The organism is Streptomyces caeni (assembly GCF_042678285.1).
GTDB lineage: Bacteria > Actinomycetota > Actinomycetes > Streptomycetales > Streptomycetaceae > Streptomyces > Streptomyces caeni.
In genome coordinates, this window is the sequence record NZ_JBHUDX010000118.1 from 1 (window position 1) to 40,399 (window position 40,399).

Below are 40,399 nucleotides of genomic sequence, written 5' to 3' on the forward strand. Positions count from 1 at the left end.
TCACGCTGGCCGCATAACCACCCCAACGCGTGTCCACCTTCGCGGGGGAAGGCCCCTGCGCCCGTCGAACCTGTTCCGTCCTGACGCCTACGTGCTCGGGCCCCCACAACTGGTTGCCGTCCCGGGGGTGCTTACGGGCACCGGGCGTACGACGCCGGGATGGGACGAGACCGTGTACCCGCCGTCGCCTGTCTACCGCGCAGACACGGCCGTGCCGTTCTCGGCGCACCCTAACGCCGACGAAGCCCAAGCAGTGCGCCGTGAGGCGATCCGTTGGGCACAAGATGTCCTCGACGACCCCAGCACGGTCATTCTGGCAGTCAGCGCCATCGGTTCACCTGCTCCGGCCACCCCGCCTCTGGAGCGGGCAGTGCCCTACGAGATAGCACTCACCTCGACGAGCGGCCGCAAGAGATGGCATCAATTCATCAACCCTGGCTGGGATACGACTTACCTGGAGCGGCTCCGACTCGACAAGGGCGGCCTCGCGGTACTCGAATCCGCGCCCCGTTTCCGCGAGGTGGCTGACACGCTGCTGCGGCGGATCCAAGGCAAGCGCGTCGTCATCTACGGACGCAGCCTCCAGTACGCCGCGATCTACGCGGCGCTGGAGTACGCCTGGCTCGGGGATGGGCTCCCCCACGGGGCGCTGTGGCCGGGCACGGCGGACACTCTTGCGCAGTTGGAGCGCAGCCGCTGGGAGTGTGCACGCCTGCGCCACGGTGAGTTCGACAACGACTGGGATGCGGCGGAGGGACACTTCGCGCTACCGGTCGAGGAATCGGCTGCCGACGCGCTCTCCCGATGCCGAATGACTGCTGCTCTACTGCGCCGTATGGCAGATCCGGCCCTCCGCTACGCGGAGCTGAATGCCCGGGCGGAGCGCGCCGTGCGGGACGGTAAGAGCCACCGTCCCAGGTCCCAAGGTGGTCAGCGGCTAAGCCGCATCGCAGCCTCCCGCCATGCGGTGCTCGAGCGGAGCCAGGGGGCTTGCGAGAACCCGCGATGTCCTGATCCCCGCTACACCTCGGCCCTCGGTCGCAACGGCTCCTACCTGCTGGAAGTGGATCACATAGACGATCACGCCAAGGGTGGCGACGACCTTCCCAGGGCCATGATCGCTCTGTGCCCGAACTGTCACGCGCTGAAGACCCGTGGCAAGGTGGCCGACTCGTTCCGTGACCTCCTTCGCGCTACGGCGCTCGTCAGGCACCAGGAGTTGCTCACCAAGGCTCGTTGCAAGTGCCCTTCGCCAGCACCGGCTGGCCAACTGTGTTGTGCGCAGTCCTCAGCGGAGCTCGTTGAGGGCTTCTTCGAGTAGGTGAAACCGCACGCGTTCTTGTTCGAGTCGCACCTTGGAGCCGAACTCTCCGGACACCAGGATGTCGTAGGCATCGGCTTCGTCCGGTGAGAGCGTGCCGAGGTGCTGGTGGGTGGGGGTGTCCTCCTTCACCCACTGACCTCGGTGCTCCAGGAGAACATCCCGATTCATCAGGATGGACCGTGTGTGCGGGAAGGCCCGGCGCAGCCGGTCGAGGATGGCGAAGCCGTGGGTGTCCAGGTCGCCCCAGTAGACGAGGCGTGTGCCGTGCAGCCAAGTCAGAGTAGCTAGTTGGGTGACGGCGTAGCCTCCGCCGTGGATCACCATGCTGTGAGGTTGGTCGGGGAAAGCGAGGTAGGTGGTCTCGTTCTCGACGACGTACACAGTCGTGATGCCGGGCGGTGACGCGGTGAACTCGTCCGCGCGGACCGTGAGCTCGCGAAAGCCGGCCACTGACGCGCCGTCGAGGAGCCGAAACCGCAGGTAGACGGGCTTGCGCAGGAAGCGGAAGCGGGCGGCGAAGTCGGTGCGCACGACCTCGGAGTTGATGCGGTTCTCGGGCAGGCAGTGCTCCAGCAGGGTCGTCAGGATGGCACGGTGGTGTTCGATGAACTTGGTGTCAACGCCGGGCACGTCGAGCTGGCGCAGGTAGACGGTCGGGCCGCGGTAGTCGGTGATCCACCGGACCGTGGCCTGGAGGCGGGGCCAGTCGGCATCCCGCTGGACGACCTTCATCGGGTGCTCGGCCATCCACGCGGCCAGAGGGGGCAGGCTCTCGCGGGCGGCGGCCAGGAGGGACGTGTAGCGGGTGACCGTGTTGGTGACGCCGAGGAGTTGGAACAGGTCGTCGCGGTGGTCGATCCAGGCCCGGGCGGGGGCGTTGTTCACGCCGGCTAGGCGTCCGCCGAGCTTCCGGTACTCGATGCGCAGGTGCCGGTGTTTGTCGGGGGCCCATGAGGTGGCCCATGCGAGGACGTCGTCGTAGTGCTGGGTGATGTCGCCGGCCTTCGGACCGCGCAGGGGGATGGCGAGTGGGTCGAAGTCCGTACCGTCGGCGAGCTGGCTGAGGAACTCGCCGCGCTCCCAGCGTTTGCGCAGGCGGGCGGCGACGTCGCGGGGCGTGGTCCAGGTGGGGGTGGAGGTGGCCGCCATGTCAGTGGTCCTGTCCGGTGGCGGGCTGTCCGGCGGCCAGGGCATGGGCGAGGCGTTCTCGGCGGTACTGGGCGATGGTCAGGGTGCGCAGGCGGGAGTGGTGTCCAGTGGGGTTGTCGACGAAGCCGACGGCGGACACGTACGGCTCGATGACGTGGATCTTCTGCAGCGGGGTGACGATGAGGAGCTGCAGGCCCAGGCGCTTGAAGAGGTCCAGGGCGAAGCGGGCGGATTCCTCGGAGCCGCGGCCGAAGGCTTCGTCGATGACCACGAAACGGAAGGTGCGGCTCCTGTTGGCGGTGGTGTCGAGCTTGAACTGGTAGGCGAGGGAGGCTGCCAGGATGGTGTAGGCGAGTTTCTCCTTCTGCCCGCCGGACTTGCCGCCGGAGTCGGAGTACACCTCGTACTCACTGTCGTCCTCGCGGCGGCGTTCGCTGGCGCTGAAGACGAACCAGTAGCGCACGTCGGTGACGCGCCTGGTCCAGGCTCGGTCGGCATCCGTGTGGCCTTCGCGGCCCTTGAAGCGTTCGATCAGGCGCTGGACCTGGTGGAACTTCTCTTCCGAGTACAGGTCGGAGTCGTCACCCGAGAGGACGTCGTCGGTGCAGGCGCGCAGTTCGGCGGTGAAGTCGCGGATCTCGGTGTTGGGGGTCTTCTCGGGCTGGAGCATGATGTAGCGGCCCGGGTTGTAGTCGATGTCGGCCAGCGACTCGTTGATGGTGGTGATCCGTTCGCCGATCTCATCGGCCCAGTTATTCAACTGCGCGTGGAATCCAGCGATTTCGCGGATGACGTTGGTCTTCAGGTAGGTGCGGAACTGCTCTTCGAAGCGCGGCAGGTCGTCGGCGACGAGCTGGCGGTGCAGGGCGCGGTAGCCGGCGGCGGAGGCGACGGAGTCGTCAAGCTCGTTGGTCTCGGCCGGGTAGTCGGTGCGGAAGGTGCGCATCTGGGAGGCGATCGCCTGGGCGAGGCGGGTCTGCTCCTTGCTCCACCGGTTCTTTCGCGCCGTCCCCTCCTCACGCAGCCGGGTCTCGGCGCGGGCGCACTCCTTGGCGGTGGCGCAGGTGAGTCGGGCTTCGTTCAGGCGTTGTTCGAGGGCGGGGAAGTGGGCCTGGGCGTCGGTGGCGGCCGGCTCGGCGAGGATGACGCGTGCTTCGTCGCAGGCGCGTTCGGCGGCGTCCCGTTCCCCGTCGATGCGGCCCCAGCTCTCGGTCGCGCTCGCGTAGGCCGCTTCCTGCTGCTTGATCTCAGCGGCGATCTTGTCCAGTTGGCGGGTGAGTTCGTTCAGGTCCTTGGAGTCGGCCTGCAGGCGCTGCTTCTCCTCGGTCAGCTCGGCAATGTGCCGCACGACGGAAGGCCAGTCGATCTCGCTGAACTCCCCCATGGCCGCCAGCCGGTCGAGGACCTTATCGCGGCTGATGGCATCCTCGTGGGCGGCTTCCAGGCTGCGTTTCGTGTCGGCCGTCTCGCACTGGGCTGCATGGACTTTGCTGGCTTGGTCCAGGAGGGCGTCGATCTTTGCCTGGTTCGTCCAGCCGAGCACGTAGGTGCTGCGGTCGTCTATGCGGGTGGTGTCGTTCTTCTCGTGGCGGCCCCGCGTCCCCTTGATCAATCCCTGTGCAGTCATGGCGAGTTCGGCCTGCCGGAAGTCGTCCATGGTGGCCACGCAGGTGTGCGAGGCCCGGCGTTCAAGTTCGCCGGCCAGCCACTCGGCGAAGGGCGAGTCGCCGCGGATTTCGAGCTTGGTGAACAACGCGGTCGAAGGGGCCGGCTGGGTGCGCCGGGCCGGGGTGTGGTTGGGGACGCGGAAGTACACCAGCTTCGTGCCCAGGTGGTGGTCGTTGATCCACTCGGAGACGCGGGCGTACTGGCCTTGGGGGACGACGAGGGACAGTGCGAAGCCGCGCAGCAGCCGCTCGGCGGCGCCCGCCCAGGTCTGTTCTTCGTCGCGGACCTGGATGAGTTCGCCGACGAAGGGCAGCGTGCTCTCTTCGATGCCGAGTTCCTGGCACAGGAGGGTGCGAACCTGAAGCTGTTTGCGGGGGATGTTGCTGCGGCGGGAACGCAGGCTGACCAGGTCCTCATTGATGTCCTGGGCCTGCTGGTGAAGGCGATCGGCCTGAACGGCGAGCTTCTCCAGGGCCGCTCGCGTCTCCTTCTTGTCCGCGGCGACGTCGTGTTGGGCCCGGGAGATCTCCTCAAGGCGGTCGGTGAACTGGGCCTGATCACTGGCCGGAGCCAGTCCGGCCTGTTCCAGCAGGTGGGCGTGGTGGCGGGCGAGCCTTTCGCGCGCGATGCGCAGCCGCTCCGCCTCCTCGATCTGGCGTTCCAGTTCGCCAAGGCGCCCGCCGCCCAGGCCCTCACGCTCAAGTTCCCACCGGCGTTCCTGGCCGCGCAGCCGCTCCAGCTCCTCATGGGCAGCCTTCTTCTCACCCTCCAGACGCATCAGCGACCGTTCCAGCTCGGCGCGTTCTGCCTCGTGGAGAACCGCCGTACGCGCGGCCATGAAGTACCGCAGCGCAGCCTGCTCGGCATCGGCTTCCTCGATCCGGGCGGCCAGGCCCTCGTAGGTGTCGCAGTCCGCGAGCAGCGGGGTGAGGGCTTCGATCTGGGCTCGGGCCCGCTGCACGGAGTTGTAGGTGGTGGTCAGGGCGTCGAAGTGGCTGACGATGTTGTCGGTCATCGCGGCCGCATCGAACGGCTCGAGCATGTGGCTGCGTACGAAGTCGTCCAGGCTGCCCACCGACTTCATCGACACCGTCTGGTGGAAGAGCTCCAGGGCCTGCTCGGACTCGATGCCCATCCGGCGCCGTAGGTCCTTGCTGTAGGGCGGGAACGACTTGTGGACACGGACATCGCTAGCTTCGAGGCGCTTCTTCAGGGCTCGCACTTCGGTGCCGAAGTCCGCGAAGTCACCGGCCACGGACAGGGCCCGATCCGCGACCAGGAACAGCCGTTCGGGGCTGGTGGCGTTGGCGTCGGGCAGCCAGAACACCTGGCCCACCGTGACGGTCAATTCCAGCGCGGCGTTGTGGAACACGCCCAGGATGACCGAGTAGCTGCCGGGCTTGCGCAGCGCCACCGGCTTGGTGGCTCCGGTCTCTTCGTTGCGTTCGGACTTGTAGTGGCCCAGCACATAGGAACGCAGGCTGCGCTCGCCGCTCTCCGCTCCGGCAGCCCGGTTGTAGGCGATCTTGCGGGCGGGCATGAACAAGGTGGTGATCGCGTCCACCAAGGTGGACTTGCCGGAACCGATGTCCCCGGTCAGCAGCGCGTTGGCGCCGGCGAGGCCGAACGACCACACGTGCTTGTCGAACGTGCCCCAGTTGTAGACCTCCATGCGCTCCAGCCGAAACCCGGCCGCGGCGAAGGTGGCGGGAATGGGCGGGTCGGCAGGGCCAGACTGAACGGGGATCACTGCGTCTTCTCCTGAACGATGTGGGAGGCTGCGTACTGGGCCAGGTTGGTCTCGAAGTCGGCGAGCCACTGTCCGTCGACGAAGGCTTTGATGATCCGCTGCACCTCGAACAACTGCTCCTGTCCTCGGGCGCGGCGCAGGAACTGCAGTTCCACCATCTTGTTGATGTGGCCATCGATCTGGTCGACCAGGCGCGCCTCGTTACTGCCGGCCGGGAGGAACGTGCGGATCATCTCGACGATCTCGTCCCGGGTGATCATGAGGCGGGTGCCGTCGGCGCCGGCGTCGAACTCCGCGAGCCGCTTGCGCAGCAGCACGATCAGCAGGCTGACGGGGTAGGACAGTGAACGGCGCGGAATCAACCGCGGCGGCGCCATGCGAGGGTCCCGGACAGCGTCCTCGTCGTCGGGCATCGACTGCAGGAAGGCGTAGCCCTCCATTTCGTCGATCACCACGCGCAGCCCCATGACCTCGACGTAGTCCTTCACCCGAGCACTCAGGTGCACCAGCGCGTCCCAGGCCCGCTCGTGCTGGTCACGGAAGACCGGACCCTTCAGCAGCTGGTTGACCGGCAAGGAGAGGGTGTACGGCTGTGGGGCGGAAGTGGAAGGCGTCGTCATCGCCCCTCCTTCTTCTGGTCGGTGGCCCAGGCGATGCCGGGGTTGATGCGGGCGAAGGTAACGACGGGCACGGTGGCGACCTGCTGGACGTCGTCCTCGCCGATCCACGTGATCTCTTCTTGGCGGTGGTCGTCGAAGACCGTGGCGAACCCGTCGTCGGGCAGCGCGAAGTAGGCGACCAGTTCGGCGAGCCCCTGCTCCAGGGGGTGCTCACGCAGAGTCTCGGCCAAGGACACCTGCGTGCGCGCGCCGAGGGCGTCGTGGACGGCTGCCGTAAGCCGGGCGGGATCGACGTAGACCGCCTCGAACAGCGCGTCGGCGGCGAACTCCTCGTCCCCCGCTTCGATGCTGGTGCTGTCGATCGGTGTCTTGACCAGCGGCGTATACAGCGGCCGTTCCATCGGCAGAGCGATGGCCGGGGTCGCTGCGTCGATCTCGGCGACCAGATCCACGCCCGGCACGTCTCGCAGCGCCAGTGCCTGGGTCTCGATCGCGCGTACCAGCTCCAGGACACGGCGGTCTTCCGAGCGCACCTGGTCATCGAGGAATCGTCGTAGCTGATCCGACAGCTGTCGCACGGTGGCCTGGGTGCGCTCGGCGGCCTCCAGCCAGTCCCGGGGCATGCGTCGCATGCGCGGATCGGGTTCGTCGATGGCCTCCATCGCCTCGACCTCGGCAAGCAGCGTCTTGAGCTCGTCCTGACGGCTCGGCGCGAGCAGGAAGTCGTAGAACGCCTGGAAGGTCCGGCCCTGGTCCGACTCCGCGATGCTCTCGCGGCTGCCCAGCACCTCATCCAGCAGTTCGCCCTTGGCCCCGTCCCAAGCCGCGATCTTGCTGCGCAGATCGCGGTCCAGATCCCGGAAATTCGCCTCGACCTCACGGAAGTCGGCCAGAAGCCCATGCGCCGTATCGGTCACCTGCTGATATCGGTCCCGCAGCGCCGCGCTGTCCAGAACGTCCACCTCTCCGGCCTCAACTCGCTCGATCTCCAGGTCGATTTCGTGACGGCGCCGCGCGAGTTCAGCCAGCCGCGCCTCCGGATCGGTTTCCGTCCCGAACGTCATCTGCCGCAAGAGATCGAAGATCGTATTCAGGCGCGACTCCGTACCGACGAACGAACGCTCCTCAAGTGACCTGATCCACGAGATGGCCTTCTCGACCGCGGCCGTGGCGTCATAGTGCGGCTCGTCCGAATCCGGCGGGTAATACTTGCGCAGCCAGCCGTTCCCCGGCGCCGCCCAGTCGTCCAGATACGCCTTGGCGGACTGGGGAAACGTCCCGTGCCCCAGCCGCTCATTGAGCGCGAACAACTCGTCATCCAGCCGCTCGACAAGTTCCACACCAGCAACCGAGCGCGCCCCCTGCTCGACGAACACCTTGTTGAGGAAGCTCAGCATCAACGCCGCATTGTTGGCCGTCAGCAGCCGCCACGCTGCGCTCTGCTTGCGCAACGCAACCAACCGGTCGTAGTCCAATTCCATGCGTCCTGCTCTCTCACGACCCCTGCGGATGACGACATCCCCCGCCCTCAGCGAATCCGCAGGCTCTGTCGGCGCCCACGCTCGCGCAAGCCGACACGGGCATTTCGCGTCGGCCATTAGGAACCGTAGAGGCCACCACTGACAACGGAGGCCGGCTCGGTAAGCGGCAGCACATGCCACGACGGCCTCGGGGAAGAAATCAGCAGGTGAGAGCTAGATACATCACAAACTCTGCGCCCTTACTGGCAATCTTTTCGAACAAATACCCGAGCACCGCACCGCACCTCGCCCTTCCAGGAGTACGGCGCCCTACCGACATCGGTCCGGTCACAAGCGTCAGCGTTCAGCACCTGCACGCCGTTCGTCCGACATCAGGCCGCCGCGTCGAACCACCGGCCGTTCAGCTCGCCACGCCCTCACGCTCAGGCGGCCACGCCGCGCCACTCACAAGGAGCGAGCCAGGGTGCATCCACACCGAAGAAGCCCCTTGACCTTCAGCTATTGCCACGATTGCTTGCCAGCACAGAACTGCAAACAGGGACGGAGTAAGCCCCGCCATCCACCGCCCTGCAGGCCAGTACAGAAGACAGGGGCCCCGCCGGAACCATCCGACGGGGGCCTCATCTGTCACGGACTTCCAGAGCACAGAGGCCCGTCAGGCTTTTTCGGGCGCCCCACCGCGCTTCTCTCCGCGGAGTGGCCATACAGGACGTTCTGATCAGGCTTCTGGGTTACGGACCCCACCCAATGTGTGCGATTGCAAACAAGCGTGCCAGCGAAAGCGTCGCAGAGACACGGACTGCATGACGCGCCAACCGCATCGTGCACGCCGACGCAGATGACTACACGACGAAGCCTCACCGGATCGCTCCGGTGAGGCTTCGTCGTCCCACGACTCCGGGAAGAGCCCCCGTCGCGATGGCTCCCGGTGGAGCTTCGCGGCTCGCCCGCTCTCACGGACGCCCCTATAACGGGGGAACGCCGGGTACCGTTCTGACCAGGTTGAAGACCTCTCGGGCGGCATATCGCTTGAGGCATCGGATGATCTCGCGCCGGGTCTTGCCCTCCTGGGTGCGGCGTTCGTAGTACGCCTGGGTGCGCGGGTCGTGGCGCAGGCGGGTGAACACGATGCGGTGGAGGGCCGCGTTCGCCTGGCGGTCGCCGCCGTGGTTGAGACGGCGCGTGCGCCGCCGACCGGAGGAGTACTCGATGGGACTGACTCCGCAAAGGGCAGCAAAGGACGCCTCGGTGTTCAGCCGCTCAGGATTGTCCCCCATGGTGATCAGCAGGGTAACGGCGCTGTCCGGGCCGATGCCCACCGGTTCGAGCAGTTGTGGAGCGTGGTATCCGACGAGCCGAGTCAGGCGCTGGTTCAGCTCATCGATCTGCCCGGTGAGCTGCTCAATGCGCTCGGCGAGCATGCGCAACGTCAGGTGGGTGGCGTGAGTCACCGCGTCCTCGTCTCCCCCGCCGCCGGGTAGGCCGAGGCGTGCGCAGGTTCGGAACAGCTCGCGATTGCCCAGGCTGGACAGCTGTTCCCGTAGGGCGGGGTCGGCAATGACCAGAACGGCTTTGAGCTGGTTGATCGCCTGGGTGCGGGCCTTGACCGCGGAGTCCTTGGCGAGCTTGAACAACCGGGCACTGTGCACCGGACCGTCGCCGGACTTGGCCCGGGCCCGGGCGCGGCCACTGAGCACGGCCCGCGCGGCGGCCTGAGCGTCGAGCGGGTCCGACTTCCCCAGCAGCCGGCGGGCTGAGCGGTCGGGCCGGTTCACTTCGTAGACCTCGACCTGCTGCGCCAGCAGGTAGCGGGACAGGCCCGCGCCGAAGGTGCCCGTGCCCTCCACACCGGCCCGGCGCACCGTACCCAGCTTGCGGGCCCACACGAGCAGCTGCCGATAGCCGGCCGCCGTCGCGGGAAAGGACTCCGTTCCCAGGATCTTCCCGAGCGGGGAGATCACGGCGGCAACATGCACCTCGCCGTGCGTGTCCACGCCCAGGACGACCTCGCGCCGAACGGGCGGATCCGTGCTCGAGGAGGTGCTGCGCTGTCTGGTCGTCATGATGGTTCGCCTCCCGCGTGGTGGCGTGCTGGGTGGATGGCACCGGCCTGCTCGGGCGGTCTGAACCGTGATGGCGCCTGAACTCGGCAAGGCCCCTATTGGGACACGCCCTGTGGCTCGGTGGCAGGCAGCATCCCGCAACGGCAGCCGACAGGTCCGTGACTGGACACGCGGTCATAGATCTCACGAGTCAGACCCCCGCCCGGGACGGCATCGCGCCACCATCCCATCGATCCCGGCGCATCGGCTCGTCCCGACCACAGCCGGATGGCTTCGCCCGAACCAGTGCTCAACCTGGGCGAAGAAGGCTGAAAATGGGTTGGCTCTCCACCCACTTGCGACCGGCAATGGCAGACCGCCTCGTGACCCGCTCTGCCAAGCACCTTGCATCGCCGTCACACGGACGGCTTCGGCGGTGGGCTCTACGAGACCGCGGCCTGAGCGGAGGGGGCCCGCGCATCCTCCCGTCTCGCTACCGCTCAGAAACCGCAGGACATGCTCAAACCCCTCCGCCCAACACGCCGAACCTGATCCCGGCCGAGCACAACAGCACACGAAGGCGAGGGGCGCGATCAGGCGTCGCCAGCCGCAAGAGCGGCGACCCGGGCGCCGACGTCATCGGCCGCCTCACCAACGGCCTCGAGCCAAAGCCTGTCCGCACTCGATCCCGGGTGTCGGCGCCGGACTCTCCGTCCACCAGCTCGGCCAGGCGATCACCGAGGCGGCTCTCCTCGTTGGGCCGCCACTGGCCATAGCTCCCTGATGTCGGCACGTGGTATCGCCTGTGGGACGGAGGCTGAACCGAGCGCGGTGCGCTTCGCGGGCTTGCAAGGCTTCAAGTGCTCGGGCACTCCCAGCCTGTGAGCGACGGGGGACCCAGCGCCTCGGCCTACGTGGGCGGGCGGCGGTCACCGGTCGGCCCAGGGCAGTGCCGACCTGACCCACAGGGCCGCCTGGTGCGGGGACGCGTGTGTGTCGACACCGAGGACGTGGATGCTTCCGAGTGCACCCCGCGGTCCACTGACCTGGAGGGTCCGGTGGGAGTGGCCACCGGAACACGGGTGGACGATCACTGCACGCGGGTCGGCGCTCGGGGTGTAGCCGGCACCGTAGGTGAGGAGTTGGTGGACGTCGCCCGCGCCGACGCCATAGCGGTCGTAGCGCTTGTACTTGGCGTCCACCGGAAGCAGAGTGCGCGCGGACGGGGCACGCCCCGGAAGGCTGAGCAGCACGTCGGGCCGGAAGGTCGAGGTGCTGCCGAGGTCGCCCCGGACGGTAATGCCTGTCGCACCGCCGCTGGGGACGGCGTGCCCGCCGTGCGGGGCGGCGGCCTCGGTGGCCAGACGTCGGACGACGGCTTCCCAGAGGGCGGGCATGGCCAGCAGGAGGCCGTCCGCCGTCATGCCGTCGTCGGTGAGGAGGTCGGTCACACCGCCGCCACACAGGAGCATGCGGGCCCAGGTGTGCGCTGCGCGGTAGCGGGCGTTCAGGCGTGTGTACCGGGTGCGGTCCAGGGAGCGCAGGGCGGCGTCGGGAGTCGGGGTCTGCGGGAAAGCGTCGGCGATGGTGTGAAGGTCGCGGGCCAGGTCGGGTTGTGTGGCCAGGGTGCGGGCCACCCGCAGCGCGGTTCCCAGGACGCGGTTGTCGTCGATGTCCGCCTCCCGGTCGAAGGTGCGGACGTGCAGTTGATCGAGCTGCCCGTAGCGCCGGAACACTTGTGCCGCGATGTCCAGGCGTCCGCGCAGGACCGGTTGCAGGCTCTGGCGGCGTACGTAGTCCCGGCGCAGCCCTTCCCGGACCAATTGCTCGCACTGCTCCAGCAGGGCCGCCGCCACAAGGTCGGCGTAGCCTTCCGGGCCGGTGGCCCAGCGCCGTGCCGTCGCCGGGAGCGGCGCCGGCGCGCCGAGGGCGTAGGCGAGCCAGCGCATGAGCTGCTCGCCCGGGATGGCGAACTTGGACTCGATCACCAGGCGGATGCGGTCGAGCACCAGGATGCCGACGGTCGCGTCGGCCTTGAGCCGCCATCCGGACGGGGCCTGGTCCAGGCCGAGGCTGCCGCGCGTCTGGAGGGCGCGCAGCCGCTCGACGTCCCGGGGTGTGAGCTGGTCGGCCCGGAGCAGTGCGGATCCGTACTCCGCGAGCCGGACCTCGGTGCGGTCAGGCATCGGGGCCCGGCGTGCCGCTGGTGAACTCGGTCGCCAGTGCGGCGGCGAGGTCCTGCGGCGGCATCAGCGCGGGGCGTCCGGTGTCCGCGTCGACGAGGCTGCCGAGGATGCGGTGCAGCAGGTCGGCGCGGCCGAGGCAGTAGTCCTCCAGGAGCGGGATCACCTCGTGGTGGAAGGCGGCGGCCAGGTCCTCCTCGGTGGCGATCGGCTCGCCGTTGCGCAGCAGGTAGGCGTGCCCTATCTGGTGGTCGGCGTCGAGGTGACGGGCGATGCGGGTGTTGAGGGACTCGAAGAACTGTGCCAGGTCCAGGGGGCCGACGGTGCCGGACACGGCGTCCGGGTCGGGGCTGACCGGGAGGAAGGCGAAGCGGCGGCGTACGGCGGCGTCCAGATGGCTGATGCTGCGGTCCGCCGTGTTCATGGTCCCGATGATCCGCACGTTCGGCGGCACCGAGAAGGTGCGCCTGCTGACGGACAGCGCGAGGGGCAGGCCGCGCTTGTCGAGTTCGAGCAGGGTGACCAATTCGCCAAAGATGCGCGGCAGATCGCCCCGATTGATCTCGTCGATGATCAGCAGGAAGGTCTCGTCCGGGCGTGCGATGGCCTGGGCACACAGGGTGTGGAACACACCGTCGGTGAGCGCCAGGGTCAGCCCGGGGCCGGTGGCGCTCAGGTCCGGCTTGAAGCCCTCCACGAAGTCCTCGTAGCCGTAGGACGGATGGAAGGTCACCATGTGGATGCGGCCGTCCCGCAGCGTCTCTGCCTGGGCCGCGGCCCGCTGGTCCGGCGTGGAGTTGAGCGCGTCCGCCCGACCGGCGAGGGCGAGGGCAGCGCCGAGTGCGAGCCGGGTCTTTCCGGTGCCTGGAGGTCCGTGCAGGATCACCTGCCCCTTGCGCTCCAGCGCCTCCAGTACGCCTGCGACATCCTCGGGCAGCGTGACGGGGCCGCCGGTGTACGACTCCGTCGACTCCACGCCCATATCCGCGAGGCCCGCGGTGATCCTGGCGAAGAGCGTCGGCTGCACCTTGGCGAACGTGGACCGCCAGCCGTGCTGGGGCTTCGACAGCTTCCGCGCGTGGGAGACGTCCCAGGACACCGGGACGACGTGCTGGTACTCGGAGTGGTCGGCGTCGAAGCGGTAACTCCCGCTGACGGTCCCGGTGGCCAGAACCTCGTCCATTCCACGGTTGGCCACGATCCGGTCCCCCGCCTCCAGGTCCCGGAACGCCAGCAGTCGCCGGGCGAGCGTCAGGCTGCCCCCGCTGCTGCGCGGCCAATACGCGTCGAGCGCCTGCTTCAGCTCGGTATCGCTCTGGTATTGGCCGAGGTCGCCGAGGTCGTCCCACCCGACGCGGATCACCCCGCCGTCACGGCACTCTTCCCACAGCCGTCCTCGTTCACCGGGGGCGATCTTCCAGACGGCGCGCTGCTGCGGACGGGGATCGAACTTCGCGTACAGGAAGTGCATGATTTCCTGTCCGCTCCAGCCGTCGAACTCCGGCTTCGCGCGGACGAGTTCCAGCAGCCTTCGGTTGTTGCGCCAGGCCGGCGCGTCGGGCTGCGAGGAGCCGCCCAGCAGAGCGACAAATCGACGCAGGTGCTCGCCGGCGTAGATGGGCAGGAAGTGCTCGGGGAAGTAGGTGGCCAGGAACTTGGTCACCAGCGTCGGACCGAACCGCAGCGCCTCAAGGTCGTCCACGGCCTCGAAGTCCGCTGCGGACACGGTCTCGAAGGCCCGCACGAACTGCCCGCGCAGCTCCTCCCACGCCTCCTGCGGTTCCATCCCGCGCAGCGGCGCGGCCACCCGCCACTCGCCGGAGTTGTGGTGGTACATGATGTGCTTCGCCGCGCTGCCGCCCTTGATGCTGCCGAGGTTCGGGGTACCGAACTCCATCAGCCTGCAGTACGTCGGTCCGCTCCCGGACTCGGCCGCCTGCCCCAGGGCGTAGCGCGACAGGGGCAGTGTCGGCCACTCCTCCAGGGGGAACTGAGAGAGCACCTGCTTGCGTTCGTCCTCGGCGGCTGTCGCGCTGTCCGGCACGCTGCTCCGGTCGAATGCCGCCGCTGCCGCCCGTAGGTCCATTTCGTCCGCCATGAAGGTCATCATGCCGGATCATCGACCTTTTGAGCGGGGCAGTTGAGGGCGAGCCTGGGAGGCGCTGAAAGCCTGGAACGGTTCTGGGAAGGGGACGGTTGGGGTGGATCCCGCCCCTGCCCAGAGCGGGCAGGCGTCGGCCGGCAGACCACGGTTCGAGTCGTAGCCCCATCGAGCCCGGCCGTCGCTGCCGCGCAGTGGTCAGTTCCTCGCGCGCACCGTGTGGGTGGTGCCTCCACAGTGGCTTCCGGACTCCGCGCGAACCCTGCCGCCGTGTGTCATGTGCCATGCTGTGGCGGTTTTCAGAAGGAGAGGATGAGATGACAGAGAAGCCGCTGACTCACAAGCAGGCGCTCGCCGCGCTGATCCGGGCGCTGGGTGGCACCTGGGACACCGAACGTGCCGTGCTGGCCCTGCGAGTCGCCGGGTACCGGCCGGCGGATGACGAAGCCGCGGGCAAGGAGGCCCGTCACAATCTGCGCGAGCTCGCCAAGGACGGTCTGATCGTGAGACCGGACCCGGACCAGGCCGTGTACCGGCCGGCGTAGTCGTCACCGCGGGGGCTCCGGCACTGACCCGTCAAGGGTTGGCAGGTTCTTGGAAGCCCTTCGTCTTGATGTGCGCGATGGCTGACGGATGACTGGTCAACCACTCACCGCACACCCGCCAGTGATGAATGCTGCCGTCGCTCAACTCGGTGCGCACTTGCGCGACGAGCCTGTGGTCGCAGTCGCCGCGCGAGGCCATGGAACAGATCACGTCCTCGTGTTGCCCAATGGCCGGTATGTACGGGTGGATCGACAGGATCGGAGAGCGCATCTCCCGCGCCGCATGATGCATGGTGCGGAGGGTAACAACGCGACACCGTAGTTGCTCCGCATCACGGCGCTTCCGGCACCTCACCGCGGCCACGGCCTCGATCCGCACTGATCCGCCCGGCGCTGCCACCAGCGAGGCGTCCAGGCTCGCGGCCGATGGAACACCGCCCTCGCAGAGGCGACCAACCCCACTGCAGCACGAAGCTCTCGACCCGCACCCGCCGTGGCAGAACAACCAGGGTACGCCGGCAGCGTGAGCGCCAGTGGGGCCTCCGCGAGCCTTTGCGTGGAAGGCCCGGAGCCGGCAGAGTTCGCAGTCGTTGACCTACTCCGCCACTGTCCGGCCCGGTAACATTCGGCCGCGAAGCGGACGGAGGGGGAGCATGTCGGCGTCCGGGGACACGGAACACCAAGGGAACGGCGGACGCAGCGGGCGCCAGGGGGATGTCGGGCGCGGCGGGCACAGCGAGGCCAGGATCGCCGTAGCGGCGGTCGACGACCACCCGGTGGTCCTGCTTGGCCTGCGGACGTACTTCGCCGAGCACACGGCCGACATCGAGCTGGTACATGTGGCGCCCGACGTGGACGCGCTCCTCGCCGGGCTGCACCCCCCGCCCTCGCCTGCCGGCCCGTCGGCGGGCGCCCTGCCCGGCGCACCACCGGACTCGTCTCCCGGCGCACTGCCGGGGATGCTCCCGGCGATGCCCTCGGTGGTCCTGCTCGACCTGCGGCTGCGAGACCGCAAGGCCGTCGACGACAACGTCCGGCGCCTTCGGGCCGCCGGAGCGCGGGTGCTGGGTCTTCACCACCGAGCACCGGCCCGCCGCGGTAACGCAAGGCGCTGGACGCGGGGGCCGCGGGTCTGGTGCTGAAGGAGGACCCGGAGGCGCGGCTGGTGGACGCCATCCGCGCCGTGCACGGCGGGGAGCCTTATCTGTCCAGTCGGCTCGCACACGCCATTGTCACCGATCCGCGCGGTGCCGTCCGCCTCAGCGGTCAGGAGCGCCGCGTCCTGGAGCTGATCGCCCGGGGTCTGCCGCACCGTCAGGTGGCGCGGATGCTGCACATCACCGAGGACACCGTCCGCACGTACCGCAAGCGTGCCATCGAGGCGTACGCCGCCGCGGGCGAAGGGCTGCTGAAGGACAACCGGCAGCTGGTGTGGCGCGCCGTGGCAGACGGCCACATCGACCTCGCGCTGAGTCCGGCGGACGACCTGCCGGACACCCTGGGATGGTGACACCGAACCCCGAGGCGCCGCGTCCGGGAACCTACCGCCATGGCGTGTGGTCCGGTCTTCAGCGCGCGATGGCGGCGGTCACGGCGCTGTTCGTGGTGAGCTGGTCGATGCTGCTGGTGTCATCGGGCGGACGGCTCGCGCCCGCCGTTCTCGCCACCACCGTGGTGTTCACCGCGCTGGCGGCCGCCCTGACGGTGCGCGGCGCACTCGTCCTGCTGGGCCGTAACGATGTCTGGGCGGCCGTGGGTGTCTCGCTCGTCACGGAGGCGGTGTTCGCGGTCGAGCGGCCGTCGCTGATCGTCGTCGGGCTGCGCTGCGAACCCACCGCCGCCACCGTGCTGCTGGCGATCGGGTTCGGACCGCGCCGGATCGCGTGGCCGGTGTCCTTGGCGGTCATCGGCGCGCAGATCGCGGCGAGTTGGCCGATGGACGGTCCGGCTGCCGCGGTGCAGGGCACCTGGCCGGTGCTGGCCGCCGCGGTGGCGGCCGCGGTGCTGGGCCCACTGCTGTGCACCGCCGGAGCCCGTGCCGACGCCGCCCAGGAACAGGCACTGACGGCAGGCGCCACGGCCGCACGCGCGCAGGCCCGCCGGGAGGCGCACCACCGCTTCCAGGACCTGCTGCACGACGAGGTGAGTTCCGCGCTGCGGGCGGTCAGCATGCCGGGGATCGCCACAACGCAGGTGAGGCAGGCATGCCGCAGTGCCGTGGACGCGCTGCTGCGGGTGCCTGCCGCACCAGGGCAGGCCGCCGACCTCGCGGCCCTGCTCACCAGGCTCACCGCCGGAGGCGGGCCGCCCCTGAGTGTCGAGGTCTCGGGTGCCGTCCCGGTGCCCGCCGAGGTGGCCGAGGCCGCCCTGGGGGCGGCGGCCGAGGCGGTGCGCAACGCGGTCCGGCACGCCGAGGCGCGGGCGCTGAAGGTGCGGCTGCGCGGGGACGAGCACGGCTTCGTGCTCTCCGTCGCCGACGACGGGGTGGGGTTTTCCCCGGCCGGGGTGCAGGTGTCCTCGGTGGGACTGCGGAAATCGGTGCTGCGGCGGATGGCCGACGTGGCAGGCACCGCGGAGGTGCACAGCTCCCCCGGCGACGGCACCACCGTACGGCTGGTCTGGCAGCGCGGGCGGTACACACGGGCGAGTTTGGTGGGGCCGCCACAGAAACCCCGGACCGGATGGCGAGCATCCGCGCCGCGGTCGGGGACGTCCGCCGGCCGCTGGCCGCGGTCTGTGTCCCCTATCTGCTCGCCACCGGGGTCGTCGCCGCGATCCACACCGCACGGTCCCCACGGGTGAGCTGGCTGATGGTGTGGTACGTGCTGCTGGCCGCGGTGACGGTGGCGTTGCTCTTGCGCGCCCGGACGGCGATCGGGGGGCGCGCGGCCGCCGCCGCGAGCGCCTTCGCCGTCGGCGGGGCGGTCGGCAGCTTCCTTGTGATCCCCACGTCGGGCATCGCCGACGACACCTCCTGGCCGATCGGCGCGGTCACCCCGCTGCTGACCGTGCTGGTGATCGTCCGGCCACCCTGGGAAGCCCTGCTTGCCCTGGTACTGGAACAGGCGGGGGTCGTCCTGGTGCTGCTGGCCGGGCCGCCGTTCGCCGACTCATGGGGCGAGAGCGTGGCCAAGGCCGTGCCGGCGTTGTTCGCCCCGGCGCTGGGTGTCGGCATGGGGCTGGCCATCGGGCAGACCGTGACCCGGCTGGGCGCGGCGGTGATGCGAGCCAACGCCGAGCGGACGGCCTCGGCCGCTGTCGAGTCCGCCCGGCAGGCCCGCGAGGCGATGCACCGCAGACGCCTGGCCGACCTCGACGAGGAGATCCTTTCCTTCCTGCGCCGTACCGCCTCCGGGGATCTCTCCCCGCAAGCGTCGCAGATCCGGGTCCGGGCGCGGATGCTGGATCTGGCCGTCCGCGACGAGCTGCACCTGCCCGGTGTGCTCGGCCGTTCCACTCGTGAACTGCTGGGTGCGGCGCGTGCCGAGGGCTGCGTGGTGACCATCCAGTCGGACGCCGACCATCCGCCCCGCCGGATCTGCTGCGTTGCCTGCTCACCTGCGCGCTGGGCACGGGCCCCACCCCGCAGGACCTGATCCTCAGCGTGGAACCCCGGCCGAGCGCGCTCCTGGTCAGCCTGGTGACGCTGCCGGGAGATCCGACGCGGGCCGCCGCCCTGCGCAAGGCCCTGACGGGGACCTCCGCGGTCGTTGAGGACGGTACGGAATCCACCTGGGTCGAGGTCTCCACTCACGCGGCCGGCGTCGTGGCCCCGCCTACCGCTGTCCCCATCGATGGGGACAGCGCGATCGGTGCCCCTGCGGCAGGATGACCGTACGACGGGCGGCCGTTCGGGGGATGGCCGCCCGTCGGTGACAGGTACGCAGGCCGGACCGTGCTGCGGTCGGCCCGGGCGGTCCTGACCGGGACAGCCATTGCTCCGCCCGGTCCGCAGGGCCCCGAAGGAGAACGGGAGATGGCCGTGGCCACGGCTGAGGAATACGAACGGGTGCTCCGCAAGGCGGAGTTCGGGGGCAAGCTCAACCAGCAGGAACTGGACATGCTCAAGCGTTTGTACCGGGAGGCCGGTGAGCGCGGAAACCGCGCACGCAAGATCATCGACGGCTGACCGGCCCGCGGTCGGCCACCGGGCGTCCGCAGCGGCTCTCCGCGACCGGCCGCCTGCCCCGACTCGGTACTCACGGCTTTTCACAGCAGAACGGAACCAAGGAGATCATGGTGGGGTTCTTCGGAAGCAAGTCCAAGCGGTCCTCGGCAGTACGGGACTGGTCCACCGGCCCGCTGGTGAAGCAGAGCCCCCTCGCGGCCGATGCGCCCGACGTGCTGGCGTTCGCCGTCGAAGCGGCCAGGCAGGCGGACCGGCCGGGCGGTGTGGACGTGGAGAAGGTGCTGGGGGCGATCTACAGGATGCTGGCGGGCCAGATGGACGCCTACGCCGATGCGCTGCCGGGACTGGACGCCGGGCAGATGGCGCAGATGCGCGAGGCGCTCTACGCCAGGCCGGACTTCCGCTTCGAGATGTTCTACGAGGGGCTGACGTACTTCGGGTCGAGCGGCATCGCGATGTGCAACTGGCTCGTCGAGCAGTGGGGGACGTTCCAGTCGGTGGTCGTGGGCCTCATCGAGAAGGGCGAGTTCGACCGGGGCTGAACGAACCGGCAACCGGCCGGTCGACGCCGCCCGGCCGGCTGCCGGTTCGTCCTCGCGACACGGCGGGCTGACTGGCCGGTACCCACGTCAGCCGCGCGGGCCCACGGCGGCAGGTCCAGATCAGGCAGGCCACCGGGCCGGTCGCATCACGAGAGCCGGAGTCATGCGCAACGCGATCAAAGTCCTGTGCGCCCTCGCCTGCTTCTACATCTTCTGGAATTTCCGCAACACCACGCTGGGACAGAGCAGTTTCATGGTGTCCGTCATCGGCCTCTTCATCGACGACTGGTTCTTGAACCACCTGCGCGGCGGTGGGGCGCGCCGTATCAGCGGGCCGCAGCGGTACGCGGACGCGTCACTGCCCCACACCAGCGGCGGCAGGCGGCCCCCGGGCGGCGTGGGCGACTACCCCGCGGTCGTGGTGTCATCCGTACTGTCGGCCGTCATGGCGGATTCCTTCTTCTTCACCACCTGGCTCGACCTGCCGCCGGCAACGGGTTCGGCCGGCACCAGCGGCCTGGCGGTCGTGGTGAAGGTCGTCGCCTCCGTACTGGCCATCGCCGTGGCGGTGCTGGCGCCCGTGGTCCTCGCAGCCTTCACGTACCTGACCTGCGCGGAGTGGCTGGCCGACCGCTCAGGCAGCCCCTACCGCAACGGCGGATGCCTCGCCCTCTTCCCCGCGGCCCTGCTGGGCATCGCGGCATATGGGCACTTCTACCTGGCCTACGACTTCTACCAGTTCCTTGGGGTGCTCCGACCGCAGGGCTAGACCTGACCGCCGCACACTGCGGGCTGTGCCTGGCCTGCTCGCGGTGCAGCACTCACGCCTCGCACGAGGGCCAGTACGCGAAACGGAAGATCGTCAACGCGCTGCTCCACCGGAGCCGCACCGGCGCTCAACGGTACTGCCGGCCGCCTCGAACAGGCCCTCGTCGGCGCAGAGCTGGTCCAGGACGAGGATCAGAACGAGGAAGACCAAGACCCGCAGCAGGCTATGCGTCTGCTGCCACGCCTCGTGCGAAGTCACGGGGCCCACCGCATGCCGAGGGCCGCCGCAGGGACGGCGCCCGCCGCTTCCGGCCAGCCTCGCGGCCGAACTACGGCGAGGGCCAGCACGGCCAGCAGCAGGACGGCCGAGACGGTCTCGGCAACACACGGTGGAACAGCCCTGGAACCTGCTTGGGTTCGCCAACAACGCCGTCCAGTGGGTTCCCATGCCCTGCCCCGATCCTCCTGGCGCCCTATGACCGTGTGCCCCGCCGCCCGGCGTGGCGGGTGCCGACCGGCGCGTGTGAAGATGAGCCGCGCCGGGACGGCAAGGGGGCTCCGGGTGGATGCGTGGGTGTGTGAGGCGTGCGGTGGCGAAGTGCCTCAGTCCGAGGACGAGACCACGGCTGCGGTGGTGCGCAGACACACACGCACGACCGGGCACCCACCGTCGAGCGTGCGCAGGGAACTGCCCGGCGGGATCAGTCAACGGTGGCGCACTCCCGAGGACCGGGAGCGGGACAGGCAACGGGAAAACGAACAGGACCGCGGACAGCTCCACCGCGCCCGTCCGGTCGGCCGCGGAAAGCCTGAAGCCCATGCCGGGAAAGGCTCCGCATCGGGCAGAGTCGGCCAGGCTGGCAAACCCTGGTCGGCCGTGCCGACACACCGGGCCCTCGGGTCACTTCGTGACAGTGCGCTGCTGCAGACCCTGTTCGCTGCGGTTCTCGTACTCGTCCTCGGGGCACTGGCGATCGTGTCCATCAGCGGAGCGGAAAGCGCGCAGTCGTCGGCGGAGACCACAGCGAGTTCGTCCGCCCCCTCGAAAAGCCCGCTTCGCAATGCGTTCTCGTTGTCCAGCCTCGAAGGCGGCACATGGGGCAAGGCCCGAAATGTGATGGAGGACAGGTCGGGCGGCGGCGAGATCAGCGTCCTGGAGCATGGGACCGGACTTCCACTGACGTTCGCGTACAGCCGCGATCCGCAGCGCGACGAGTGGACGGTGTGCACCGCGGATTTGACCAGCGGCACCTTCGACGAGCCGGGCTGGCTGGTCACCATGGAAATAGCGAGCCCCGACGACGGCTGCCCAACGGGCGCACTCGAGTCCCAAGCCACGGCGACCGACCGGTACGACGATGGATCCGAGACCGCCGCCCCCGAAGCCCGGGACAGCGACTCCGGGCAAGGGGTGCATCCTGGTTCGTGGTGCGGTGATCCCGGAGCGTACGGCTACACCGGTGCCGGAACCCGTATGCAGTGCCGGTACGGTGCGGGCAACGACTACCGGTGGCGTCGCGCGGGCTGAACGAGCGGCCGAGCCCGCGCCGGGCGGTCGCACGCGACGCCTTACGACGGCCGGAGGGGATCACCATGGGGTTGGCCATGTGCCCGCTGTGCAGCGACGACGAGGACATCGAGGTGGTACAGAACCTGGAGGGCGGGCGTCGGCGCGTCCGGCACCGGTGCGGCTTCGCATGGGAGCACGGGGAACCGACCGACCCGAAGAAGCAGCCCTCCCGCTCCATCAGTGACCTCAAGGCCCGATTCCCGAAGTCCGAGGACGTCGAGCCCGGCGTACTGGAACGCGCGAACCGGCTCAAGGCGCAGTTCCTCGCCACCAGACCGGGCCTCGACCCCGAGGTGGCGGCCTACTGGGAGAAATACCAGCAGATCTTCTCGCGCGAGGGACTGCGCGCCGGCGACCTCAAGGCACTCAAGGACTTCGCCAACTCCGACGTCGGAGCCCACCCCGGCAACCAGTCCATGTTCAACGCCGCCTGGAACTCCATGGGTGACGCCGATGCCGCGGAGTCGACCCGCCGGACGATCGAGTACCTTCTCTACGGCCCCGACGACGTACCGCCCGAGGACCGGCTGCAGCAACTCCTCGACGGCACCCGATCGTTCGCCATGACGGGCTTCAAGGAAGCCCTCCTCACAAAGGTTCTCTGCGTCATGGAGCCGGACAGGTTCCTGTCCGTCCTCAAGTACACGACGGAGGCGGGCGGCAAGCGCGAGATCGCGCGGATGGTCTACGGGCTGGATCTGCCGGCGCCGGAGTCGGTGAACTGGACGCTCGGCCGGCTCGTCTTCTGGAGCAACGGCCTCCTGCGCGAACTCGTCGGCGAGGGATTCGCCAACCAGCAGCACTCCGCCGCGTTCCTGTGGTGGGCCAAGGACCAGCCCGGGGCGCCCGGGTGAGCGAGCGGGGCTGGCAGTGGCCGGCGCGGGGCGGGCGCCAGCCTCGCCTGCCGGCCCGACCACGTCTCACGACTGCCCCTAATAATGGAGGCTACGACTGCACAGGTCTGACCAGGTGGAAAACCTCCCGGTTCGCATAGTGCTTGAGGCTTCGGACGACATCTCAGGAGTCAGACCCCCGCCGCAGAACAGCACCTGGGGAAGCATGGCGCGACGCCGTTGGGATGCGCGCTGCTGCTCAAGCCCTACACACGTCCACGGCGGGTTCCCCAGGCAGGAGGAGTTCCCGGACAAGGTGGTCGCCTTCGTCGTGCGGCAGACGAAAGTGGCCACCCCGAATCACGGGAGGCAGCTCGCCGCGCCGGTGCGGAGGCGTTCGCGGACCGCGGCAGCGGCGCCGAGTACGCCGGTCGACTTCCCCTTCCCCGGCGAGACCCCCGTTGTCTTCTTGGCGGTCCTGCAAGAGGACCGCTGGCCTCCGGGTCCGGCATGACTGGTCCCCCCTGTCGAACGGATGACCTGGGGGGTGGTGTCACCGGGCTCGAGAGGCGCCGTTGGAGACGCTGATGAGAGGTCCGACTACCGCCCCGCCGAGCGCAAGGCCCGGCCGTACGCGGGTGGCAGGTCTGCATAACGTGGATGCGCGCACGACGCCGACGCCCAGGCCAGCAGGCACGACATCCGTTCGGGAGGACGGCTTGAACGACAGCGACGAGATAGGCGTCTTCCTCGGCCTGGACGTCGGCAAGACGAACCATCACGGGCACGGACTCACCCCGGCCGGCAAGAAGGTCTTCGACAGGCAACTGCCGAACACCGAACCGAAACTGCGGGACGTCTTCGAGAAGCTGAAGACCAAGTTCGGCACCGTCCTGGTGATCGTGGACCAGCCCGCCTCGATCGGCGCCCTGCCGCTGACGGTGGCCCGGGATGCCGACTGCAAGGTCGCCTACCTGCCCGGCCTGTCGATGCGGCGGATCGCCGACCTCTATCCCGGCGAGGCGAAGACCGACGCCCGCGACGCGGCCGTCATCGCCGACGCGGCCCGCACCATGCCGCACACCCTGCGCTCCCTGGAACTCACCGACGAGATCACCGCCGAGCTCACGGTCCTCGTCGGCTTCGACCAGGACCTCGCAGCCGAGGCCACCCGCACCAGCAACCGGATACGTGGCCTGCTCACCCAGTTCCACCCGTCGTTGGAACGCGTCCTCGGGCCGCGTCTGGACCACCAGGCCGTCACCTGGCTGCTGGACCGCTACGGATCCCCGGCCAGCTTGCGAAAGGCCGGACGCCGCAAACTCGTTGAGGTCATCCGGCCCAAGGCCCCGCGCATGGCAGCACGGCTGATCGACGAGGTCTTCGACGCCCTCGACGAGCAGACCGTCGTCGTCCCGGGCACCGGCACCCTCGACATCGTGATCCCCTCCCTGGCCCGCTCGCTCGCCGCCGTCCACGAACAACGCCGGGCCACAGAAGCCCAGATCAGCGCCCTGCTGGAGGCACACCCTCTTTCGAAAGTCCTGACCTAATGGCGGTGCACGACGGTGACGGAGGGCCGGAGGACGTCTGGTCCTGACCCGGAGCTCAACTCCTGCTTCATTGAGGCTGTGCGCAACCGGCCCTCCGTTTCCGGCACGTCGTGATCTTCCGCTGGGTAGTGCGTCTTCCGAGCCGCCGGCAAGGAGACCTCTCATCGACACCAGAGCCACCTGCTCCGCATACAGAGCGAGGCCCTTGCCGACCGCTGGGGATGCGAACTGCCAATCGGATGCCGGACCCAGGAGTCCTCCCATTAGGGCGCGGCGTGTCCCTGCACTGGCTCCATGCACCACCTGCGTTCGAGGAGGGCCTACTTGAAGATCTTCTGCGGCATCGACTGGGCTGAAGACCACCACGACATCGCCCTGGTCAACGAGCGTGGCGACCTGGTCGCCAAACAACGGATCAACGACAACCTCGCCGGGCTGGAGACCCTACAACATCTTCTCGCCGAGGCCGGGGACGAACCCTGTGATCCGATTCCTGTCGCGATCGAGACATCCCGGGGCCTGCTGGTGGCATGCCTGCGAGCCACCGGCCGTCCCGTCTATGCCATCAACCCCATGGCGGTCGCCCGCTATCGTGAGCGACGCTCGGTGGCACGGGCCAAGTCGGACCATGCGGACGCCCTCGCCCTGGCGAACGTTTTGCGCACGGACGCGGACCATCACCGTCCGCTGCCTGCCGACTCGGAACTCATCCAGGCGATCGCCGTCCTGGCCCAGGCTCAACAGGACGCGGTCTGGAACCGGCAGCAGCTGGCCAATCAACTCCGGTCACTGCTGCGGGAGTTCTTTACTGCCGCCCTGGCAGCCTTCCAGGTCAAGAACATGGGCCTTTCCCACCCGGAAGCCCGCGCTGTCCTTGCCGCAGCTCCCACTCCTGCCGCGGCTGCCGCACTGAGCAAGGCACGGCTTCGGTCGCTTCTACGCAAGGCAGGCCGCCAGCGCCGCATCGAGACCCGGGCCGAGCACCTCGCCGGGATCCTGCGTGAGCCGCACATGCGTCAGCTCCCGCGCGTCGAGGAAGCCCTCGGTCAGCAGGTCAGGGCACTTGTCCTGCAACTCGATGCCGCCGCCCAGGCAGCCGACGACCTTGCCGCCGCATGCGCCGAGAGGTTCACCGAACACGAGGACGCGGAGATCATCACCAGCTTCCCTGGCCTGGGCGAGCTCACCGGCGCCCGCATCCTGGCCGAGATCGGCGACGACCGGTCCCGGTTCGCCGACGGCCGGGCTCTCAAGGCATACGCCGGCTCAGCACCCATCACCAGAGCCTCCGGCAAGAGCCTGATCGTCCACCACCGCAAGGTGAAGAACCAGCGACTGGCCGCCGTCGGCTACGTCTGGTCCTTCGCCGCGCTGTCCGGATCCCGCGGCGCCCGCGGTCACTACGACCGCCGCCGAGGTATCGGGGACCGGCACACCGCTGCCCTGCGTAACCTTTTCAACCGGCTCCTCGGCCAGCTGCACCACCGCCTCACCACACGCCAGAACTACGACGAGAACACTGCCTTCCCTACCCCGCTGCCGGTCGCGGCTTGACGCCATAGACCGATCGGATGTCTCTATGCCGGGGATCGCGGTCAGGACCGCCGCCACCTTGCTGGTCACCGTCGGCGACGGCACCAGCTTCCCCACCGCCGCCCACCTGGCCTCCTACGCCGGCCTCGCCCCGACCACGAAGTCCTCGGGAACCTCGATCCACGGCGAACACGCACCCAGAGGCGGCAACCGGCAGCTCAAGCGGGCGATGTTCCTGTCCGCGTTCGCCGCTCTAAACGATCCCGCCTCCCGCACCTACTACGACCGCTGCCGGGCCCGAGGCAAGACCCACACCCAGGCACTTCTCCGCCTGGCCCGACAACGGATCAACGTCCTGTTCGCGATGCTCCGCGACGGCACCTTCTACGAACCCAGAACCCCACGCCTCGCTTGACGAAAGACATAGAGGCACCCCCCCGACCACCACGCCCATAACCACGGCGCCATGGTTCTTTTTCCGCTTCACGGGCAGCGCCGCTGCGAGGGGCTCGCGGCCGTCAGGGGCGTCCTCGAACCGCCGCGCGTAAGGCGCGGTGATTTCCCGGTGAGCACCCGCAGCGCCCTCACCGGCCTCGGCTACTTCGTCGGGAAGGCGCAGTCGTAGCGGAACGGCCCCCATCGGGGCCGGCTTCCTCATCAACGCCTTCCCGCTGTCCGCGGAGGGCACGATGAACCGCGGCTTCACCCAGACGGACGCCTTCGCCGACTACCCTGCCTTCCCGGGCGGCCACTGACCTCAGCCGCCCACGGCGGCCATCTCCTGACTGTGCCGCTCACCTGCAGCTTCTCGCCTATTTGCGGTGGGTGACATGTTCGGACTAGCGGTAGTCGTTCGGGTACGACTGCATCCAAGTGTTGATCTTGTCGCGGGTCGTGACCAGCAGTTTCTGGTGCTTGTGGAGGTTGTCGAACGTGAAGTCGCCGCCCAGCGCGTTCTGCATCTGCTCGATCCAGGCGAGCGGCTGCCTGAAGTGGGCTGTGCCCTTCGGGCTGACCTTCATCGAGTTGCCGAGGTCGTCGAGGTTGGTCAGGAGACGGTTGAGGAAGTACTGGCAGTTTCCGGGGGTCCCGCAGCTGTCGTTGTACGTTGCTTGCAGTACTGCGAAGGCGTCTCGTACCTGCGGCACGGCCGCGCCTGGAGCGGCTGGGGTGGTCGGGTAGCCAGTCGACGTGGCGGTGCTCGGCGTTGGCGAACTTCCGACCTCTTTTACCGCAGTAATCCCGGGCGTCGGAGTCGCCGCGACGGAGGAAACCACGGGCCCGGCCCCGGCCGCAGTGCTGTGTCCACCAGAGCAGCCGGACGCGAGAGCGGCTGCGAGTAGCACGACGGCCACTCCAGGTATGAGCTGCGTTGCACGCATGGGTTGTCCTCGAGTTCCGGGATGATGAACAGGGCGATACGCGTGCATACCCTGCGCTGGTGTCCGCTGTCCATCTGACGCAGGTGAACGGGATCCGCGAGGGCATGCGGATCCGGTAGGAAGCCAGGCGAGTCATGTAGGACGCCGTCACCGTTCCTGTAGCCGATCCGTCCCCCCTCTCCTGTCCCCGTCGCTACTGGAAATCTGCAGGTCACGTACACGATTCGTCGATCGGCGATGCTGAGAAGCCCGACGCTCCGTCAGGTATGGCGTACCGCGCAGCCATCGCCACGATGCACCGTTGGTGCGATTTCGGATGGAGGTCGCCCGAGATCGGCGGTGTAGGTCTACACATCGCTGCCTTCGAGTGGCGGAGTTCGGGCGCGACGACAGGTCGGCCTGATCGACTGCCTCTATGCGACAGAGGGCGCGCGGAAGCTGATGCGGAGCGGGCGTTACGGCCGGAACTGGCCTGTCTCCCGGTCGAGGCCGTCGTACCCCGGATCTACGACGACATGGTCGAGGTGCGCTGTGCGATGCGGAACAGGGCGGGCTCGCGTTGGGGTGGTGCCCGGCGGCCCTCGACCGCGTCTGGGCCGGCCACAGGCCATCGCGCCCTCGCCCTGTCTCCTCTCGCGCCAGGTCAGGGCGCCAGCAGGTGCGGTGCGTGCGCGCGGACCGCGTCCAGTAGTTGTTGCTTCGACGGGTTGACCATGGCGTGCCCGGCGACGGTGACGGTGGGCACCGTCTCGTTCCCGTCCGCGACGGAACGGACGAACGCCGCTGCGTCCTTGTCCCGCCAGATGTTCCGCTTGGAGTAGCGCAGGCGGGTGAAGAGCAGGCTCAGCCGCAACTTCATGCAGAACACGCACCCAGGCCGCCAGTACATCACGACACCCTCGCGTTCCTCGGACATGCCATTCCCCCGTACGGTGTCGCTGTCCCTGACTGCTGGAACGCCCAGTCTACGGGAGGCCGGGGCCCGTCCCTCGGGGCGTGGCCAGGATCTCGCGGCCGCGGTCCGGGGTGATCATCTGGGCCAGGACCGGGTCGGCGAACAGGGACATCGGGGCGATATGGTCCTCACACACCGGCTCCCACAGGCGCAGCGCGGCATGGAGTTCGGGCCACGCCTCGTCACACAGGGCCGCGCGGGCCGCGCGGACCTTGGCGGGGTCGGACAGCGGGTCGGCTTCCGGCCGCGGGCCGCCGCCCGCGTACAGGCTGACGACGATCGGACCCGTACGGTTCGGCGGTTCGTCGGGAGCCTGGAAGGCTGGGTGTCCGGTGAGGCGGTCGGTGACGGCGTGCACGGCCGCGTCGAACTCGGACCCGCCAAAGGTGAGCCGGAAGCCCGGCTCGGCCGTACGGGCCTCGTAGTCGGCGACGAGCGCCCGCACAGGCGCGGGCGCGTACTCCCTGAGCCGCGGCAGGGGCCGCAGGTCGTGAGGGTGCGCGAGCTGATCCTGCCGGACCAGCAGCGGCAGGAGTTGCGCGGCGAACAGCGGACTGAGCAGGAGGTCGTCGTGCCCCAGGCGGTACCACATCAGGCTCGCGATGTGGCCGCGCCAATCGCCGAGCATCGCCTTCATCTGCATGCTCAGCACGTCGGCCCGCTCCCGCCCGTACTCGTGCGCCTGGGCGAACACCGCCAGCGGTCTGTCGACGGCCCCGGCCAGCGCCTCGCAGCGGGCTCGCTCGACCTCCGCGTCCCAGTGGTCCCGGGTGGCGCCCGGCGGCTTGCGCAGGGCGTGGAAGGACACCCACTGCCGGCGCATGAGGTCGTAAAAGGAGCCGTACCGCTCCGGTCCCTCGCCGGACCAGGAAGCGAGCCAGTACGCCGCCCACTCACCGTCCTCGTCCACGTCGTCCGGGTCGAGCAGCATGACCGCCGCGTCACCCTCGAGGGACAGGCGCAGGGAGCGCGCGAGGATCTTCGCCTCCTGAACGCCGAACGCATCCTCACCGTCCTCGTCCTCGTCCTCCGCGAGGTCTTCCCAGACCTCGATCCAGGTGCGGTCGTCGGTATCGCGCAGCCATTCCAGCTCCGCGGTGCCCGCCAGCCGGTAGATGAAGTTGCCCGCGTCCCTCCACCCGTTGGTGACCTGCAGGAACTGCCGCAGCGAAGGCGGCAGCCGGCGTCCCAGCCGGGCCTCGGCCGCGGCGACCTCGGTCTCGCTCGCCGACGCGAACCCGAGCCAGGTGTCACGCACGACCTCCGGCGCGAGCGGCGCGTCCTTCTCCGGGTCGTGCCCCGCGATCCACTCCGCGCTCCACTGCTCCAGAAACGGTCGCCACGCCGTGCACTCACCCATCGTCCCCTCCGCCTCTCGCTCTCCGTTGTCTGACTTCACCTCACCACAGGGATATGACAATGGGTTGCGGCCCCGGCTCGGCTCCGCTCGGCCTTCTCCTTGGCTCGGCTACCACGATGGGGCGGTCGGCGCCGTCGTCGCCCACCCTCGCCTTCTTCGGGCGGGCCGGGGGCTCCGAATTCGGCACCCGGTCGCTTTGCCCGGGTCGGCACCGCGGGAGTGTCGTGGCCGCGACTCACGACCCCAGCCCCGCCCCAGCCAGAACGGCATCCCCGCGGGGCGGCCGTTCCAGATGCTGAGCGCCCCGGCACCCCGCAGCAGCTCCAGGACCTCGCCGATCTCGTGGATCCTGTGACGGCGCATCCGCCGCGGGAAGAGATCAAGACTTGTGACCGCGCCCCGGCCACGGGCTTCGAGAGAGCCAGAGGTCCCGGTTGCCCGCGATCAGCACACGCCCGTCCGTGAGGGTGGCCGCCGCGCTCGGGGGATCCTCGCTGCAGCCGAGGCCGCCGCGTTGCCAGCCCGTGGTCGTCCCGTCGCCAACCCAGACGGAACTGCACCACACCGTGCGGGAGTTCGGCTCGGACTTCGGCCGGGGGGCCGAGCCGACCAGGACCGGGTGGCCCGCGGAGTCGACGGTCGCGGCAGCGATGTTGCCGGTGCCCATCGCCGAACTGTCCATCCGCATCCAGTGGGTGCCGTCCTGGCTGGTGAGAACCAGCGGGAGGGAATCGTAGAAGGCGCCGGCCTTCGCGTAGCCGCCCACGGCGAACCAGTGGCCCGACGCGTACAGGACGCGGTGCACCTGTGTGCCCGGTGGCATCCCGGTGATGTCGCCGGACGTCCAGTGCAAGCCGCCGTCCGCGCTGTGCCAGAACGGGATCGTGCCCGTGGGGTGGAAGTTGTAGGCGTTGGTCGCCGCCGCGCCGAAGGCGACGACCTGTGTGCCGTTGACGCCGAAGTCGCCCACGGGCGTGGACGGTTGCCGACCGTCGATCGCCGGCAGCGGCACGCGACGCACGGTCTTGCCCGCGTCGTCGGACGCGAACACGTACGGAGACTCCACCTGGTCGACGGTCTGGCCGCCGCCGATCAGCAGGCGCGTGCCGACCTTCATCGCGGTGTTCACCGAGGCGTCGTCCGCGGTCTCCTGCTCGGGGTGGGTGTTGAACGTCAGCGGCAGCGCGGCGAGCCGGGACTGCTCGCCGTTCGGCGCTCGGCGAGTCAGCGTGGCGCCGACCCCGATCAGTGAACTGTCGTCCCACGGCACCACCACGTCGCCCGGCAGGCCGCCGCCGAGCCAGCCGCTGCGCATGGAGTACGGCACGTCGGCTTCGTCGTCTGCGCCCGGCTTCGGGGTGATCGAGAGCTTCGTACAGCCCTGCGAACCGGTCCAGTTGACGTTGACATAGCGGTACCCGTTGGCGAACGTCCCCTCTCCCAAGGCGCAGTCGCCCAGCGGCACCAGCTGGCGCAGACCCTCGCCAGGCGCCACGTACCCCTTGTTGTGCGGGCCGGTCACCGACGGGTAGCCCACCGCGCCCGCGTACTTCTTGAACCCGAGCTTTGTCGCGCTCGTCTCTCCCGAACCGGTGTTGTCCGCTCTGATCTTGCCGCAGCCGCCCAGCACCAGGGCCATGCCGGCTATCAGGCTCACGACGGCGGCGAGCCTCCCCCCACGTGTTCTCATCCCTCCACGCTACTGAGCTCCACCGCATGCTGCCGGGAGTCGCCAGGGCGGGCGCAACATGCGAGCCCCGACTATGTTCTTCAACGTCCTCGCCACCTTCGCTGAGTTCGAGATCGACCTGCTCTGCCACCGGCCCCGTGAAGGCATGACGGAAGGTGTCGCGCTGGCGCCGTCCCCGAAGGCTCACCCCTGCAGGGCAGCCTGACACCGGATATCGCCGTCGAGGATCCGACCGAGCCCGGCCGCGAGGGAAACCCCGCTGGACGCGCTCCTCGACGCGTGGGGCGTCCGCCGCACGGCCTGGGAACGTCTGGTTCGTGCTGCCGACCCACCCGGACTCCGTCGCCGCGGTCGCGGCCAGGCCCCCTGACAGCTCCGCTGACGTCCGTATCGCGGCCGCACCCCGCCGGTCCCCCTGAGGCCGCACACCCCGAACGAGCATCAGAACGGCGCTTCCGCGGTACCACCGGATGGCGTCGCACTCGGCAGCACGCCTACGGGAAGCGGCAGGTTGGTCACCACGAACTGGTTCAAGATGTCGTCGCGATCCATGAACATGATCTGGCTCCGCTTCGCCGCGTCCAACGCGTTGCCCAGCCAGTTGCGTGCAGCCTTGGTGATCTCCTCGCCGGCCACGATGAACGCATGGTCGACGAGGACGCGCGGGTTGGTCTCGGGGTCGAAGATCTCGTGCGCCAGCATCATCAGAGCCTGATTATGGATCTCAGCGATGTTGGCGTTGCCCGCCCTGGGCTTTCCGGTGGCGTCCAGTTTCCCGCGCTTCACCTGGATGCCGAAGTACAGGAAGTGCTGGGTCGGCAGGGTGTACCGCATCCAGATGTCCTTGCCGTACTCCAGCGCCTTGTCCCGGTGCCCGGCTGCTGTGATCCGGTGAAAGCCCAGCTGACGGAAGAGCGGCAGCAGCACTTCCTCAATGAGTGCATCCTCACTGCACGTGTCCAGGAACGCGGCAAGTGCTGTGCGCCGCTGCATCTCGACGGCACTCAGAGGGCGATGCGGGTTCTTGGCCAACACCGAGACCGTGTTCGTTCCGATGTGCCGCAGGTACTGTACAACCGCACCAGGCTCCGCAAACACCCCGAGTTCGGGTACCTCACCCCACTCGAAACCCGAGCCAGACTGCAGCAGGACTTCACCCCCGCAGCGTAAGCAACCGCTGTCCACGATCAGGGTGGAACTTCACCGAGGACATGGACCATGATGGCGAACAGGTTCGTGTCGGCATAAGGCTCCGGCCACCATGGCACGTGGCCGGGGGCGTCGAGGGGAAGCTCGTTGATCGTCGCGTCCGAGTGTTCCCACGTGCGCCGGTAGAACCCGATGATCTGATCGCGGGTCTCGTCCTCGGTCGCCCACAGATCGCTGCCGTTGGAGTCCTGCCACCGGGGCAGCGGTTCCGGGGAAGGGCGGTCGAAGACCTCGCCGAAGTACCTGGCCTCGACGCTGGCCACGTGTTTGACCAGGCCGAGGAGGTTGGTCCCGGTCGCTGTCAAAGGTCGGCGGGCGTCGTATTCGGACAGGCCGTCGAGTTTCCAGAGCAGCGCCTTGCGGTCCCGCCGCAGTCTCCCGTGCATATTGTCTTTCGCGAATTCATCGATCACGCGGCATGAGCCTGCCATGGGCTGCTCGTGGTCTCAAGATCCCGTACGTGGTCCGCAACGACTGGCAGAGCCGAGGCCTGGCCATGGCCGCCGCCCTGACCTGCTGCAAGAATCTCGCGAAACTTGCCACGTGAGACAACCTCTAAGTTCGACTCGTGGACGGCACTGAGATCACCATCAAGCTCACCCCCGACGAGGCACTCGTCCTCTCGGACTGGCTGGAGCGAGTTCAGATGACGGACCTCAGCCGTCTGGTGGACGACCCAGCCGCGTGGGCCCCGATCCACAAGCTCACGGGGACGCTGGACAAGGCACTTCCCGGGATCTTCGCTGCTGACTACGCGGAACGTCTGGATGCAGCACGGCGCCGCCTGAGGGAGACCATGGGCAGCTTCGCTGAAGAGCATGGCGGCTGAGTCAGCTATCCCATCCGTCAGCACCGTGAAAGCCATGTCAGTTGAGAACGCTGAGGGCCAGCGTTCTCATACGACGTGGCACCCCACCAGGTCAGCGGCTCGCCATCTGACAGATGCATTTCGACAGGACACAGTTGTTCGGCATGGTGTCATGCAACTGGGCCGAGGCGGTGGCGGGGAATGCCGTGAGTCCATCTGCCTCCCTGGGTCAGGGCACGGACGTTGTGCCACTGCCGGCTTCACGGCGAGGGGTTCGGAGTGGTGGGCGATGCGCGGTGGGTAGAGCGCGAGTTGAGTGCGGGGCTCTCGGCACTCAGCTGTAGTAGGCGATCTTGTCATCGAGGACCTCCATGGCCCGGCACAGCGCCGCCACTCGCTGCTCCAGGGCGGCACGGCGTTCGCGGAGGAAGGCGACCCGGTCCTGCGCAGGATGCTCGGCGCGCAGGATGGCGACGAATTGCCGAAGGTCCGCGATGCCGAGGCCGGCGTCACGAAAGCACGTGACCAAGCCGATCCAGAAGAGGTCGTCCTCGGTGTACTCCCTGCGCCCACCGGGTGAGCGCCGGATCGGTCCGATCAGCCCTTCGCGCTCGTAGTAGCGCAGTGTGTCAAGGGAGACACCGGTGCGGTCGGCCGCTGCTGCCGGAGTGAGGCGGGTGGTCACGGGGCTCCTTGTCTGACCGCTGCTACCGCGCTTCGACGAAGCGAGCCAGGTGCTCCTCATCGAGCCGCACACGGCGTGCGGCGAGCGCCTCCTCGATCTGCTCCACCCGGCTCACGCCGACGATGGGGTCGATCCCCTGGCACATCAGCCATGCGAGGACGACCTGGTTCCTCGTGGCCGCCAGCTCGCTGGCCACGTCGTCCAAGACCGAGAGCACCCGGGTGGTACCAGGATGATCATATGTCTGCGGAAGCGGCTTGTCTGCGCGCACGTAGGATCCCCACATCAACGAGCTGTACGACCACATAGTGAGCCCCTCCGACTGTGCGAAGTCCAGGTCCTCGTCGGCGAGAAGCCGATGGCCGCTCTCCGCGAGGGGGGTGAGTGGGCGCGGCTGGACGAGTGAGTGGCGCAGCTGCAGGGCCGTCCACGGTTCAACGCCCTGCTCCTGGGCGAGTGACCGGGCACGCTCGACGCGCCAGGCAGCATGATTCGCCGCCCCGACCCGCAGAGCCGTTCCCTTCGTGACCAGCTCACCGAAGACACCGACGGTCTCTTCCAGCGGCACAGTGCGGTCCTCGGCGTGAGCCCAAAGGAGATCGACGTGATCGACTCCGAGACGCCCCAGGCTTCCCTCAACACCAATTCGTACGGCGGGGGCGGAAAGTCCTTCGGCGCTCTGTGGCCAGGAGTGCGGAACGAGCGGATTCTGGCGGACCTTCGTCGCGATCCGCACCGCGTCGCGCGCGCCGGGGCGGGATCGAAGCCATGCGCCGATGACGCGCTCGCTGGCACCGCCGACGCCACTCGAATCGGCCCAGAAGGAGTAGCAGTTCGCGGTGTCGAGCCAGACACCGCCTCCCCCGACGAAGGAATCGAGGATCGCGAAAGCTTCGTCCGGGCCGACGCGGGTACCGAAGTCCATCGTCCCGAGAACGATCTGGGGGTCAGTGATGTTGATATCCATGTCCCCCATCCTTGGATCTGGAGCGCGCTCCAGGTCAAGTGCGCATGGGGAGACGATTCGAAACCCGGCCTCCGGAGGCCGGCGCCTCGTACGGCGGGGCACGTGTCACGAAGGCCCCCTGGACGAGCGGCCCTGGACGAGCGGCCCGCCGCACAGGTCAACACTGGGGTGCTGGCCGCCGTGCAACTCAGGTAGCCGACGGTGACAACAGCGATGCTTCACATGCTGCTGGTGACAAGTGGCACGCCGACCAAGTGACAACTGCTGTGCCTCGCCGCGCCGAAACCGCAAGTCGGCGGCGGGCGTGGTGACGCCTATGGTGCTTCGGCTCACGGGCTGATCGGCGCGGGTCCGGGTGGATCGGGCCGGGCGGCCCCGGCTCTGGACAGACGTAAAGCCCCTGGCAGGACAGGCCTCACCACAAGATCATGTCCGTAACCACCAGTGTCAGCGGACCGTGCCCGAGACGGGCGAAGCTCCGTTGCTCATCGATGACCTCTCAAGTCTTCGATGAGCAACGGTGCTTCGGTGCTTCGGTGCTTCGGTGCTTCGGTGCTTCGGTGCTTCGGTGCTTCGGTGCTTCGGTGCTTCGGTGCTTCCTGAGTCTGCCATGCCCGTGATGGTGCTGGGGGCGGTGTTGCAGGACGGAACACTGGTCGCACAGCAGAAGGTGGCGGACAAGGGCAGTGAGAACACCGGCTTCGCCGCACTGCTGGCCGCGCTGGAGCTGGAGGACGGGGTCGTGGTGGCCGATGCGTTGCACACCCTGGCAGCGCGTGCGGGCCGCCTTCCGCTCCACGGTACGCGCTCACGGCCGCATTGATACGCGGGTGGTGGAGGTGGTGGGCTTCGCCGACCTGGACTTCCCTCCTTCCTTCGCCGGATGGGCGGTTCGATCGCCGATGCACGCCGGAGGCTCGCCCTCGCACCGTACCCCCACTCGATCTCTTCGGCATCCCCTGCGACCTGCACATTCACGCCTGATATTCGACCTTGCAACAGCCCTGCCGTCAGGGGTCAGGTGGCTGGCACTGGCGCGACTGCCCGCCCCGCCGGTCACTGCCGGGTGTATCGGGCCACGGCGTATGCGGTTGGGCCGGTGAGCCCTTCCCCTGTGCCGTCAAGCATGTCCAGGACCTTGAAGCCGGCGCCCTCCGCGTAGCGCTCCAGCTCGCGGGGGAACAACACACGTCTGCGGATCTTGTCTCGGGCCTCGGCACCTGAGGGGAGCACCCAGTGCCGGTGCATGGTGTTGATCTGGGTCCGCAGGCCCCACTCGTGCCGGATGGTGACGGTAGCGCGTCCCCTCGGAGTGTCCACCGTGGCGGGGGTCGGCTCAATCCGGGTGATCGGGGCGAGGGGGGAGCACAGCACGAGCAGTGTGCCGGGCTGGGCGTGGGCCGCGACGCTGGCCGAGTCGTACGGTGCGCATGTCGCCGGTGCGAGCCCGTTCGGTGAGGCGGTAGACGCCTTCGAACAGCGTCTCGTATGGACGTGGTGACCTGCATGGGCAACAGCCTCGCCTACGTGCACGACAACAACGAGATCGGCCAGGTTCTTGCCGTGTAGCGGTGCTGCCTCGTCAGTGTTCGGGCTACGGCGCGCGGCACCAGGCGGTCAGCCCGTAGATGTGGTCGCAGCAGTGTCAGGTCGCATGAGGCATGCAGTGCGCCGGCGTCTTCTGCCAGGTAGAGCGGGGCCGCGCCGAAAACACCTGTTGCAAGGCCGGCTTGTCCGGGCTCCATGGTGAGTTCGACGAAGTCGGCTTCTTCCTGCTTGCACTCCTTCACACGGACCCGTACGCGCGGCGACTGGTCGTCGTTGATCTCCATGACCAACGTGGACACGTTCGCGGACTCGATCCAGCTCGCGCCGCTGGTCCAACGCCCGCCTTCCGGCCTCCACTTGGGCTCCTGGAGATCGGCCAGGCGCAGATGCATCGACAGCATGCAGCCCCCTTCCGATGTCGTGCGGCGGGGCGGGGCCGCGTACGGCCCTCGCTCCGCCCGGCGTCAGCCCTGGATCACTTGCTGCAGTGAAGCTCCGCCGTCTTGAAGTGGCTGGTCAGCGGGGTGGCGTGACCTCGTTTCGGGGTGCTCGTGCTGGTCATGGGCAGCAGCCTGTGTTGTAGATCGTCCGGCGGGGTGGTTTTGCCGGTGAGTTCACCGTCCTCGAACGGTCTACCCAGCGACACGACCGTTCTCGACAGGAGTGCCATGTCCACCATCCAGCCAGTGATCATTACTGCCAACCAGGACGTTCTGCTCGGCTTCTATACGAAATTGTTCGGCGCCGAGGAGATCTTCCGGGTGCCGGCGGAAGGCCCGGTCTTCTACCTCGGCCTGCGCATCGGCGACACCGACCTCGGGTTGGTGGCCAAGGCGAACCCGGGGACCGGGGCGGGGCCGCGGATCCTGCTCAGCATCGGTGTCGACGACGTCGATGAGACGCTCGGCCGGGTGGCGGCGCTGGGCGGCTCGGTCCGCGGCGGCCCCAACGACATGCCGTGGGGACAGCGCGTCGCCCACATCCAGGACCCCGACGGCAACCCGGTGAACCTCACTCAGCCGATCCCGGCCCGGTGACGCGGTTCCGGGGCATGTGCTGATCGTGGGCTGCCTGCGGTAGAGATCAATTGTCGGTAGTGGCCTCGATGTTCGTCAGGACGAGCAGCGCGCGAAACAGGTGGGAGGCGCGGGCGGGTCAGTACGGAGCTTGGTGAGGATCCGCCAGTTCTTCAGGTGGGCAAAGCCGCGTTCGACGGGAACGCGTCCGACGGCCAGGACCCGGTTGGCCTCCTTCTCGGCGGGTGTGAGCTTGCGGGCGCGGGTGGCCTTGAAGCCGGTGACGACCACGGGGTCGTCACCGTCGTCGTCCAGGCCGAGGAAGCCCAGGTCGGCCAGGGCCCCGGGGCCGGCAGCACGCAGGTGGGCCAGGATACGGTCGCGGCGGGCGGCGGTGATGTCGTGGGTGCGGCCGGGCCGGACGGCCGAGCAAGTCGGTCCAGGAACGCTGCGAGGCGGCGCCGTCCGGTTCGATGGCGGTGGGGTAGTCGTAGCCGTACTCGTAGCGCGTGGACTTCTCAGGCCTGACGGTGCCCGCCTCGTACGGTGTCTCGGACAGCTCGCGGCCCAAGCCGTCGTACGCGTACAGGGTGGAGTTGGGAATGGCGAAGTCGGAGGCCACCTCGAACATCACCGGCTGCGGATCGCCCGGTGCGTAGTAGGCGTTGCCGGTCCGCTCGATCGTGCCGTTGACGCTGTAGTGGACGTCGGTGATCAGGCGGCCCTTGCCGACGGCGGGCTGCTGGGTCTGCCGTTCGCGGCCGAGACCGTCATGGAAGACGGCCGTCTCCTCGTGCGTGCCGTTGTCCTGCGGCGCCGAGCTCACCACGGACACCGGCTCACCGGGCGTGATGTTGTACTCGAACTTCACCGACGGCTTGTCCGACGTCGCCTGCGAGGGCTCCCAGCCGGCCGTGGTGCGGCCCCGCGAAGACCTGCACGTCCACGCGCCCGGTGCCCACGACGACGGACAGGCCTTGCCGGACCGCTACTTCGCCGGTAGCGACGGCACCTCCGCACTGATCGGCCACACGGCGGACTGGTACCCGGGGGACGGCCTCACCGGACTTCTGGGCAGCCACGAGCGACGGCAAGCTGTATCTCTACCCCGGCGGCCGCACCGCGCACGGCACGAGATACCTCGTCGGGGAAAGCGGCTGGCGGCGCTCAAGAGACCGGGCCGACCGGACGGTGACCGTGCGGGGCGGTGACACTCCCCCAACGGTCGAGTGGGCGCGCGGTCTGGTAGCAGACGGCGGTCGCGTGCTTGCAGGTGTGGCCCGGGTCGGGGCGGCCGCAGTGCGGTTCGAGGTCGCCGGGGCCGGGGAGCATCCGCACCCCGCCCTCGGCGAGGGACCGCGGCAGCTGCAGAAGCCCCGTCGCGATGGTTCCCGATGAGGCCGAGCCGGAAATGGCCGGACGCCGTTGGACGGCCGTTGCAACCTGCGCCAGGTGGCTCAGTGAGGGACCCAGGATCAGGACGGGAGCCTCGTACGGCCGGGTCGTCTCCAGCAGGAGCCCCGGACCGCCCTCACCGAGCGCCGGCTTCGCCCCCGGGCGCCCCCAGGCCGGTCAGTGCGCCGACCGGATCCGGGTCCGCGGTGCCCCGGGGCCACCAGTCCTCGCGGCCCGGCTCCGACTCGTACGCGTACCAGAGGCCGTCCCGGCCGAGACGGAGCTGCGTGTGGCCGTCCGGATGGGTGAGCCGGTTGTGCCATGGGCGGAACGCGGGGAGGCCGGCGGCGAGCAGCAGGGGGCGGGCGCGGTCGAAGCGACCCGCCGGCGGGTCCCAGGGCTCCTCAAGCACGGTGAGTGCCTCCCGCCCGCCCTGCCGCCATGCGGCGACCGCCCGGGCCAGCTCGGCCGGGGTGCGCCCGGTGGCGGCGGCCAGCGAGGAGTAGAGCTCCCGGGTCGCCGCGGTGAGGCCCGAGCCGGGGCGGGCGGCGGCGAGCCGTACCGCGTCCTGCCAGAGGGTCAGCTCCGCGACCGGATCGTGCCCGGTGGTCAGCAGCGCGTGCGCACGGGCCGCGGCGTCCGTGGCCAGTTGGTCCAGGGCGAACGGGTCCGGACCGCCCGGCACCCCGGGGCAGACCGGCGGCTGCTCGGGGTGGGCGGGCGGCGGCAGCGGGGCGGGAAGCGGGGGCAGCGCGCGCGGGGTCACGACGTCACGGGCGCGCACACCGGGGACGGGGACGGGCTTCCGCTCCTGCGCGGCCCGCGCCGCGCGCACCGCGGTGCGCCGGGACAGCGCGTCGAGCAGCTCTCGCTCGCCCCGGCCGCGGAGCAGGAGCAGCACGAAGGGGTCCTGGTCGAGCAGGCGCGCGGTCTGGTAGCAGACGGCGGCCGCGTGCTTGCAGGTGTGGCCGGAGTCGGGGCAGCCGCAGTGCGGTTCGAGGTCGCCGGGGCCGGGGAGCATCCGCACCCCGCCCTCGGCGAGGGACCGCGGCAGCTGTCTGTCCAGCAGCGCGGCGATGTGCCCCGGCCGCTCGGCGGCAGCGTCCAGGAAGCGGTCCCACTCGTCGTCGGAGAACGTCCGCAGCCGCACCTGTACGCGGTAGGGGCGTGGACGGCTTCCCTGTACGTACGCCAGTACGAGCCCCGGCGTGACGGTGATGGCGTCCACGTTCCCCCGTCCCGCGCAGGCCCTCCCCCGTGCCAGCCGCGCCGCGTCCAGCGCCCCTTCCTCCAGCGCGGCGACCCAGGCGTCGCCCCACCACGTCCCGGCGAACCGTTCGGCGTCCTCCGTCGGCCGTGCCGGGAGGGCCTCGAAGGTGCGCCGCAGCTCGCCGTCACGGCCGGGCGCCGCCATGGACCGCGGGTGGCGGGCGGCCACCGGCGGTCCGGGCGGTGCGGACCGGGGCCCCGAGGACGGATCCTGGGCCGCATCGTGGGCCGGATGCGCCCTGTCGTGCCGGGCGCCCGGGGACCCGCTCGGTGTCCCGTGCGACGGGCGCTCGGGCGCCTCCTTCCGCCGCTCGTCGCGGTGGG

39 protein-coding genes and 3 pseudogenes are annotated in these 40,399 nt (G+C 69.1%); 19 read left to right on the forward strand and 23 right to left on the reverse strand.

The annotated features are described in order from the left end of the window. Window positions 1-1,321: HNH endonuclease (locus ACFSL4_RS34600; RefSeq protein WP_381091733.1), on the forward strand; the 1,321-nt coding region annotated here is incomplete at its 5' end. Here ACFSL4_RS34600 and ACFSL4_RS34605 read toward each other — a convergent pair. The 7 genes from ACFSL4_RS34605 to ACFSL4_RS34635 form a co-directional block, all read right to left on the reverse strand. After that, window positions 1,289-2,473 carry a Wadjet anti-phage system protein JetD domain-containing protein gene (locus ACFSL4_RS34605; protein WP_381091735.1) on the reverse strand — a complete coding sequence of 395 codons (1,185 nt, stop codon included), beginning with the start codon at window positions 2,471-2,473 and terminating at the stop codon, window positions 1,289-1,291. The two genes, ACFSL4_RS34600 and ACFSL4_RS34605, sit on opposite strands and share 33 nt — an antisense overlap. A gap of 1 nt (window position 2,474) precedes the next feature. After that, window positions 2,475-5,891, reverse strand: coding sequence for an ATP-binding protein (locus ACFSL4_RS34610; protein WP_381091738.1), 3,417 nt, complete (start codon window positions 5,889-5,891; stop codon window positions 2,475-2,477). After that, entirely contained in the window at window positions 5,888-6,511 is a 624-nt protein-coding gene (locus ACFSL4_RS34615; protein ID WP_061915718.1) for a DUF4194 domain-containing protein, read from the reverse strand. Before ACFSL4_RS34615 ends, ACFSL4_RS34610 begins: the two co-directional genes overlap by 4 nt. Beyond that, a complete protein-coding gene (locus ACFSL4_RS34620) occupies window positions 6,508-7,992 on the reverse strand; it encodes a DUF3375 domain-containing protein (protein WP_381091740.1) in 1,485 nt (494 codons plus the stop codon). Before ACFSL4_RS34620 ends, ACFSL4_RS34615 begins: the two co-directional genes overlap by 4 nt. Before the next feature lie 965 nt (window positions 7,993-8,957). Further along, window positions 8,958-10,055, reverse strand: coding sequence for an IS110 family RNA-guided transposase (locus tag ACFSL4_RS34625; RefSeq protein WP_465269773.1), 1,098 nt, complete (start codon window positions 10,053-10,055; stop codon window positions 8,958-8,960). A 908-nt stretch (window positions 10,056-10,963) separates the two neighbouring features. Then, window positions 10,964-12,220: an McrC family protein gene (locus ACFSL4_RS34630; protein ID WP_381091744.1), complete on the reverse strand. Its 1,257-nt coding sequence runs from the start codon at window positions 12,218-12,220 to the stop codon at window positions 10,964-10,966. Further along, window positions 12,213-14,315 carry an AAA family ATPase gene (locus ACFSL4_RS34635; protein ID WP_381091746.1) on the reverse strand — a complete coding sequence of 701 codons (2,103 nt, stop codon included), beginning with the start codon at window positions 14,313-14,315 and terminating at the stop codon, window positions 12,213-12,215. The genes ACFSL4_RS34630 and ACFSL4_RS34635 overlap by 8 nt, the downstream gene beginning before the upstream one ends. A 320-nt stretch (window positions 14,316-14,635) precedes the next feature. On the opposite strand from ACFSL4_RS34635, the gene ACFSL4_RS34640 reads away from it, so the two are divergent. Then, the gene (locus ACFSL4_RS34640) at window positions 14,636-14,863 is read left to right on the forward strand and encodes a hypothetical protein (protein WP_306187973.1); all 228 of its coding nucleotides are present in this window, start codon (window positions 14,636-14,638) and stop codon (window positions 14,861-14,863) included. Window positions 14,864-14,894: 31 nt separating this feature from the next. Here the strand turns inward: ACFSL4_RS34640 and ACFSL4_RS34645 are convergent, their stop codons facing one another. Continuing rightward, on the reverse strand, window positions 14,895-15,155 hold the full coding sequence (locus ACFSL4_RS34645) for a hypothetical protein (RefSeq protein ID WP_381091748.1): 261 nt from the start codon (window positions 15,153-15,155) through the stop codon (window positions 14,895-14,897). A 361-nt stretch (window positions 15,156-15,516) separates the two neighbouring features. Between ACFSL4_RS34645 and ACFSL4_RS34650 the strand changes: the two genes are divergently transcribed. The 7 genes from ACFSL4_RS34650 to ACFSL4_RS34680 all read left to right on the forward strand — a co-directional run bounded on the left by ACFSL4_RS34650 (window position 15,517) and on the right by ACFSL4_RS34680 (window position 20,303). Next, the gene (locus tag ACFSL4_RS34650; protein WP_381091750.1) at window positions 15,517-16,005 is read left to right on the forward strand and encodes a helix-turn-helix domain-containing protein; all 489 of its coding nucleotides are present in this window, start codon (window positions 15,517-15,519) and stop codon (window positions 16,003-16,005) included. Then, window positions 15,999-16,373, forward strand: coding sequence for a LuxR C-terminal-related transcriptional regulator (locus ACFSL4_RS34655; protein WP_381091752.1), 375 nt, complete (start codon window positions 15,999-16,001; stop codon window positions 16,371-16,373). The genes ACFSL4_RS34650 and ACFSL4_RS34655 overlap by 7 nt, the downstream gene beginning before the upstream one ends. Further along, a complete protein-coding gene (locus tag ACFSL4_RS34660) occupies window positions 16,367-17,665 on the forward strand; it encodes a sensor histidine kinase (RefSeq protein WP_381091754.1) in 1,299 nt (432 codons plus the stop codon). The genes ACFSL4_RS34655 and ACFSL4_RS34660 overlap by 7 nt, the downstream gene beginning before the upstream one ends. Then, window positions 17,662-18,459, forward strand: coding sequence for a hypothetical protein (locus ACFSL4_RS34665; RefSeq protein WP_381091756.1), 798 nt, complete (start codon window positions 17,662-17,664; stop codon window positions 18,457-18,459). The genes ACFSL4_RS34660 and ACFSL4_RS34665 overlap by 4 nt, the downstream gene beginning before the upstream one ends. A gap of 386 nt (window positions 18,460-18,845) precedes the next feature. Beyond that, window positions 18,846-18,992: a hypothetical protein gene (locus tag ACFSL4_RS34670; RefSeq protein ID WP_298561783.1), complete on the forward strand. Its 147-nt coding sequence runs from the start codon at window positions 18,846-18,848 to the stop codon at window positions 18,990-18,992. A 107-nt stretch (window positions 18,993-19,099) separates the two neighbouring features. After that, on the forward strand, window positions 19,100-19,534 hold the full coding sequence (locus ACFSL4_RS34675) for a hypothetical protein (protein WP_381091758.1): 435 nt from the start codon (window positions 19,100-19,102) through the stop codon (window positions 19,532-19,534). A 163-nt stretch (window positions 19,535-19,697) separates the two neighbouring features. After that, window positions 19,698-20,303, forward strand: coding sequence for a hypothetical protein (locus ACFSL4_RS34680; RefSeq protein WP_381091760.1), 606 nt, complete (start codon window positions 19,698-19,700; stop codon window positions 20,301-20,303). A 93-nt stretch (window positions 20,304-20,396) separates the two neighbouring features. Here ACFSL4_RS34680 and ACFSL4_RS34685 read toward each other — a convergent pair whose 3' ends face one another. Continuing rightward, window positions 20,397-20,561, reverse strand: a complete 165-nt coding sequence (locus tag ACFSL4_RS34685) for a hypothetical protein (RefSeq protein WP_381091762.1) — start codon at window positions 20,559-20,561, stop codon at window positions 20,397-20,399. Window positions 20,562-21,179: 618 nt separating this feature from the next. On the opposite strand from ACFSL4_RS34685, the gene ACFSL4_RS34690 reads away from it, so the two are divergent. The 6 genes and pseudogenes from ACFSL4_RS34690 (at window position 21,180) to ACFSL4_RS34715 (ending at window position 26,416) form a co-directional block, all read left to right on the forward strand. Then, complete coding sequence (locus tag ACFSL4_RS34690; RefSeq protein ID WP_381091764.1) at window positions 21,180-21,830, forward strand: hypothetical protein; 651 nt, start codon at window positions 21,180-21,182, stop codon at window positions 21,828-21,830. Window positions 21,831-21,895: 65 nt separating this feature from the next. Then, complete coding sequence (locus ACFSL4_RS34695) at window positions 21,896-22,726, forward strand: hypothetical protein (protein ID WP_381091766.1); 831 nt, start codon at window positions 21,896-21,898, stop codon at window positions 22,724-22,726. A 698-nt stretch (window positions 22,727-23,424) separates the two neighbouring features. Further along, window positions 23,425-24,255: pseudogene (locus ACFSL4_RS34700) on the forward strand (IS110 family transposase); the annotation flags it as partial. A gap of 297 nt (window positions 24,256-24,552) precedes the next feature. Beyond that, window positions 24,553-25,812, forward strand: coding sequence for an IS110 family RNA-guided transposase (locus ACFSL4_RS34705; protein WP_381091768.1), 1,260 nt, complete (start codon window positions 24,553-24,555; stop codon window positions 25,810-25,812). A 19-nt stretch (window positions 25,813-25,831) separates the two neighbouring features. Beyond that, a pseudogene (locus ACFSL4_RS34710) lies at window positions 25,832-26,206 on the forward strand (transposase); the annotation flags it as partial. Window positions 26,207-26,257: 51 nt separating this feature from the next. Then, window positions 26,258-26,416: a hypothetical protein gene (locus ACFSL4_RS34715; protein WP_353603490.1), complete on the forward strand. Its 159-nt coding sequence runs from the start codon at window positions 26,258-26,260 to the stop codon at window positions 26,414-26,416. 214 nt (window positions 26,417-26,630) lie between these two features. Here the strand turns inward: ACFSL4_RS34715 and ACFSL4_RS34720 are convergent, their stop codons facing one another. From ACFSL4_RS34720 to ACFSL4_RS34735, 4 genes are all read right to left on the reverse strand, one after another. Further along, the gene (locus tag ACFSL4_RS34720) at window positions 26,631-26,939 is read right to left on the reverse strand and encodes a hypothetical protein (RefSeq protein WP_381091770.1); all 309 of its coding nucleotides are present in this window, start codon (window positions 26,937-26,939) and stop codon (window positions 26,631-26,633) included. Window positions 26,940-27,816: 877 nt separating this feature from the next. Then, the gene (locus tag ACFSL4_RS34725) at window positions 27,817-28,089 is read right to left on the reverse strand and encodes a glutaredoxin domain-containing protein (protein ID WP_381091772.1); all 273 of its coding nucleotides are present in this window, start codon (window positions 28,087-28,089) and stop codon (window positions 27,817-27,819) included. A 49-nt stretch (window positions 28,090-28,138) separates the two neighbouring features. Next, window positions 28,139-29,488, reverse strand: coding sequence for an SMI1/KNR4 family protein (locus tag ACFSL4_RS34730; RefSeq protein WP_381091774.1), 1,350 nt, complete (start codon window positions 29,486-29,488; stop codon window positions 28,139-28,141). Between the two features lie 379 nt (window positions 29,489-29,867). Then, window positions 29,868-31,178, reverse strand: a complete 1,311-nt coding sequence (locus ACFSL4_RS34735) for a hypothetical protein (RefSeq protein WP_381091776.1) — start codon at window positions 31,176-31,178, stop codon at window positions 29,868-29,870. Window positions 31,179-31,236: 58 nt separating this feature from the next. Here ACFSL4_RS34735 and ACFSL4_RS34740 point away from each other — a divergent pair, with 58 nt between their 5' ends. Further along, window positions 31,237-31,383 carry a hypothetical protein gene (locus ACFSL4_RS34740; protein ID WP_319594179.1) on the forward strand — a complete coding sequence of 49 codons (147 nt, stop codon included), beginning with the start codon at window positions 31,237-31,239 and terminating at the stop codon, window positions 31,381-31,383. A 236-nt stretch (window positions 31,384-31,619) separates the two neighbouring features. Here the strand turns inward: ACFSL4_RS34740 and ACFSL4_RS34745 are convergent, their stop codons facing one another. Continuing rightward, window positions 31,620-32,210, reverse strand: coding sequence for a hypothetical protein (locus ACFSL4_RS34745; protein WP_381091778.1), 591 nt, complete (start codon window positions 32,208-32,210; stop codon window positions 31,620-31,622). 167 nt (window positions 32,211-32,377) lie between these two features. Beyond that, window positions 32,378-32,800, reverse strand: a pseudogene (locus tag ACFSL4_RS34750) (DinB family protein); the annotation flags it as partial. Window positions 32,801-32,955: 155 nt separating this feature from the next. Here ACFSL4_RS34750 and ACFSL4_RS34755 point away from each other — a divergent pair. Further along, complete coding sequence (locus ACFSL4_RS34755) at window positions 32,956-33,216, forward strand: hypothetical protein (RefSeq protein WP_381091780.1); 261 nt, start codon at window positions 32,956-32,958, stop codon at window positions 33,214-33,216. A 313-nt stretch (window positions 33,217-33,529) separates the two neighbouring features. Here the strand turns inward: ACFSL4_RS34755 and ACFSL4_RS34760 are convergent, their stop codons facing one another. Together ACFSL4_RS34760 and ACFSL4_RS34765 are read right to left on the reverse strand one after the other, a co-directional pair. Further along, window positions 33,530-33,880, reverse strand: coding sequence for a MerR family transcriptional regulator (locus ACFSL4_RS34760; protein WP_381091782.1), 351 nt, complete (start codon window positions 33,878-33,880; stop codon window positions 33,530-33,532). Between the two features lie 22 nt (window positions 33,881-33,902). After that, entirely contained in the window at window positions 33,903-34,847 is a 945-nt protein-coding gene (locus tag ACFSL4_RS34765; protein WP_381091784.1) for an aldo/keto reductase, read from the reverse strand. Between the two features lie 592 nt (window positions 34,848-35,439). Between ACFSL4_RS34765 and ACFSL4_RS34770 the strand changes: the two genes are divergently transcribed. Then, on the forward strand, window positions 35,440-35,670 hold the full coding sequence (locus ACFSL4_RS34770; protein WP_381091786.1) for a hypothetical protein: 231 nt from the start codon (window positions 35,440-35,442) through the stop codon (window positions 35,668-35,670). A 233-nt stretch (window positions 35,671-35,903) separates the two neighbouring features. Here the strand turns inward: ACFSL4_RS34770 and ACFSL4_RS34775 are convergent, their stop codons facing one another. The 3 genes from ACFSL4_RS34775 to ACFSL4_RS34785 form a co-directional block, all read right to left on the reverse strand. Next, a complete protein-coding gene (locus ACFSL4_RS34775) occupies window positions 35,904-36,167 on the reverse strand; it encodes a hypothetical protein (protein WP_381091788.1) in 264 nt (87 codons plus the stop codon). Between the two features lie 203 nt (window positions 36,168-36,370). Beyond that, window positions 36,371-36,796, reverse strand: coding sequence for a hypothetical protein (locus ACFSL4_RS34780; RefSeq protein ID WP_381091790.1), 426 nt, complete (start codon window positions 36,794-36,796; stop codon window positions 36,371-36,373). Between the two features lie 74 nt (window positions 36,797-36,870). Beyond that, window positions 36,871-37,065, reverse strand: coding sequence for a hypothetical protein (locus tag ACFSL4_RS34785; RefSeq protein ID WP_381091792.1), 195 nt, complete (start codon window positions 37,063-37,065; stop codon window positions 36,871-36,873). On the opposite strand from ACFSL4_RS34785, the gene ACFSL4_RS34790 reads away from it, so the two are divergent. Then, window positions 37,064-37,432 carry a VOC family protein gene (locus tag ACFSL4_RS34790; RefSeq protein ID WP_381091794.1) on the forward strand — a complete coding sequence of 123 codons (369 nt, stop codon included), beginning with the start codon at window positions 37,064-37,066 and terminating at the stop codon, window positions 37,430-37,432. The genes ACFSL4_RS34785 and ACFSL4_RS34790 overlap by 2 nt on opposite strands. Before the next feature lie 75 nt (window positions 37,433-37,507). On the opposite strand, the gene ACFSL4_RS34795 is transcribed toward ACFSL4_RS34790, so the two are convergent. The 3 genes from ACFSL4_RS34795 to ACFSL4_RS34805 form a co-directional block, all read right to left on the reverse strand. Beyond that, window positions 37,508-37,810, reverse strand: coding sequence for a transposase family protein (locus tag ACFSL4_RS34795; protein ID WP_381091799.1), 303 nt, complete (start codon window positions 37,808-37,810; stop codon window positions 37,508-37,510). After that, window positions 37,710-38,282: a hypothetical protein gene (locus ACFSL4_RS34800; protein WP_381091796.1), complete on the reverse strand. Its 573-nt coding sequence runs from the start codon at window positions 38,280-38,282 to the stop codon at window positions 37,710-37,712. The genes ACFSL4_RS34795 and ACFSL4_RS34800 overlap by 101 nt, the downstream gene beginning before the upstream one ends. 660 nt (window positions 38,283-38,942) lie before the next feature. Next, window positions 38,943-40,399 (reverse strand): SWIM zinc finger family protein (locus ACFSL4_RS34805; protein ID WP_381091797.1); only part of this gene is annotated, 1,457 nt, incomplete at its 5' end.

What these genes read in the sequence shown, in the direction of transcription:
- ACFSL4_RS34640 (WP_306187973.1), top strand. Translation starts at nt 14,636, where the DNA reads ATGACAGAGAAGCCGCTGACTCACAAGCAGGCGCTCGCCGCGCTGATC.
- ACFSL4_RS34765 (WP_381091784.1), bottom strand. Translation starts at nt 34,847, where the DNA reads ATGGATATCAACATCACTGACCCCCAGATCGTTCTCGGGACGATGGAC.
- ACFSL4_RS34740 (WP_319594179.1), top strand. Translation starts at nt 31,237, where the DNA reads ATGCGAGCCCCGACTATGTTCTTCAACGTCCTCGCCACCTTCGCTGAG.
- ACFSL4_RS34625 (WP_465269773.1), bottom strand. Translation starts at nt 10,055, where the DNA reads ATGACGACCAGACAGCGCAGCACCTCCTCGAGCACGGATCCGCCCGTT.
- ACFSL4_RS34615 (WP_061915718.1), bottom strand. Translation starts at nt 6,511, where the DNA reads ATGACGACGCCTTCCACTTCCGCCCCACAGCCGTACACCCTCTCCTTG.
- ACFSL4_RS34730 (WP_381091774.1), bottom strand. Translation starts at nt 29,488, where the DNA reads ATGGGTGAGTGCACGGCGTGGCGACCGTTTCTGGAGCAGTGGAGCGCG.
- ACFSL4_RS34650 (WP_381091750.1), top strand. Translation starts at nt 15,517, where the DNA reads ATGTCGGCGTCCGGGGACACGGAACACCAAGGGAACGGCGGACGCAGC.
- ACFSL4_RS34780 (WP_381091790.1), bottom strand. Translation starts at nt 36,796, where the DNA reads ATGCTGTCGATGCATCTGCGCCTGGCCGATCTCCAGGAGCCCAAGTGG.
- ACFSL4_RS34695 (WP_381091766.1), top strand. Translation starts at nt 21,896, where the DNA reads ATGGGGTTGGCCATGTGCCCGCTGTGCAGCGACGACGAGGACATCGAG.
- ACFSL4_RS34680 (WP_381091760.1), top strand. Translation starts at nt 19,698, where the DNA reads ATGCGCAACGCGATCAAAGTCCTGTGCGCCCTCGCCTGCTTCTACATC.
- ACFSL4_RS34635 (WP_381091746.1), bottom strand. Translation starts at nt 14,315, where the DNA reads ATGGCGGACGAAATGGACCTACGGGCGGCAGCGGCGGCATTCGACCGG.
- ACFSL4_RS34715 (WP_353603490.1), top strand. Translation starts at nt 26,258, where the DNA reads ATGGTTCTTTTTCCGCTTCACGGGCAGCGCCGCTGCGAGGGGCTCGCG.
- ACFSL4_RS34790 (WP_381091794.1), top strand. Translation starts at nt 37,064, where the DNA reads ATGTCCACCATCCAGCCAGTGATCATTACTGCCAACCAGGACGTTCTG.
- ACFSL4_RS34725 (WP_381091772.1), bottom strand. Translation starts at nt 28,089, where the DNA reads ATGTCCGAGGAACGCGAGGGTGTCGTGATGTACTGGCGGCCTGGGTGC.
- ACFSL4_RS34605 (WP_381091735.1), bottom strand. Translation starts at nt 2,473, where the DNA reads ATGGCGGCCACCTCCACCCCCACCTGGACCACGCCCCGCGACGTCGCC.
- ACFSL4_RS34620 (WP_381091740.1), bottom strand. Translation starts at nt 7,992, where the DNA reads ATGGAATTGGACTACGACCGGTTGGTTGCGTTGCGCAAGCAGAGCGCA.
- ACFSL4_RS34645 (WP_381091748.1), bottom strand. Translation starts at nt 15,155, where the DNA reads ATGCATCATGCGGCGCGGGAGATGCGCTCTCCGATCCTGTCGATCCAC.
- ACFSL4_RS34660 (WP_381091754.1), top strand. Translation starts at nt 16,367, where the DNA reads ATGGTGACACCGAACCCCGAGGCGCCGCGTCCGGGAACCTACCGCCAT.
- ACFSL4_RS34630 (WP_381091744.1), bottom strand. Translation starts at nt 12,220, where the DNA reads ATGCCTGACCGCACCGAGGTCCGGCTCGCGGAGTACGGATCCGCACTG.
- ACFSL4_RS34785 (WP_381091792.1), bottom strand. Translation starts at nt 37,065, where the DNA reads ATGGCACTCCTGTCGAGAACGGTCGTGTCGCTGGGTAGACCGTTCGAG.
- ACFSL4_RS34705 (WP_381091768.1), top strand. Translation starts at nt 24,553, where the DNA reads ATGCACCACCTGCGTTCGAGGAGGGCCTACTTGAAGATCTTCTGCGGC.
- ACFSL4_RS34675 (WP_381091758.1), top strand. Translation starts at nt 19,100, where the DNA reads ATGGTGGGGTTCTTCGGAAGCAAGTCCAAGCGGTCCTCGGCAGTACGG.
- ACFSL4_RS34735 (WP_381091776.1), bottom strand. Translation starts at nt 31,178, where the DNA reads ATGAGAACACGTGGGGGGAGGCTCGCCGCCGTCGTGAGCCTGATAGCC.